The following is a 57,671-nucleotide window of genomic DNA, read 5'->3' as shown; positions in this document are numbered from 1 at the left end:
AATTATATCGGACATTAATTCCTGAAAACGCATGTCCTGTGCGCCTGCTACGCATTCAGTTCGTTCAAAGTATTTAGCAGCCGTATCGCCACCTTTTTGTCTTTTACGTGCGTTATAAACCAGAAATTTGGTGACTTCACCTAATGCTCTTCCTTCTTTGCGATTATACACAATGAGTCCAGCACCGCCTCGTTGGGCCGATTCGATGCATAATTCGATACCATGTGCCAGATAAGGTCGGCAGGTGCATATGTCTGATCCGAATACATCAGAGCCGTTACACTCGTCATGAATACGGCAGGTTAATTCAATTTTGGGATCATGAATGGTGGTTACATCCCCAAAAAAATAAGCAGTTAAACCGCCAATTGGGGGCAGAAAGACATCCAGATCACTACGCGTGATTAATTCTGGGAACATACCTGCAGTTTGTTCAAATAAAGTTCGGCGTAATAAGGATTCTGAAATCTGGAAGCGTTCGGCAATTCCAGGTAAATACCAGACTGGTTCTATAGCAGCTTTAGTCACCACTACATCACCTGATTCACTTAAAATTTTTCCATCGGGTTTAAGTCGGCCTTTTTGAATGGCGGTATGTAGTTCCGGTATATTGATATGGGCTTTGGTTACTGCAATAGTAGGTCTGATGTCGTAACCCGCTTTGATTTCATCCTCAAAAACAGTAGCTACCATATGACCCCAAGGGTCGAGAGAGATTATTTTTCCGGGCTCACTCCATTGTTTATGAGGTCCTATTCCTACTGGTGGAGTCGTGTCGGTTAGGTCCGGTACATGTTCCGGATCGAGTACTCCAGCGGCTACAGCAAGCGCTCTGTAAACAGAATAAGATCCTGAATGAGTTCCTATAACGTTTCTGTTTTTGATGTTGGTCAATGATGCTACAACGGGTCCTCTTTCTTTAGGATTTGCTTCACCCCATTTGATTTTTAATGGTGCAGCAGTATGTCCAGAAGGGTGTGACGATAAAACGATATGACCTTTGGTTTTTTTCTTAATCTCATCGGGTATCATGGTACTAATTCCTTTAGTTTTAACCTGAATCTGGCAATTAAACCGCTACGAGACACTCTATTCATGCCCTTTATTACGATTTAATTGCCTGCTTCAGGTTCAATGAACTGAGAAAAGGCTGATTCCTGGTTCAGTAAAAACAGGACTTACGAAAAACTCCAAGATCGAGGAAATAGAACTGTGTGTTACCTCTCCATTACCTCGAAAATTTTGTCATCCTGAACGAAGTGAGAGATCTCCAAAACCAGGCTCCATGCCTGTTTCAGGAGATCTCTCACTTCGTTCGAGATGACGTCTCTCGAATTGATTAAAAATTCCATTTAACGAAGAGATTGAGTGTTTTTCGTAATTCCTGAAAAATTATCATAGCAGAAGAGATTGTCAGGTAGAAGCCCAATGTTGTCAGGCAAAGAAACCATTTTATCCCCTCTCCACTGCGCGCAGCGTGGGGGAGAGGGTTAAGGTGAGGGGGTTAAAAAATTTATCACGCTAGTGATTCCTCCATTAAAAAATCCTTTTGCTTCGACAATGGGGTTTTTCGTAAGTCTTGAATTGGTGAGAATTGGCGTCTTATACGAAATCGTCCAGCCAATCATAAACCACGGCATTAGCGTACGAAATATTTCCAACCTGACAATGACCTCCAGCTCCTTCAAAATCACTGAATACATGCTTGTCAGCTCCAGTCTGGGAACAAAATTCCTTGAATTGTTTTTCTGGTTCATTCCCTTCGCTCATTCCAAGAAGAGCCAGACATGGAATACTCAGCTGAGTTAATGAATTTCCTACGGTAAACTTTTTTAAATATTCGAACGTTGCTTTAAAAGTATTTTGGCCAAATCTTCTGATGAGCTGTTCCGATTGTGCTTTAAGCTGCGGGGGCATTACTTCATCGGGAATTAACGGAAGATCATTGATTCCAAAATCATCTGAATCCGGCATTTTGCATGGATCCATAGTAACAAAGGAACACATGTATGCGTGCAAATCCAGAATTGGTGAATTGGCGATGAGCGCTTTTACTCGAGGCTCATGGCAGGCCGCACGGGTAGCAAAATAACCACCGAAACTGATACCCATTAAAGCAAGGCTGTTCATGTTAATTTCGTACCGAGACTCAAAATAATCAATGACTCGTTTCACGACCTGCTCAAAATCGGGCTCAAAACAAGTCGCTGGATATTTTCTAAAAACGTCCATTTGACCTGGCCCAGCGAAATGAATGACGTTGTATCCTCTCTCTACAGCAGCTAAACCACGCATTAGAAATTCCTCTTCCAGCGTCCCATCAAACCCACTGACTATCAGTAGGGTATTGCGTTTTACTCCATCGTTAGCAGGAGAGATAAAATAGGCAGGAAGGTTAATCCCCTTGTAGGGAATGGAATGATTTTCAAAATGAAGATCCATGTTGGAAATCGCCGTACAAAAACAATCTGCTGAGTTTAATCCCAAACGTCGGTGATGTTCTGTAGAGCAAGGTGAAAAATATTCCGCTGCACGATAAGAGTTAGAGGCTCTGAACAGTTGCTCTCTGCCACTGATAACATGATTTTTTACCAGCCGTTCCATCCCGTCTTTTTTTTGCCATTCCGCCAGCCGCTCAAATTCTCGTACCCAATCTTCAGGTGTTCCATCCGGTATCTGATGAGCTATGGTCAGGCATTCACCTACAGATGATGCTCTGTACGTACTGGATCCTAACTGCCGGATAAGCTGAAAATCCATTTCAGCATCACTAAATCCCTTGACCCTGATCGCACCACGGCTAATATCACTCACTTTAGTTCTCCATTCATCCCTGAAAATCTGAGTTGTACACAATTAAAACAATTCAGGTGTTTCGATTTTTCTTTATTCTAGGCCATAATTGATAAATTGAACAAGAACCTTAAAGTCGTTATGATATTCCTCTTTTTGAAATCCGTTATTGTTCTGGATGAATATCATTATGACTACCTTGATTATCTGTTTGCTTATTGCCGTTATACTGCCTTATCTGGCTAAAATCCCTGTGGGTTATGCGATGCAAAAAGCAGGTGGTTATAATAATAATTACCCTAGAGAGCAGCAGGCAAAATTGGAGGGCTTTGGTGCCCGGGCATTGGCGGCTCATCAAAATTGTTTTGAATCATTAGCAGTATTTTCAACAGCTGCCCTGACGGCCATCGCAACCAACCATGTTACTTCAAGCATTCAACTTTTAGCTGTAGTGTATATAATTTGCCGAGTAATTTATAACATTCTCTACTTAATGGATTTAGCTGCTTTAAGATCAACAGTATGGTTTATAAGTCTGGTTTCATGTGTTTCCATCTTGTGGTTATGCATTCCTTAATCCTGATAAATAGTTTGACCGGCCATTTTTTTGCATTTATCTGCTGAGTTCATTGTACATTGTGCACGACATGATGCAGGGGAAGCCAAACATATGGATTTGAGGCAGTCGTCCATATTTTCATTAATACAATCCTGCATGTTGATTTTTACAGGAATCATATAGGGATTTGTCAAATCATCCGCATAACTCAGCATGGAGACTAGCAGAAGTATCTGAACCATCAGATGTTTTATTACGAACATGTTCATCATCCAACATAATGTAATTTCTCAATAATCCAGGGAAACTTCATCGCAAATGTAATGAGAGTTCTCCTTAACGTGGTGCTGTGCCAGCATTTGGAGATCCTTCACTGCGTTCAGGATGACGAAAGCTCCAGACTCATGGTGAAATTACAAATCAATCACATAGTTTAATGATAGTACAGTTAGTTTTTATTGTGTCATTTTATGGTTTTTTTATGCAATTCTAGGCAGGAAAAGCTTACTCTTTCAGTCAGCCTTTGGTATGGTATTAAAAGAAGTTCCAGATTTTTTACAAGGATGTGAATATGTCTGACTTACAACGATTACCTAATAAACTTCATCACTTTGTTTGGCATTTCATCAAACAAAGCCCCTTGACTTACGTTCTCTTTTTTATAGCGCCCGTGGCAATGATCCTGGAAAGTAATGTTATTCCATACTCCTTAAAAATGATTGTCGATGGGATCTCAAATCATCAAGGTGGTCGAACAACCATATTTCAGGAGATTGCCCCTGCCTTATGGTTAGGGGGAGGCGCCTGGTTTGGTTTTATACTTATTTTGCGCCTACAGAATTGGTGGCAGGCTTATATTGTTCCACAATTACAAGCCAATATACGTATGACGGTATATGGCTATTTGATTCAACATTCACATCATTTTTTTTCAAATCAGCTAGCAGGGAACCTGGCAAATAAAATTAGTGACTTGCCACGGTCAATAGAAGCGATACGTAAAATCATTTCCTGGAATGTACTGACTACCTTTGCAGCGATAATCGTGTCGATGATTTTTATGTTAACAATAAATAAATGGTTCGCATTGATTTTATTAACCTGGATCGTAGTTCAATTAACAATCAGTTTATATTCCGCAAAGCATATCAACACTTTAGCCAAGCGTAATTCAGAAGATAAAAGTGAATTGAACGGAAAAATAGTTGATTCTTTAAGCAATATAAATACCGTGAAACTCTTTGCCCAAAACGAATATGAAAAAAAGTACATCTGGAATACTCAAAACAAGGAAATTCAGAGTAATAAACGATTGGTTCTGTTCATTAATTTATTTCGACTTCTGGTAGATATACCAGTAAGTATCATGCTCGTTCTCATGATTTATTCAGTAGTCAGTTTTTGGCAAAGACAATTAATCAGTACTGGTGATTTGGTCTTTATCTTCACAACCTCATTTGCCATCATGAATCAAATGTGGAATCTCAGCAATGCCCTGTCCGATCTCTTCATTGAAATCGGAATAGTGAAGCAAGCTTTAGCACTTTTATCATTACCTATAGAAGTTAAAGATAAACCAGATGCAAAAGAATTAAAGATTACCCAGGGAGAAATCAGATTTGAGGACGTAACCTTTCATCATAAAGAAGGGCTCAAGTTATTCAATAACAAATCATTGATTATTCCAGCAAAACAAAAGGTAGGGCTGGTAGGTTATTCAGGTAGCGGCAAAACCACTTTTATTAATTTACTGCTGCGCTATTTCGATATACAAAGCGGGAAAATACTAATCGATAATCAAGACATTAGCCAAGTCACCCAATATTCACTCAGAAAAGCAATAAGTATGATCCCGCAGGATACTCATCTATTTCATCGTACCTTACTAGAAAACATCAAATACGGTAAAGAAGACTCAACAAAAGAAGAGGTATTCACCGCCTCATATATGGCCAATTGCATTGATTTCATTCAAAATCTGTCCAAAGGCTTCGATACCATGGTAGGCGAACGAGGTACCAAGCTATCCGGAGGACAAAGACAAAGGATAGCCATAGCTCGAGCATTCCTGCATCATACCTCAATCCTCGTTCTCGACGAAGCAACATCCCAACTCGACTCACTAACAGAAGAATACATCCAAGAATCATTAAAACCGCTCTGTGAAGATAAAACCACCATAGTAGTAGCCCACAGATTATCAACGCTCCTCAACATGGATAGAATCCTCGTTTTCGATAAAGGAGTAATAGTAGAAGACGGAACGCATGAAGAATTAATCGAGCAAAATGGTCTATATAAATCAATGTGGGATGCGCAGACGGCTGGGTTCTTGCCGGAAGAGTTGAAAGAGGGCATCGTCCGCAACGAGTTTGAACGGCCGTATTTGGCGCATCTTGAACTTTCATAAAGTCAAAAAAATGCTCATGTACTATATGTACACTCCGCTTTTTTTGACTTTAAGAAAGTCCAACCTGCACTCAAATCCGACCGTTCAAATGAGTCTGAAAGTTTTTGGCGCATCTTGAACTTTCTTAACGTCAAAAAAATGCTCATGTACTATATGTACACTCCGCTTTTTTTGTCATTAAGAAAGTACAACCTGCACTCAAATCCGACCGTTCAAATGAGTCTGAAAGTTTTTGGCGCATCTTGAACTTTGATAAAGCCCAACCTGCACTCAAATCCGACCGTTCAAAAGAGTCAGATTGTATTTTGTCTATAGGTAAAAGCTTTAAAAAATGGATACTGGCAGAGCAGGTGGTTGATAACAAAAAACAGTAATCCAATACTCAGTGGCAGAATCAGATTATTGGTTGTTAAACTGAGACTTATACATATTAATACAGAGCGTATAATTTCCAGCCATTGGAATGTACGTTTGCCGTTTGCGACAATTCCCAGAATTAAAAGGGTCAATAATACTATTGCGCCAATGATCCAGGAGTGTATCGAGTAAGGATCATAAGTTAACGATAAATAAGTAAATATAATCACTGCGACTGTTGTATTTAATAGCATATAAAGCATAGGCGACTTGGTATTCAGAGGCATATGAGGTCTTTTGACTGTAGGAGAATGCTCCTTTTCCAGTTGTTTTATGATCCATTCCGGGGGCATAAAAAAGGCACGCAGAAGTGTGAATTTATTATTAAGATTTTTACCGTAATAAAAAAGATCTTTTATTACTTTTATATTGGCGTAAAAGGGATTCCATGAGTCAAGAGGTTCTGTGACCCCATATTCGACCGGAGCACCTTCAGGCTCAAAAGTCCCAAATAATTTGTCCCAGATAATTAAACTGCCCGCATAATTTTTATCGATGTATTGAGGGTTTCTACCATGATGAACACGGTGATGAGAGGGGGAATTAAATATCTTTTCAAACCAGCCCATTTTATTGATCGTTTGGGTGTGAATCCAGAATTGGTATATCGTATTGATACTGGCAACCACGGCAAACATCCAGGTTGGAAAACCAATCAAAGCTAATGGCAAGTAAAATACCCAGGAAGTCAAAGTCTGAAAAAAACCCTGTCTTAAGGCAACTGATAAATTATAATGCTCACTTTGGTGATGAACGGAATGGCCTATCCAAAAAAAGTTATTTCTATGGCTGACTCTGTGAAACCAGTAATAGAAGAAATCCACGCCTATCCATAGTAAAAACCATGAAATGACGGAGTGTGTGTTAATATTAAAAAACGCATAATGTTCGTATAAGTAATAATAACTGTAAATGATTAAGCCTCTGACGGGCAGAGCACCTGTTTCTTCAAGAATCCCGCTACAGAAATTATTCACCGAATCATTTAAGTGATACAGGGATTTTTTTTTATAAAAGGAAATCAAACATTCCAGCCCTATTAGAACCAGGAACATAGGTGTTGCATAAACCATGAAATTGATATCCATAAATACCCCTTGTGTATCCATGAAATTAGGGTCTGTTAACAATTGTTTTATAACCCCTACGTACCGCGGACAAGCCGCGGTACGTGGACCTTTAAGGAGAATTAACACATTGAAATGTCAACAGATTCTAATACGGCTGTTTTTAATTTCTATCTAATTTTTTAGTGAATGTAAATGATGATATTGATATTTATCCATTTTTTTTGTTTAAAGTACCTGCAATAATGGCTCACAGTAGATTGAACTGCTTTTTCTAGTATTAATAATGGAATACCATTTAAAGGATAATTGATGCACCAGGAACAGAATTCTCCAAACATAAATCCAGTCTTGATTTTTATCATCTTATTGATGATGGCATTGATGCAAATGACTACGGATCAGTATGTCCCTTCCTTACCAGCCATGACTCAGTTTTTTAAGAGTAATGAAGCAACCATTCAATTAACGCTGACTTTTTTTATGTTGGGTTTGAGTATTTCTCATGTGTTCTATGGGCCTTTATCTGATCGGATCGGACGCAAGCCGCCACTGATGTTCGGAGTCGGTTTGAGTATTATTGGCAGTATTTTTTGTTTTATGGCACCTTCGACGACGCTATTAATTTGGGGTCGTTTTTTACAGGGTTTTGGTATTGGGTGCTGTAATTCAGTTGGACGATCATTGGTTCGCGATCTGTTTACTGACCGATTGCTGGCGAAAATTGGTTCTTATGTCGGGATAGTAAGCATTTTTATAATGGCTGCTTCTCCCACATTGGGTGGATACATACAAGAGCATGCCGGGTGGCGGGCTAATTTTTTATTTTTAATTGTGTTTGGCATCGTAGTGTGGAGCATGGCACTCATTATTCTTCCAGAAACCAACAAACATCTTAATCCTGATGCAACCAAATTAAGGGTTATGGGTACTAATTATTGTACATTAATCAGTAATAAAGTTTTTTTAGGTTATACACTATGTGCCTGTTTTGCTTGTGCTGGCCTGGTTGCCTATCTCACAATTGCTCCGTTTTTATTTCAGAATAGTTTAGGGTTAAGCCCGCTCGAATTTGGTCAATTAACTTTTTTCATCGCGGGAGCAATTTGTGTCAGTGGTATTATAAACAGTCAATTAGTCATGCTTAAAGGTATCTCCTATATGGTATTTACCGGAGTGCTCTTTATGATTATCGGCGGACTCAGTCTGTTGCTTCTTGCGGTAGCTGGAGTAACGCATGTTTTGAGTGTCATGATTCCTGTTGCACTGTTTAGCATGGGAGCAGGCTTTACCTTCATTAACGCTTTTGCTGGTGCTTTTCATCCTTTTCCACAAATGGCTGGAACAGCGGGGGCATTGTATGCCAGTATGCAGGATTTGAGCGCAGCCGTTACCAGTGGCTGCATCGCTGTGTTTAAAGGGTACGGGCAAATTTCTTTGGCTATAATATTACTGACATTGGGTTTATGTTCATTAGCCGCATGGTATTATTTAGCGATTCGAGACGAGACGCCTTCAAATTAAGAGGACATTATGAAAATAACTGACGCACAATTAAAAGAAATTGTTTGTAAATTATCGGGTGCTAAAGCTGATGAAATTAATGATGACACCGCATTAATAGAAGATTTGCAACTGGATTCTTTGAAAATTGTAGAATTACTGGCGATATTGAGTGAGGATTACCAGATTCCCGTCTCTGAAGAGGACGCGATGAAATTTCACACGTATAAAAATTTATTTGATTTTACGCAACAATAAAATGATCTTATGGTAGATGAAATACTGCTCCAAAGATTATTTCAGTGATTATGTAATACAAAAGTAAACTGTATGAGGATGCTAATAGTTTTCAAGCATTTGTGTTTTATCGTCATCACTGTCGTATAAAAAACACGTCATCCCGAGTGTAACGAGGGATCTCCTGAATGTGGCAGGAAGGTATGTTTCGTGCCATTTTCAGGGGATCCCTCACGATGTTCGGTATGACGTTGTGTTCAGGATGATGTCCTGTTGTGAGTGCATAATAGAATAGAATGTGCGCTATGGTTTAAACAACTTCCAGTAATGCGCAAGCAGCTATTCCTCCGCCTCCGGCAGCGACCAGAAGTACCTTATCTCCAGATTTAATCGGTGAATTCACTCTTAAATCCTCAAGAGCTATTCCTACGCTGGCCCCGGAAGTATTACCTGTTTCTTCAACAGTCTTGATTACTCGTTCATCAGGAAAACCCAATTGTTTTGCAACCGACAGAACCAGATTTTTATTTCCTTGATGAGGAACTAGCCAATCGATATCTGTTGGGCTCATATTCAGTTCTTTAAGAAACATTTTGGCACTGTCAACCATTCCATGAACTGCTTTCACAAACAGAGCGGTACTTTCACGTATGGTGATATAAAATTGATCCGGATTGGTACATAAAGACGCCGGTAACCGTGACCCACCTGCGGGTGTTGAAACGGTATCACTGACTTCACCATCAGCAAATAATGCGGAGGCAATAAAGCGAAATTCAGCTTCTGCCGTATCCTGGGAAACAATACACGCAGCGGCTCCATCTCCAAACAGAACGCTGGTGGCAAAATTATTCTTATTTAAAAATTTGGAGCGAATTTCACTGGCTATCAGTAATATCGCTCCTAAACCAGCTTGTGCAATAGCAGCACTGGTATGCAAACCTACTACAAAACCCGCGCAGGCGGCGCCCACATCAAAAGCGCCTGCACGGTCTAATCCCAACCTATATTGAATCAGGGGGCTTGTAGGAGGCGCTATATAATCTCCAGAGATGGTTGCGAGAATAACCTGGGTTATTTTATTTTTTTCGTCAGGTTTTTCAGAAAACAATCGTTCAGCAGCGCTCACCGCGAGATCACTGCAGGCTTGATCTTCATTGACCCAGCGTCGGTTTCTAATCCCGGTAGAAAATCCAATCAAGGCAGGGTTTTGGCTGCTGTTCATCCAATTCAGGACGTCCTGATTGCTCATTACTCTTTCAGGCAGGGCAATATAAGGGCCTTTAAGATAAATTGGTTTTTCTGCGCGTAAGAAATTCATTATGCCAATCCTTAAAAATCAATGGAATCGTGTATACTCGTGGATGCAACTGCTGAACTCAGGATAATACTCCTTCAGAGCTCATTAAAGGCAAACCCCCGCTTACAGTCACTACTGAACCGGTCATGAATGACGTCAGGGAAAGAAGGGGATCCATCGCTTCAGCAACTTGAGCAGGCTCTCCCATGGTTCCTTGTGGAATAATTTTTGATACTTTTTCCTGATAGACCGGGTTGTTCCAGAACTGTTCTGTTCGGGACGTTTTAATCAAACCCACTCGCAATATATTGGATAATATATTTTTTGCGCTGTAATCTACGGCTAAATTAAGAAACAGTCCTTCCAGAGCAGCTTTTGCCGCGCAATAAGCCGGATATCGGCTTGTTCCTGTTACAGAGGATAGACTTGAAATAAGAACCAGTCGTCCCAATTTATTAAGAAGCATGGACGCAATGACCTTTTGAATCAGCCATATATTGCCATTAATATTAATATCGATGTACGTTCGTACTGCATTGTAAGGCAAGGCATGCAATTTGCGTAATTGAGGTACTCTGGTGAAGGCATTAAGTACTAACCCATCCAGTGGTTGCTGTATTATCTGTTCTAATTCTTTTTCACAACGTTCAGGCTGAGCAAAGTCATAGACAAAACCCGTTACCTTCATTTTTTGAAGCTTATAGTGTTCCAAAGTCTGATTGAGACTCTGCTCATTAGAACAGGTGATAATAATCGTATCGCCCATTTGAATGCGTCTTTTGGCTATGGCCTGGGCAATATCTGAGGAACCTCCGGTAATTAACAGATTCATTTTGCCCCCAAATCTTTAAGGTGTTGTTCTATACTTGCTCTGGTTTCATAATGCTCTTTGATCAAGGGGATGACGGGGATTTTAATTTGAAACTCATGCTCAAGTTCCAGAATTAACAAGGCCAACATTAAACTATCCAGTCCTCCCTGTTCGAGTGGTGCATGCTTGTCTTGAGGAAGATTTCCCAGCCCAATTCGTTCAAAAGCGTTTTGAATTCTATCGCTCAACATGGTGTGATTCCTTCTGATCAAAATTCATAGTGTTTGCCTGCAACGTTTTTCTGTCCAGTTTACCGTGTTGATTTCGTGGTAATGAATCCAGAATACGTGCGCTAATGGGTATTTTTCTGGGGAGTAGATGCTGTTGAATGTGTTCCGTTAACTGCTGCTCAGTCAGACTGGAGGATAGAGTGCCTCGCTCGAAACAGGCGATTAATCGGGTGCCATAAAGTTCATCCTCTACAGGTACCACAATGACTTCTTTAATCTCCTTCATTTGACACAGTTTTTGTTCAATTTCAGCCAGGTTTACTTTTTCGCCGCCAATGTTCACCTGATTATCTCGCCGCCCTTTGATCGCGACTAATCCACTGGGGAGTATCTCGGCAATGTCGCCTGTATGCAGCCAGCCATTGTGTATCTTTTCATTCTCGTCATCCCCCAGATAGCCTAACATCATCTGACTGCCCTGTAGCAATAATTCCTGGTCTTCGGACAGTTTTACTTGCCAGTCCCCTACGGGGTAACCGGCATATTGTTCATAAAAAAGAGGATCCCGACTCGAATAGGTCAGTACACGTGGTGATGCCTCAGTCAAACCGTAATTGTTATAAATTATGGCCTGGGTAAACAGTGCATTTAATTCTGTTCGTAAAGTAGTAGGCAGGGGGGCGCCCGCAGAAACTATAGCTGTAATTTGTTTGGCATGTTCTGGATAAGCAGCTGCCATCCTACTGATGGCTACCCAATGAGACGGTACTCCACTCCACATTTGAGGAATGGGTCCATGTTCAAGAATGTTCTTGAGATCAGTAAATTGTGAGACCAGTTTGGTTGTATGGCCGCACATTAAACCGGGCAGTAATTGCCCTAATAATCCATAGGAATAGGACAGTGGTAAAAAGAGCAATTGACTCTTAACGTTTGGAAAATTCAGGGCCTTAATCACTGCCAGACAATTGGATTCAATATTTTTAGCGGATAACTGGACTGCCTTTACTTGTCCGGTTGTGCCGGACGTGAACAGGATCAACGCGAGCAGTGGATGATGTCTGGTAGTTTTCTTTTCATAAAGTTCCAATAAATTTCCATTGCTGTCCACGGTCATCGCTGTGTCCAGAATGGACAGTCTGTTTTGCAATTCCTGTTCTGATAAAGTAGTGGGACAAAGGGCCACTGGTTTATCACACTGCAAAGCAGCCAGGAGTTGAATCACAAACTGGATGCTGTGGGTCGCTGTAAGCAGGAGTATGCCTTCTGGTAACTTGTGTACTTGATTGGCCAGACGCGTTACTTCCTCGTGCAATTGTGCATAAGAAAGGTGTAACTCTCCTTCTACAAGCGCTGTTTTTTCAAGAAATTTATTGGATATAAGATGCATGTGCTCAATCCTTATTCTTATTTAATTGCCAGGAAGCTATGACTGGCAAAGAATTATCCAATAAATACTTACGACAGAAGTTTCTACGTATTTTTCCGCTGGTAGTATGAGGTATTGCATCAGGTGAAATGAACACGATTCTATTGATTTCCAGTTGATGTATTTGATAGGTGAGTTTGAATATGGCGTTAAATAATTCATCCTGGGCAGCAGCATCCATGTGTTCCTCTCTGAGCTCACATACTACGGTGAGTTCATATTCCTGTTCATTTTGAATCACAAATGCCGCACATTTCCTCAATAGTGAACGTAAGGGCGAATGAAGCAGACTGTACTCTATATCTTGAGGATAATGGTTTTTACCATAAAGAATAATTAAATCTTTGATCCTTCCAGTAACATAGAGATCATCATCGTGGATGAAGCCCAGATCACCAGTCCTTAAATAGGACAGGCCTGTTTCGTCGCCTTTGATTTTACCGTTAAAGGCATGCTCCGTTTCTTCTTTTTGATCCCAGTAACCGAGGGTGACGCTGTCGCCATGAACCCAGATTTCTCCTACTTGATCACGGTCACAGAGTACTAAAGTATCCGGATCAACAATTTTAACGGTTTGAGCCATTGCGCCACAACCAACCAGAACATGGCTGCCAGGGCTATTCTCTGGTGCAAAATGGACACGATGATCGCGGTAGTGTTCTTTATCCAGAGTAAGTGTCTTGAAATGTTGTCCAGGTGTTCCACAAGTAACCACTAAGGTTGCTTCTGCCAAGCCGTAGCAGGGATAAAAGGATTCCATACGAAAACCATAGTCTTTAAAGGCTTGATAAAAATGTTCCATGGTTACTTTACTGACTGGTTCTGCGGCATTTGAAGCGATTTTCCACGAGCTTAAATCCAATCCTTGTTTTTTTTCTTCCTTTATTCGTTTAACGCAGTAATCGTAAGCAAAATTAGGACTTCCGCTAATGGTCACTTTATATTTGGTAATATTGGTTAACCATGAAAGAGGACTTTCTAAAAATGAAAATGGCGACATCATAATGATCGGGAGCATTCTATATATGGGCGTTAAAATATAGCCGATTAAGCCCATATCATGATGCGGTGGCAGCCAGCTGAACAAGACACTCTCGTCATTGACTTGAAAGTGAGTGCACATCAGTTCAAGATTATGGATTAAATTACCGTGACTGACCATCACGCCCTTGGGATGCATGGTTGAACCCGAAGTATACTGAAGAAAGGCAATATCGTTTTTATTTAGTACCGGAGGATCCCAATCAGCGCCTTTATCTGAATTGATGGAGTCGACAGTAATACAGGGAATTTGAGCAAAATGTCCGTTTGAATCCGATCCTGCATCAGAGAATTGTTTCAAGTGTGCCGCTGTCAGTAATACGAAACGCGGTTTGGAATTTTTAATAATACGTTGCGTTTTTTCGAGTAGTTTTTCCTGTGCCGGAGGGTAGATTGGAACCGCTATGCAACCGGCATAAAGGCATCCAAAAAAGGCATGGATCAAAGGGAGTCCCGGAGAGAATAATAACAGCACCCGGTCACCCTTGTTTACTCCTCGCGCTTGTAATGCGGCGGCTATGGCTCTTGCGTGCCCATCCAATTCAGCATAATTCATCGTGTGCTCTATCCCTTTATTGAGAAAGGTACAGATGCTTTTCTGAGGACTGCTTAAGGCTCTAAATCTCAAAACCTCAACCAAAGACTGACATTGTTTCAATTCTATACTCATCATAAGTCCTTAGTGTTCAAATGGTACATCTAAAGTTTATAGATTCGCCGTGCTTCAGTTCTCTGATTTGGTGTAATTGCCATATGGCAATGTTGGGTAGCGTGTTATATTTTTTCATTTAACGATCCTTGTTAAACAGGGTTTTGGTTTGTTACGTTTTGACGTATTGCAGTACTTGTGCAGCATAGGACAATCCGCCACCGACACTCATTAATAGAATTTTTCCTGATCTATCAAATTTATTTTCTTCTACAGCCCGTGCAAGGGTATAGGCTATGGAAGCTCCTCCGATGTTTCCAATGGTATCGGAATCCCATAGTACTGTTGTATTTTTGAATTGATTTTCATCCAGAAGCAGATCGATTAATTTACGATTAACCTGATGTGGAATTACCCAGGTAATTTCATTTCGTTCCTGTTCTGTAGGGAGAATATGGGTAATCATTTCGGTATATCGTTTATAAGCCAGCTCCTTTAACAACGCTTCATCGCCGAGCAAATGATATCCTATATTATCTAATTGCTCCTGAGTTGGTGGGAAGACTCCTTGAGTGGTGAATGCCTCAACATAGGCCCCATCTGTTGAAAAAAAACTTTGTTCTACTGTAAATGAACCCTGGTCTGATTGTTCAAGAAATAATGCTGCGGCGCCATCAGCCAGACCGATCCAGGTTTTTTCATTTTCGGGATCGATTACTTTTGATAAGGTCTCAGCACAACTCACTAAAACATTTTTATAGCCTAATGCCATTAACGCATAAGCTAAATGCAAGGTGGATAATGAAGTAGAACATCCAGTTTTCAAATCATAAGCGGGTGCGTTTAAACCCAGCTCACCTAATACAGCTGCTGCTTGAGATCCAGTAAACCGTTTATTGGTCGTAGAACCTAAAAGGAATGAGGCAATATGTTCGGGTTTATAAGTCTCAATTAACTTTTTTACTGCCCCCGCTGCCAGCGATTCAGCGGTCAGATTTCGTGACGCATCCAGGGATTCCCAGGGTTTGTGACACCAGTAGCGGGTATAAAAACCAAATTCTTCACCTATTTTTTCAGCGAATTTTTCAAGAAAGGCGGGAGATTGTTTTGCCGTCCTCGGAAAATTCTGCAGAATTTCCAAATTGGTAATTGGGTCAGATTCAGGTAAGATTCTTGAAGCAGCGGAAATATTAAATCGAATATTAGGTTTTAAAATATCCATGACTTGTGTTCACCTCTGAACGTATTTGGGTGATGTGATGTTATTGAAACTACACTTTTTTGTAGGACTAGATCAAGTTTATTTTTTTCACTGTATTCAAAATTAGTATGTCATAATTTAATTAAGATTAGTCTATATTTTACTGGTTGATACATATTTGATCAATTTAGGGGGTTAGATGTCTTTACAGTCTTCTGAGAAAGCTTCCATGAAATGGATAGAAAGTTTGATTGATGCCCATAGTTTTCTCCCACTGGGATCAGAATATACTCCTGAACATCAGACTCATTTGAAAGTGGGTGCTGAAGTGATTACCGGATTGGCAAAGGTAAATCATCGGCCCGTTGCTGTATACGCGCACAATACTGGAGAGAATCGAGGTTATGTGACTCGTGAAGGCGCGATAAAAATTGTTCGATTGATGGACAAGGCAAGAGACTTAAAGATTCCTGTAATTGCTTTTCTGGCCTCTCCAGGTATCTCTCTGGATTTGTTAAGTGGCGACGAATACACCCAAATCATCAGTAGAAACATCTCATTATCCGGTTTGGTTCCTCAGCTTGCCGTCATATCTGCGCCTACTCTTGGAGCTCCCGCTTACTCTGCGGTATTAATGGATTTATTGTTTTTTAATAAACATCGCAGTTATCTGATGGTTACAAGTCCAATGGTAGTCCAGCAGGCCATAGGTGAAAAAGTATCGATGAGTGAATTAGGCGGTACTGGAATGCATGCTACGACTACAGGCATAGCGGATTTTGTGGATGACAGCACGGCTGCTCAAATCAATCATGTGAAATTGCTGTTGAATTTTTTACCTTCACATGCCAATGAACTCCCACCTCTGCATTCAGCTCATGAACCGGTACATCCAATGCCTGTGATCCCAGCCAATCCACGCTTACCGTTTAATATTCTGGATTTGATTCACGCTGTTGTTGATAATTCTGAAGTCATTCAATACAAACGATCTTATGGTCAGGCAATGATATGTGCTTTTGTTCATATTAATGGCTATGCCGTTGGCTTGGTTGCCAATCAAAGCATACGTTTTAGTGGAGCGATTGATTCTGACGCTGCACAAAAAACGTCTAAATTCATCCGAATCTGCGATGCCTATTCGATTCCTATATTGACCCTAATCGATGTGCCGGGCTTTATGCCGGGTAAAAGGGAAGAGCATAAGGGATTGCTCCAACATGGAGCCAGGCTGTGCGTGGCCATGCAGACCAGAGTGCCGAGAGTTAGTGTTGTTGTTCGGAAATGCTATGGCGCTGCAGCCTTTTTGATGATGCAAACCAAATCTCAGAATGGAGATTTGGTCCTGGCATTGGAAACCGCAAGTTTAGGAGTAATGGGTAAAGAAACAACCAAAAAAGTGCACACTACGGATGGTCAGGCTCAGGATCACAAAATGGATCCGACATCAGAACATGCATCATCAATCGATGAATCACTCGCCGAAGCCTACTCTTTGGGAATAATTGATGAAATCATTAAACCCATGCAGATACGTGCGCGATTGGCACAACATCTGGAGTTTTTATATAGAAAAATGCACCAAATGCCTGATGCTCGTCATTCAATTGTATAAGGAACATTTATGTCTTCCCTTGATGATTTGGTTCAATTATTAGAGTCCTTCGAAGTCTATCTGGGGAATCCTGAACAACCCCAAACCCCCATTAATTTTAAACAGATAGTACTACATGATGAGCAGGAAACGCTTGACTGGAAGCATTTAAATTACATTCGAGACTGGGGCTTTATGAATTACATTATCCCGCAGAATTGTGACGGAGCATTGAATGGTCTGGATGAGGTTTATTTGCTGAGCAAATTAATTGCCAGAAGAGATATTACTGTCGCTATTGCTCTGGGATTATCTTTTTTTGGTGCTTTGCCTTTTTGGATTTCCGGTACCGCAGATCAGAAAAAATCTTTGGCAGGGCTCATTAAAAAGGGGAGCATTGCAGCTCTGGCTTTAACTGAAGAAACTCATGGATCAGATTTGACCTCAAATGAAGTTATTGCTCAACCAGTGCAAGACGGTTGGGAGCTTTCAGGCCAAAAATGGTGCATTAATTTTGCTACTGAGGGAGATTTGGTTTCAGTCTTGTGTCGAACTCATGAAAAGGGCGGGCTTTTAGGTTTTGGTCTGTTTTTTATTGATAAATCCTTAATTGACACAGGGTTTACACCAATACCGAAACTCCCTACGCATGGAGTCAGAGGCTTGGATATCAGTGGTTTTGTCCTGGATAAGCTCCGATTGCCTAAAGACTCATTAATAGGTACCACACAAAGCGGTTTGGAACTTACCTATAAAACTTTTCAAATTTCGAGAACTTTATGTGCCGGTTTATCGGTAGGCGGAGCCGATACTGCATTGCGGTTGGCTCTTTCTTTTAGTTTGGACAGACAATTATACGGTAAGCCCGCTTATGAAATCCCTGCGGTGAAACAACGATTAGGGGAATTGTTTACCCAATTGTTAATCGCAGATTGTACTTCTCTTTGTGTCCTTAGAGCATGCACTGTGTTTCCTGAAAAGTTAAGTTTTTGGTCGGCGATTATCAAGTTTTTGATTCCTCAACTGTGCGAGGATCTCGTCGAACAATGCGGGATTATTTTGGGAGCCAGAGGTTTTTTAAGAACGACTCCGTGGGCTATATTTCAAAAAATCAGGCGTGATATTCAGGTTGTGGGCTTATTTGATGGAAGTACTCAAGTCAATTTATCCCTGATTGCAGGTAATTTATTACCTCAGGTACGGATGCGTGGTACCAATGCGCTGGTTGACTCGGAACAACTGAAACGGATGTTTCATCTGGAATCCCCCTGTCCTCCATTTGAAGGGGATAATCTGAGTCTTTTTACCCATGAAGAAGACGATGTGTTTGCCGGATTAATGCAACTGGATTGTGAGCCCATCAATCATCTTATTGCTGCTGTTCGAGATGAAATTAAGAACTTGGATCAACAGATTAGCCAACTTAGAGAACAAAAGGTATTTGACGCACGAAGCCTGCCCGCCTTTCGTTTGGCAGAACATTATTGCTGGATATATGCTGCCTGTTGTTGCCTGCAGTTTTGGTATCACAATCACAATGTACTGAGTGATGAATTAAAAGATATAAACTGGCTCAATTTAGCAATACAATTCATCATGAATAAGCTGGACTCATCTCGCCTGATAGAACGTGGTTTACAAGAAAAGATGGCTGATCATTTATGTGCTTATTATCAGCAAAAAAAATTATTTGCTGTAATATCAACGAAGATAGCGGAGTAGTGTGGATGAATTGGAAAAAGATGTTAATTGCTGCAATGACTAAAAATAAGTACAAAGCGTTTCTTAAAGATACCAAGTTCCCTGAGCAGGCAAGAGACCGATTATGGACAAAAGAAATTATTCCTTTACTGCGCCAATCGACTTATTGGCCTCCTGTTCTTGAACATAAGAAATCATTGGATCTAGATGAGTTTGCACTAACTCATTATGAGGATTATGAGGAAGGTCTATTAGCCGCTCAGAACATGCATATTCAGCCTTTCAATGGTGAAGAATTAATTTTTTGGTCAGAGACTTCAGGCACAGCTGGCGCCAGGAAATTTTTTCCGATTACCGCTTCATTTCAAAAACAGTTTCAACGAACCATGCCACCTTATATATACAGCCTGACGCAGCGATTCAAGAATTTGTTCAAGGAAAAATTGGTGTATCTGGTTGCTGTAAATACGAACAAAACAACTCCTGCAGGTACTCCTTCTGGATGGATAAGTAATTTTAACTACCGTCATCTTCCTTCGTTTATAAAGCGATTTTATGCGATGCCGGACGAAGTCTTTGCTAATGATGAAGTCTATGAACAATGGGCTCCCTTGTATGCGCTGGCTTGTGATTTAAGTGCCATGTTTGCGGTAACTCCCATGGTTATTGATACCTTTTACGATCGATGTGTTGAAGGTTTTCATCTTTATCTTCCCTATTTGGTGGGCGAGAAAGCAGTTCCAGCTGGATTGCCTCCAGTTCAAGTAACCCAGGTTCGCCAAGATTATTTAAAGAAATTGGCAGTCAATAAATCTCCTCTGAGTTTTAATGAGTTATGGCCATCTTTGGAACTTGCAGGGTGCTGGACTTCGGGACTTTGTGAATTCCCTGCTCAGCAATTGCAAAAACGCATGGGGGATAAGATAAGTCTGGTTGATGGAACCTATTCCGCTACGGAAGGTTGGCTGACTGTGCCACTGGAAGAGGGGGTGTTGGGAGGAGTATTGCATCCGGGGGCTCATATTGTCGAGTTTATTGAAGAAGGTAAGGAGCTGGATAAAAATAATCTTTTGCAGAGCTGGGAGTTGGAAGTAGGGGTGAATTATGAAGTGTTTTTGACTACAGCTATGGGGTTTGTGCGTTATCGGCTAAAAGACGTAGTACGATGTACTGGTTATTTGAATAAGGCACCCAGATTGGAGTTTTGTTATAAAACCCAATTACTGAAATTGGAAAGTTGCGCTGTAACCGGGCAGGAGTTGCAGTCCATGTTGCAGGAAGCTGATTTTAAAATGGCACCACACTGGTTTTTTGCGCGAAACAGTATTGGGAATCGAATCGTTTTGGTAACGGATAATAAGATGGAACTACCCGAAGCAATCCTGGCAGATTTGCATCATCATTTAATGCAAATCAGTCCAACCTATGCTCATAGTATGGAAACCGGCGAAGTGATTCCTATGACCTTGCTTCAACTACCTGAAGACGAATTATTGGCAGGTGTTCATGCTCAGACAAAACCAAAATTAATTTCACAGCAGGTTATCGCGGAGAGATGATAAGTTGGTACATTGATTCTTGAGCGCGCGGTAACTCAGTAAGCTTTCGTTGCGATTTAAAGAGTAACTGCATGAATAGTACATCCTTGATCCCTCTCCCTCACGCTGCGCCAGGTGGAGAGGGGAACATGTTGGTTTTTTAAAATCTAACAGTTGTTACTGACTAATAGAGATGACTTTATGGTGTTAAGTAGCTGAAGTTTTTTTCTGAATTGTGATTTTTGAGAAAGGGTTGAACTATGAAGGAGGACAGCAAGGGTATATCTTTTCTCATGATGTTTTCAGCACAATAGTGTATGGTGTATTTAGTGAGTCTTTTCGATTCTTCGATATTTAATAAGCCTTGATCGCCACCAATCTCATCGGGGTTACTGTTAATCCGATTGGTGAATCTTTGGATGTAAGCATTGGCGATTGGTTGCCCCTGTTGACACTCTTCCTGGTAATACAACAGGATGACCTGAAAATGAGTTTTAAGTTTCATCAAATCCCCATATAAAGTGGGATATGGACTATCGTTCATCAGTGCGAATAACAAGCGGTTGGCAGTAGTTATCATGGTATCAATAAACTGTTGATTATTGAGTGGTTGATTCGAACCTTGACTCAGATCAATCAGCTGACTGTTGTTCAAGTCAACTAACTGGATAAAATTATAGATATATTGTGGTATGTCCCTTTCAGCGTTTAACTCTTTTAGAATGTTATGAGCTTCAATGCTTGATAAAGGTATTTTAATTTTCGGTTGATCTGGCGTGTTAATTGGCAGCCGATTATTTGGTCCGGTTTTAGAGTGTACAGAAGAATTTTTTTTAGTTTTGAAGAATGTTCCCATAATTTAGCCATCCCTATGCTCGTTTCATTGAGCTACTCGCGCCATTTCAAATGAATCCTGAAATTGGGCATCTAAATAAGCTATCTTCATTCCTTACTTCTATTTTTATCCTACGTGAATTAGGGGGTGTTGACAATTCCGATTTCGACGTCCCGCGACTCGTTCGCGGGATCCAGTTCGATCTTGGTGGATACATAATGTTCGTTAATGATACCGAATCCCTGGATCCTGCGAACGAGTACTGAGAGATGGTCACAAAATTTAAATGTAAGATCATGTTTTTAAATAACAAATGCTAAAGTACCCACGTACCGCGCTTTATGCGCGGTATCCAGAGATGCTTAATCAATGCATCAAAGCTCAAATTAAAATGTGACATGGCACTGGATACCGCGCATAAAGCGCGGTATGTAGGCGGTTTTGGCCTGGTTAAATTTTGTGAGGATCTCTCAGGAACGAGTCGCGGGACGTGGGAATAAATTGATGAATTGTTAACCCACCCTAGTAACAATACTCCATATTTTTAAGTAAAAATAATCCTTTATATTCAACCTTGAGTCAATTTGATTATTAATTTTGTGCAATGTTTATTTTTTGTAATATACTTAAACTCGATAGCTAATTAAAATAAGGTTTATATCATGGACATGAAGAAATATATTTTATCGCTTTCGTTGGTTACTTTAATGAGTTCTCATGTTTTTGCTACGACACAGGAAGGCGAAGAAGCTTATAATCAGAAACGTTATGAAAAGGCATTTATTTTGCTTAGTCCTGAAGCGGAAAAAGGGGATGCCAAGGCACAATATTTGTTAGGTAAAATGTATTACAATGCTCAGGGTGTAGCCTATAATGCGGATAAAACAGAGCAATTATTGCTAGCCTCAGCAAACCAGGGTAATGTCGACGCCCAGGTACTTCTCGCAGGATTTTACTGGTACATGAATACCCCGGAAGGATTTAAAAAGGCTCTGTCCTGGTACCAAAAAGCCGCAGATCAGAATAATCCAGACGGACAATATGGTCTGGGCTATATGTATGATACCGGCTCAGGAGTCCCACAAAGCGCTGAAACAGCCATGATCTGGTATAAAAAAGCTGCTGAACTGGGAAATTCAAACGCCGCTTTAGCTATTGGTTATGATTACGATACTGGAACGGGTGTGAAAAAAGATAAAGCTGAAGCTATAGTATGGTATTCCAAGGCAGCAGATATGGGTAATGCCAGTGCACAGTATAATCTTGGTTTAATGTATGAGCAGGGTGATGGTGTTCCTGTAGATTATAATAAAGCGTCTCAATATTTTGAAAAAGCAGCAGACCAAAATCACGCCAAATCTCAGTTGGAGCTGGGTTATTTATACGATGCAGGAAAACTGGGCAAGTCTGATTTGCAAAAAGCAGCTTATTGGTATCAAAAAAGTGCCGATTTAGGTAATGCTAATGCGCAATATAATCTGGGTGATATGTACTTCTATGGTGATGGAGTAGGTAAAAATCTGGAGCAATCTGTATTGTGGATGCGTAAGGCTGCGGAACAAGGATACGGTAAAGCTCAAAATCAATTGGGTATCTATTATCGAGATGGGATTGGATTAACAGCAGATCCCGTAATGGCCTACGCTTGGTTCAGTGCTGCCGTAAATCATGGCTACGATAAAGCATCAGCAAACCTGAGTGATCTTGAAAAATCACTAACTGCTGATGATTTGGTTAAAGCCAAGATGTTAGGTCAGCAATACAGTGATGATTATAAAGCCAAAACAGAATAACGCACCTCCCGGGTGAGTGATAGCATTCACCCGGAGCACTTTTAGATTCCTCTTATTGATTGTATTATGGATGTCATTACCTGTTACTCAGTGAATAGGGTATAAGTTTTTAAGGAATGCAGTGTCATGACAGAGAAAGCCAAAAATAAAAAAGCCTCCAAAAAAAAGAATCAGTTAACCGTTTCGTCTCTTCTTTTTATTGATTTAATCTCTGTATTCTTAAGCTTGATGCCGGCAGTTTGTGCCATGAGTGTGACTGGTTTGTTTCTATATCACGGCTACTCAAAAACCTGGTTGGTTTTGCCGTTGGCACCATTTATCCTTTTTTTTACCTTAATTGCGATTCTCTTCTTAATCAGAATCAGTTTACCCCGATTAAAACCTGGGCGTTATAAACGGGAATTGAATCGAATGATGATAGCCTGGTTTTGTCATTTTGCCTTGTCCCGAGCTGCAAAAATCACTGGGTTTATTTTTATCATTCAATCGTTCAATGTATTGAAATATTTGTATTGGCGAGCTTTGGGAGCCAAGGTTTCTTTTCAAATTATGAATTCTTTTGATATCGATTTGGTAGATACTCCTCTGATTACAATAGGAAAAAATGTCACTATTGGTAGCGACGTAACCATCAGCTGTCATTCCGATGTGGGCAGCCTTGTTTTTATGTCTCCTGTTATCATTGAGGATGATGTATTTATTGGTATGGCAACAAAAATAGGCCCCGGTACTACGATTAAAAAAGGCGCATGGATAGGATATGGAAATACTTTGGTCAATCAAACAGTGGAAGCACATGCCAAACTTGGAAGTATTCGAGCAGTATCAGAATAAATCTTCAGGATGAGAGTTTTTTTGCAATGCAACCCAGGTTTTTTTTTAGCACTTGATGCAATTGTGGTTGTGAGTTCCCTTTATAACAGGCGAGATAAACAGGCGAACGTAAGGGAGTGAATTCATCCATAATCAAGTATGCCTTGTCTTCTTGCACCAGATGTATCGGGACAATAGCTTTTCCCAACCCCATCTTTACTCCGGCAAGAATCATATGAATATTATCCAGATAAAATGTTCGCCATGTTGATGGCGCAGAGTGTTGAATACGCCAGAAATTTGAAGTTATCGTGTCTTCATTATCATGGTCCAGAAAAACATCATCAGGAGTTGATCGTGTTGCTGATTTGATGAGTACATTCTGCTCGTACCCCAGCAATTCATAGTTAATTGCTGGACGCGGAACTTCATAGCTTGTAATGATAAAATCTACTCTGCCGGTCTCCAATGCAGGTATTAATTCTCTGATTTCCATTGAATGGAGTTCAAGATTTAGCTGGGGAAAATCCTGAAGCATCAATGAGAGTTCAGGAATGATGAGGGACTCCATTACTGTAGAGAATCCGGCGATTCGTATGGTGCCAACCAGTTTATCAAAATCAGCTAATGCAGTATGAATAAGAAATTCCTGCTCCAGAGCGTCTTGAGTCGTACAATAGCGAAGCAGATGCTCCCCGCTACTGGTTAATTTTATTCCTCCTGCTCCTCTTAGAAATAAAGTACTCTTCAGTCGTTCCTCCAGTTTTTGAATTCGTTGCGATAATGCGGATTGAGTAATATGCAACTGTTGTGCTGCCCTGGAAAAATTTAGTGTCCTGGCAGTCACTGCAAAAGCCTCTAATTGCTGTGATGAGAGTTTCATAAATAAAATTAATGAATCAATAAGAATAATTAATTTTACTTATAAGAAGGTTACAAATACAGTGTTTTCATTAAATAAGAGGATGGAACAGAATGAACACATATTTTGTTGGCTTAATGTTAGTTTCTTCGTTGGCTCATGCTCAATGTATGGTTTATATGAATGAACAGCCTTTAGAATCCCGTATGAACGATCCTTTGTTTTTATTGCTATCAAAAGTTTCATCCTGTCCTGTGGATATTCATGAGCTTAAAAAAATAGTTAAAGAACATGGAATGAAAGAGCAGATCAGCATGGTTGCTAATCGAGGAAGAAACAACCCTCACCAAGGGAGTTTCAGTTTTTTTGAATCTGTTTATGGAGGATTACCTACAGGCGATTGGATTGCTCGGGGCGACTTATTTTTGGGTTATTTCACCGATTTACACGATTCTGAAATTATCCTGGATCAACAGCCCGAACCACGTAAATTATTAATAGAGGCTATTGCCTGGGATAAACAAAAAGGCTTATATAATTTTTATGAGCTCAGAGGTATAGATCATAGCTCTGTTCGTTGGTTTTATCGAGGCGACTCGGAGGATGCCTATAAAGACAATAAGTGGTTGTACCGGGATAATCCTAAGGATGAACATCATTTTGGCAATCGCATGCGTTGCTCAGCCTGTCATAACTCAGGCGGTCCCATCCTGAAAGAGTTGAGCAAACCGCATAATGACTGGTGGACGGAACATCGTCCGTTAATTCTGACCCCTAATATTCCAGATCGTGCGGTTAAAGCTCTAATACAGGAAGTAAGCGATGCAGGGTTATTCGCCGATGATGTAAAAGCTGGAATGGAAAAATTAGCCAGAAGCAGGCGTATGACACGGTTTCAAAAGAAATTATCCTTACAGGAACAATTACGTCCATTATTCTGTACTAATGAAATCAATCTTGAGTCCAGTACTGAACTTTCAGAACATCGTGTTGCTATTCCTTCAACTTTTTGGCTTAATCCCTTACTGGGGCAAATCAATTTATCGGTATCTTACCAGGATTATCAGCATGTGCTTCGAGACTTTGATATGCACTTTCCTGAAACTTCATTAAGGGATGCCGATCATGCATGGCTCACTCCGGTTAAAGGACAGGTGGACATCCGGATGATTCGTCAATTGATTCATCAAAACGTAATCAATAAACATTTTGCTGAGTCAGTTTTGATGGTTGATTTTATGCACCCAGTGTTTTCATCGCAACGTTGTGATTTATTAAAGCTATTACCTGAACTAGGTACGGGAGATTGGATGCCCCAGTTTTTAAACAATCTAAGGAAGAACAGCGCTCAGCTTAAAGGAGCCGCATTGTTGGCAGATTATCTAGAAAGTGATGTCTATACTCATCAGGTATTCATGGATCACATCAAACAATACAGCCAAGATCTGAGTCAGTTAATCGTTACTGCTGCTGGCTTAAGAGCCAGCTATCAATACCTGATAGAATTACGTACATTGGTATTGGTCAGCGAACTGTCGCAAAATCCTATGGGACAGATTATGGAGCCTGGATTTAGAGTTATTTTTCCTGTAAGCAGGACTTTCAATGAGGGGTACAGTTAATGTTAGCATCGCCAACTGAATTATATTATTTCAATGAAGTCTGTCATACACTTAATTTTTCCAGAGCCTCGGAACGACTTGGAATCAGTCAACCTTCATTAAGTCAGGCCATCAAACGTTTGGAAACTTTTATAGGAACACCACTGTTCCTGAGAGTAAAAACCGGGGTCAAATTAACGAAAGCCGGTTGCCAGTTGCATAGTCATACCAAAGAATTGTTAACGTTATGGGAACGGGTTAAATCTGAAAGCCTTGCCTCCTGCCAGGAAGTACAGGGCAGTATTACTCTGGGGTGCCATTCCACGGTGGCGCGTCATATTCTTCCCTCTTTATTACCTGATTTTGTAGCGGATTATCCCCATCTGGAAATTGCCTTGATCCATGATCTATCAAGAAAAATAGTTGAGGGGGTCATTAATATGTCAATAGATGTAGGGATAGTAGTGAATCCCATACAGCATCCGGGAATTGTTTTAAAAAAATTATATCGGGATGAAGTTGGTTTTTGGCAGGCAAATGACTATCAGTGGTCCTTTGAGCAAGGAGGAACAATTATTTGTGATCCTGAGTTAATGCAAACACAACAAGTCCTGAGTACTCTTCGTGAACAGGGGCGAAGCAATTATCGATTATTGACCAGCAGTAATCTGGACGTAATCGCCAGTTTGGTTGCAAACGGAACTGGTATCGGGATTTTACCCTATAGTGTTGTTAAAACAGTACGATCAGCTTTAAAGGCTGTACCGGAAATGCCAAGTTATCAGGATGAAATATACCTGGCTTATCGTCCGGAGCAACGAGATATTATGGCTTTAAAAGAATTAATAAAAGCCATTAAAAATACCGTCAAGCTGCTTCATGCAGATGATCTGCAAACCAGTTCCTGAGCACTTCTTCACCCAATACTTCATAAACGTAATTAAGGAATAACGTGAGAGACTCAACGAATTGGGATTCAGAATAGTCCAGAGTTTCTCTCATATTCGGTTCGTGGTGAAGAAAGCGACCGAAATAGTGGTGACAAAAGTCATGATAATCTCGGGTTATTAATATAAATTCATGCCACATATTATCTATGGCGCGCATTTCCTCATGCATCACCGGAATAAAATGCAGAGCCGGATTTTCAGGGGAGCGCTCTGAATCCCATGAATGTTTCTCACATAACCATAAATAACGCAGCATCTCTGTAAACAGGTGCTCGGCCCGCGGAGCTTCTTTGGGAAAATTAGCTGCAAAGCGTTTTATTACGGCTGGATTCTTGTATTCCAGTACGTCATTTAATTGCGGTAGATGATTCATCATATAGTACCTGTATTGGTTTTTAGCGAAACAGTCAGGTCTTAAGAACAACTCCCAATCTCTTCGTTAAAAGGTATTGGTAATTCGTTCGGGAGAAGTCATCTCGAACGAAGTGAGAGATCCCCTGAAACGGGTATGGAGCCTGCTTTTGGAGATCCTTCACTGCGTTCAGGATGTCGAATTTTCAGAGGTAATTGAGACGTTACACCAATTCCCTGTGCCTCGACCTTTGGTGGTTCGTAAGTCCTGACCTTGAGATAAAAACTTAAATTAATTAACCATGCATTCCACGGCAACATTTACAATGGATGATGCCTTTTGCTAATTTTGCTTTGATGATGGTGTCGATTATTTGCTGTCTCATTTTGGGTTCCTTTTAGTTAAATGACGAATTAAGTATAAAAAGAACGAACCCATTCAACCATTAGGAATGTGTTATGATGATGATTACGTTTTGTTATATCTTTAATTGTTGAATTATTCTTCTTGACACTCTGACAAACTTTTAACACAGGTTTCAGTACCGTTGATATAACAACAATAATCATATCCTGTTGAACAGCGAGTTCCATCGGAGCAACGAGCTCCATCATCTTCTGAAAGTTGTAATGAGTGAATCAAAAGTTTATTTTGAGATTGTTGTAACGAGCACCATTGAGTTGAACTGGCTCCGGTATTGGAAGAAAAAGCGAACAAAATCATCAGAGTACTTAATAATTCAGGCTTCATATTTTCTCCATATAATAAAGAATTAACTTGTTCACACTGGACTTTGACACGTGTAACTATCAAAAACCAATGTCTATTTTGCTTATATGGTGAAGCTATCCAGGTAAGCGATTCTGCCAGTACATCACTCTGGATTACTTCGCTAATAGTCGCAAAAATCAGTTCGAGTACTGTTTTACATCACAATCATGTAAATTATAGTCCTGATTCAGCCAAATATCTTTTGCTTTATGCTGTGGTTTTTTTTTAAAGGGTTAAGAATTCCTGACTCCAAACACTGATAATATCGGTTCAACGGGGGGATGGTTAACACCAAGTGTAAAATCTAATGGCAAATAAGGAATATTAAAGAGGAACACACTGATAATAAAAAGTATCGCAGTTCCAATGTTTCCAATATAAATCCATTTTTTTTCTTTTTCAGCGCTAAACCATGCTGTGATGGCGTAATTGATACTAAATAATAATCCAACTAGCAAATAAACACAGAGATTACTATCTAATGAGTATTCATTAGAAATTTTGTAGGTCAAAATCAGGAAGAGAATAAATAAAACGACTCTATAAACGCGCAAAAAGAATTGAATCCAGGCCGGGTACTTAAGCTCAACAGTACCATCTTGATAGCACGCATTAAAAAAGATAATGCCCAGAGAGGTTAATGGTATTAAAACAATAATTGAACTAATAAAGACTTTTTCGCCGTAGAAGCTATGGATGTTGTACATCACGAAATAGATGATGCTGTGTAAGGCTAAAAAAGGGAATAGATAATACATGATACGTAACAGCAAAAAACGTAAATTGTATATCAGTTTAATTTGTTCCTGTCCGATACTTAATCCAATAAAAAATACAGTACTGCTGCTGATTAAATTGAAATGGTGGTTATGAAAATATAATTTCCATAAAAAATCGCTGCCAACTGTTTTGAACAGGACTGCGCCAAGCATAATGATCATATTGGTCAGTGAGCAAAAAATGCTTGCAACAAATATTAATGGAAGAGTATTCCATACAGCAGCAAATAAACTGCTGTACTTGATACGCCAGGTATTGTCATGATGGTAAGCATAGTGGAATGAATGAGCAACATAGACAAAAAATGGAAATCCGAGAAGAAAGGTAAATAAATGCAGGTAATGATTACTGGATAAATCTATTTTAAACGGAATTAGTGGAAGCGATAAAAACAGAGCAACTAATAAACTGGTTCCTGCTAAACGTATTTGATTTTTGCCATTGTAGGCGAATGCATATAATAGACAAAACAGGGTTATTAAACTGTAATAAAAGACAGTGGTACTTGAGTTACGAATCAATAGATCCAGGGTAATCCCAAGAAGGAGACCAATAGTAGTCAAAATATAGGTCCCTTTTTTTGCTGTCATATGTTCTCCTGAAAGGGGACAATAAATAATCGCATTATTAATCAATAAAGTACTGGTATGGCTCAATGCCTTACTCTATCAGGACATTGGAAAAACGCCCAGTCTCTTCGTTAAAAATTCCTTTTGCCTCGACCTTTGGGTTTTGTAAGTCCTGATTATGTCATGAATCATTTAGAAATTCACAAAGTAATCGTTGAAAATGATGAGTACCCTGTTCTTTTGTTGGCGAAAATCGTCCGGTATCGTAATAACGTGATTTAATGCCTTGTTGTACTGATTCTACAACGGCCTCATCTTCAAGTTCCACTTGATCCAGCGCGCCTCCTGCGCCTTTGCCCAATTTTGTTTTATCCAGAACATAGGTCAAAAATGAAACTTTAGTTAACTCAGGACTAATGGGTTGAACTACATTGACTGAGCAACCCCATGGATAGAAATTCAGCATGGTATTAGGGAAAATCCAATAATAATATGCCGCAACTCGTCTTCCATAATCTTGTGACTCTCTTGGCAAATCGAAACATTCTTCATCTTCACGAGCCAGTGCGAGTTGTAAATTACTGTATCGGTACAGCTCAGTGGTATACGTAGTGCAATCGATAACCTGTCTTAATCCAGGATGTACAAAGGGAATGTGTAAGGCTTCCAGATAATTTTCACAATATAAAGCCCAGTGTGCTTTGACCATATAATCTCTGGAACGTTGCATATCAAGATGCATTTGTTCCATAGGAAGCCAGGACAGCCTTTCTTTAATATCAGCAAATACTTCATGAAAGGGTACTGTTGGTGCCAAAGATGCAAAAATGAAGGGTTCCAATATATTGAAAGGGATTGGGGTGAGGTGTTCCCGGGCTGACGGAAAATCGAGGGTTTGTTCAAACTCGGGCATAGAGATGAATTCACCGCAATAATTAAATCGACGTCCATGGTAGGGGCATTTTATTTTTTGAGAGGTACAGGGTCGATCAACCAGAATTTTTCCTCTATGCGTGCAAATATTACTTAAGCAGCGAATAATTCCCTGCTCATCTTTGGTAAAAAGCAAAGGTTCGTTCAGAAAGTCAGGAAGTAGGGTATGCGGTACAAGGGATCCTTTGCTATTCAACGTATCGGTGCCAAGACAGAATTGCCAGGTTTTGCTGAATATTTTCTCTTTGCTGCATTCAAACCAATCCAATGAAGTATAAAATTGCGAGCTAATGGTTGATGCTTTTGCAATATCCGGATCAACAAACAGGGTTTTCATAGAGACATCCTTATTATAATACCAATCCAAAATTCCTTTAAGGGTGTAAAAACTAGAGTAACTCACCACATACTGTCAATAATTTAATGTGTAAGTGAAGGATTAAATAGTAATTCGCCAACATAATGGTTGATTAATTGCCCTAATGATGTAAAATTGTGCATTTATTGAAATAAAGGATCAGCTAATGCGCTATTCCAGAATTATATCGTTCATCAATGGGTTAATGATGTCGGGTAATGTAATTGCACTAACGCTTCCCGCAATACCTACATTCAGCCCTTACGTCGATCTCACCTTGAATACTCATTGGGATTCTCAATCTCAGGATATAGTGCCTATGGATTTGACCACACCAGCACAAACTGAAGGAATAGGCGCCTATCATTTGGCTTTTATAACTGACAGTGGCCGGTGTCAACCCGCTTGGGGAGGTCAACAGGCATACAGTCTGGAAAAGCAATGGGGTAAGCAAGAGGCAGATGCGTTGGCGAACGCCGGAGTGCGGCTGACCGTCTCTTTTGGTGGAGCTAATGGCACTGATATATCACAAAACTGTGATAAAAATCAGTTGAACACTATTTTTCAGCAGGTGATAAAAATTTATCACGCAACTGGTCTGGATTTTGATATTGAAAATGGAAGCGCTGATGTTTCCAAATTAATTGATGCATTGCAGAACATACAACAACAATACCCCGAACTTAAATTAAGTTTTACACTTCCAGTGATGCCTGAAGGATTAACAGGTGATGGCAAAAACGTGATTCATCAAGCGAAAAATGCGGGTCTTCGTTTTCATGTGAATATTATGGCTATGGATTACGGTCCAGCTTATAACGGTGATATGGGGCTTTACGCCATTCAGGCTGCAACCAATGTTCAGTCGTTTTTAAAAGACATTTATCCTGAAAGAATGTCTGCTTCTTTATGGAACCTTATTGAAGTTACTCCCATGATAGGTGTAAATGATGTGAACACTGAACAGTTTACCTTGAGCGATGCAGATCATTTAAAGCGCTTTGCTTATGAGAATCAATTAGGCGGGTTATCCATGTGGTCTTTTACCCGAGACAAGCCTTGTTCCGATCAGTGGGCCAGTCCTGTATGCAGCGGAAATAATCTGCAAAGCAGAGATTATGAATACATCGCTCATTTTAAGTAATTGAGGATGTGACCTTCTTCGTAAGTCCTGGGAGTGTTTTCTCACAAAGAGCACCTGTTGATTATATAAGATTCTAAAATTAAGCTTAATATTCTCGAAATAATCAATTAATATCAATTGAAGTCAGGCAGGACGCAACAGGTAACTGCTCCATAAGTTCGAGAGTCGTCATCCCAAATGCAATGAGGGATCTCCTGAATGTGGTGCGGTGTTTTTGTTGGGAGATCCTTCACTGCATTCAGGATGACGAAAATCAACCGTCATCCCGAATGCAATGAGGGATCTCCTGAATGTGGTGAGGTGTTTTTGTTGGGAGATCCTTCACTACGTTCAGGATGATGTATTCTCGGAGTTTTGATAGAAGTACTTATTAACGGCCAATTAACGGATTTAGGATGATGATGTTGACTAAAAGGGAACGTTTTGAACAATGGCGAGGGACAGAAGCACGTAACGAACAAGGTATTATAGATACCGTCATCATAATAGAAGATTATTTTACTACTCTGGACAGTCTTTCTCCAATAAAACAAGATCTTGCCGATCATAAAACAGATCATTTTGTGAAATTGAACGTATACGGTGGACGTTCCTTTGGTGCTGTGGCTTTTTGCCGATTCGTCATTGAAGAGACAATAGATTTAATGCCTGATACAGAATCCGACGACATACACATTTTAAGGGATTTAAGTAACATCCTGGGCGAGCTTTACGATAACCCCCGAAAAAATACCGTGAATAACGCGAATCGTTTAATTGGTCATATCCAAAAACTATTAGCAAGAACAATAGAGGACGTTACTCAATTAAAACAAACCAAATCATTGTGTTTCTCTCTTTATTATATTCTTAAACTTCTTAAAGTTGGTATTGATAATTTAAGTGATTGGAAAAAAATTGCGCTAAGCGCTTTTATCGATCTGGGAAAAATAATTCAGGATACTACTGATCTTGCTGACCTTACCGAAAAAAAAATCGCGCAAATTGATGTGGCACTGGAACAATTAAAGAGTGAAGAAGCTAAAAAAATTGATGCAGAAAAAACACTGCAAGATTATTTTAATGAACGATTCGTAGCACTTTTTATGGCAGAAGAGCGAGAAGATAAAAAATTTCTGAATTTGCGTTCTTCTCTGGATGAACTGAGCGATGGGATCAGTTCATTAATCGTGGCACGTAACACCCAACATGAAATTTCTGTGAACATGCCCAAGATCCAATCGTTATTAAGTACACTGTTGGAGAATGATCAGAGAGTGACCGGCAGGCAGTATTTTCTGGAATTAATGAAGAACTCACAGGATTCATTTAATGTCTTGATGGAACATACTAAAGGGATAAAAAAAAATCAGTTAATTGAAAAAATTAATCAACTGAAAGATCCTGGAATTCTGCGAAATCTATCTTCTAAATTCTTATACGGTATGAGCTGGGCAACCAGTTTCCTTACTGTTGGTTACCGATTGGTGACTTCCAATTCACTTCAGGATTCCATAGCAAAAAAAATCCCATCAACCCTTGATGCTCAATGTAAAGCGGAACTTAAAGTACTGGCTACGAACTATTTAGCTGATTTGAAGCGACAATCCAGAGACGTTCAAAATCAAATTACGGCTCTTGAAGAACAGTTGTCCAGGGGCGATGCGGATTTAAAAAAAATGATAAATCATGCTTCTAATGAAACATTATCCGATGTTCTGACTGCAAATCACGCTGTAGGTAAAGCATTTAGTGATTACAGACGAATTTCATTTTCATTAGTACAAAACAAGCATTTTTTGAATTCATTTAAAGAAACGCACAGCCAGTTATGTGATTTTATTCAGCAGCATGACGGGTGGATGGTGAAATTATCCAATTTCCTTGCTCAATTTTTTACATTTTTTAAATCAGAAACAGCACTTTTGATCGATCGTGCCCGCGCTCTGAAGCACAATTTAGTGAGTTTTGAAACGGAATATAGAAAAGAGGTTAACAACGGTGTGATTGCCATTCAAAATAATCCTGATTTAACCAAAGAGGTTAAAGATAAATTTGTTAGGGAGTTCGGTATCGTCAAATCCCTGGAATCAGACAGGGTAATTCGTCCTGCGATCAGTAACGAAGAGCTCGATATCCTGATTGATAACACGTCACTATTTTTTAATCGGGGCAGGAGGCATCGTTCACAGAATAAGGGAATAAGAAATGAAGCTACCGCAACTGATGGGGCGGTATTTTCTTTTTAGCTCAATGAGGCATTTGATACAATCAACATCTGTGTCAGATTGAAATGCATTGAGTCTGACTATTAAGTATCATCAGACTCAATGGGTACAATGCAGCGTAGAACAACTACTAATAGCTGCGTTCGTACTGAGAAGGATACTCTTGTTCAATGTTGTATGAATGATCTGCTTTTGAAGAACTAAACAGAGAATTAACCGCACCACCAATTAAATCAATTAAATTAACTAAAGGACTTAAAATAGCTGCAACTAAAAATATGGGAGAGCCAAGTAGTGATTTACCACATTCTTTTAAATTACCTATAGCTGCGGACATCTCGAATTGGAGGATATTTGAAAAAGCCTTTAATAACTCGCTGCCAGCCTCTAAAAGCAGAGCAAGACTTGCTGATGAAAACACAACAGGTGCTGTAGCTACAGATGCTGTTCGAAAACCAAAATCACTGGCAGATTTATACTTCGCAAAAAAGCTCGGTCTGTCAGTATCGTCGATAAGAGGATAAAAAGTTGCTCCAACTAATTTTTCTTTAACACTTCTACTGTCTCTCAAAAGATGCTCCAAAATATATAAATGAAGCCGAATTATAACACAAATTGATAAAATTTAAACACGTTGAGTGTGTTTTTTTCCAAAATGATAGGATTCCATCGACGTTCCTCAGAATCTTTTTGGGGATGGGAGCAAGAATCAGAACGAAGTAAGCGAACTGGAAAGGAATCTTCTGCGGCTGATGGCGGCAATGCTGATTCAGTAAACAAAGAGATTGAATTGGGAACTGATTCGCTCTGTGTTATTTGATAATTATCTGCAAATATAGTAGGGTTTATTAGCAATCATATTAAAGCTTTGGCGTAGCCTTATAGCCAGAAAGTAGCCAGCGATCTCATAGATGTCCCGGGCTAGCCTCGTGAGATCCTTAGTTTAATTGCCAACAAACCCTGATTAATCAGAAATGTACTAAAAGGAGTTTAGTTCAACGTGAATATTTTAATAGCTGGAGCTTCGGGTTTAATTGGTCAGGAACTGATTCATGGTTTATCTCAGGAACATCATTTTACTGTACTTGGCAGACATAAAGATTTATTGCGTCAGGTATTTTCAGGACAATTTGTTTCTGTTTCTTGGGATGAATTGGATAAATTGGATGCCAGCGAATTTGACGCGGTAATTAATTTGTGTGGATTAAATATTTCGGCATCACGTTGGACAACAAAAGTAAAAGAAGAAATAATCACGTCACGTGTAGAGACTACTGAGCGTTTGGTGCGCTGGATTATAAAACAGAAGGCCAATCCTCATTTTTACTGTGCCAATGCAGTCGGAATTTATGGCATGCAGGATAATGATGATCCTGCACTGTTGAGTGAAGATACGGTAATTGATTTTTCCCGTCCTAAAGATTATTTAAGTGAGGTAGGGATCCGTTGGCAACAAGCCTTAAATGAAGCGGAAACAGCTGGACTCGCTGTGACTTCAACTCGATTTGGTGTGGTTTTAAAGAAAGGGAAAGGAATGTTGGGGAAATTATATCCCAGTTTTATCAGCGGATTTGGAAGCGTTATAGGAAACGGAAAACAATTTATATCCTGGGTGGACAGTAAGGATGTCGTTAATGCTTATCGATTTTTGCTTAATCGACCCGAAATTACAGGAGCAGTGAATCTTACTTCTCCTAATCCATGCATGCAAAAGGATTTTGCCAAAGCCTATGCTAAATCCCTGCATCGTCCGTTATTGTTAATGACACCAGCTTTTGTGATTCATCTTTTATTCGGTGAAATGGGCGATTGTTTAATCAATCATGGTCAAAAGGTAATTCCCAAACGATTATTGGATGAAGGATTTACCTTTCAATTCCCTACAATAGACATGGCATTGGAGCATGAAGCAACAGTTTCGGATAGGATTTGAATTTGATGGTGATTGAGATTGGTCAATCAATTTATTGCAGGACAGAATATGAAAGTATTTCGAAAAGGACGTTTAGCGCCACCAGCAAACATGTATCTGCATTTAATCCGTAATTGGTTTATTGGCATCTTCCTTATTGTCGCCGCATTATCTGCCGGTATGCTGGGTTATCATGTATTTGAAGGAATGTCATGGGTCGATTCTTTTTTAAATGCATCAATGATTCTTTCCGGAATGGGGCCTGCAGCTACTTTAACCACTTCATCGGGTAAACTATTCGCTGGAACTTATGCATTATTCAGTGGGCTTGCTTTTATTGCCATTGTTGTCATTATGTTGTCGCCAGTAATACATCGGTTTTTTCGTAAAATTCATATGGAAAGTGGAACAAGCAGGGATCAATAACGGATCAATTTCAGGTGGTGAGCAAAAGTATTGTGATGCGGTGACTCTTTATAATCCGCAAAACGCGATGCGTTTTGCGGGATCATTCAATAGACTATTAATGAGCTCTTTTGAAGAAGTATTTTAGTCTCATTGGGGTAATTTGTTGATTATCATTGATTGCTGCTGCGAATACATCCTGACGACCTGTATCGTAATCGCAAATAACAGCGCCGCCATGTTGCTCAGGAACACCAGGAGCACTCATAGTACTTAAAATTTCATTAGCGCCTTCAATAGCAACTTCAGTTGAGTCTGCTTCTACTGGAGCAATAAGAAATCCCCAGGTAGATTCAGTATTGTAGTTGCTGATATTATAGCTGATATAAATATTAGGCCCAATTTCTTCAGCCATAGATATGCCTTCGGCTTTTATATCATCTATGTTGGGGCATATGCTTTCTTGTCCAGCAAAAGCAGATCCAGCGAGAAGTAATGCACCAGCAAAAGCAGCTAATTTCGATTTCAACATCATGTTCTGTACTCCTGACTTGTTTATTAAAAAAATCAGCAAAAGAGTACCACTTGCTTATAAGATTTACAACAGAGTATTTTTTTGGAATCGAGGGTTAAAAATAAATCATGGATTTTTATTTTTAGCACGGTGAATTATCTAATAGTATTTTAATTCAATTAGTTATGGAATTTTCTATGCTATTGAACATTACTCTTTCTGCCACTGCTTCTTATCCTTATTTGTACCTAATAACTCATACTTGAAGAGCTGGCCTTTGATGTCTGGTGAACTAAATGAGTTCCGATAAGCTCCGCCATTATAGTGATTTGTCGTTCATACATTGCACGATCGTAACCGCCTTCCAAACCCCAATATATGCCTGCTATAAGTTCTTTGTTTTCATTATATAACTGGAATATTTGTTCATAAAAAAAAGTTAAATCCCCATCATTAAAACGGGTTTTGCTTGCTTCTGATTGGGACATCATCCGATCATTGACCCATTTTCCGCAGGGAGCGGTTTCATCTTCGTGGGAATCCCAGCCTGTTGGTAATAAGAGCGCAATTTTATGATGATGAATTTTTGCCTGTGCAATTTGATCTTTTACCTGGGTGAGTGCAAATCGAAGCGCCGGATGGAGATCAATTTTTTTACGGGACGTCAAACTTAAATCTACAGCATAATATTCTAGATTATTGTGCTTCCAACATTTAATTTTTTCGCCAACCGCGGTACCTGCTGAATTGAACTCCTGAGCAATATAGGAATGATCCTGGCCTGGATACACTCTTGAGTCAAAGATATCAATATGGCATATATTCATATGGGATGCTGTTTGGTACAAAATCTGACATAAACCATTATCTCTGTTCACATCACTTCCAACGATAATGTAGTGCACCGGTTCTTCATGAAGAGTCTCCCAAAACCTCATGAGTACAGCCGTCTTGTTGATAAGACAAAAACCACTGCCTTCATCACTAAACGCATGATGAGTGGGTAAACCAAAGGAGAAAATTACTTTTGAAGGATTTAATAATGTAGTTGCGAGATCGGTGATCAGTACTCTAAAAGTTTCTGGAGTGATCACGATGTCTGAATTTAATTCTTTCACTCCTCTTTTTGATGCCTGAATGGAATAATCAATTAATTTCTTCAAGTATTCTTTTGGATGTACTGCGAGCAGGGATTGGAGAATGATGTCGGTTTCAGGAATTTCATCTAGTAGATGAAAAGCTGATAGGCGATCTCCTATGGTGATTTCTCCAAATAACCGAGACCAGTGCTCGGGTACAGTGTCCTGATTGTTGGTAATGATCGGTAATGAATGGTAATTATCCAGTGCTTGAGTCATATGCATAATGCGAGTCTGTTGATCTTCCGTACCACCGGCGGGCATGTGATGCATCTGATCTATCTCATCGTGGGAGGGAATTTGAACGTAACACTCAGATAGATCAAAATCCGGGATGTCATCCTGAACTGAATTTAAAAAACGTATACGTTCATCAATTTGGCGGAAGATGCGTTCCGGTATTATTTTTATATCGTGTTTAAGACTGGCCAAATGAGGGTTTTGAATATAAGAGGTCATTAATTCTTTATATTCAATTAAGCGTTCAATGGTTTGCATCTCCAGGAATTTTTTGTTTTTAAATAATCGATTAAGAGACAGTAACTCAGTTCTAAGACTACCCGGTGATTGCTTATTAAAAAACATTCTTGGCATATATTATCCTGAGAAATTCTGTTCAGCTTATAATTAATATTCTAGTCTATAAAGTTTAGCTGGTGTAGGCTATAGGGTCAGGACGTGGAAAATAATGTGATCAATGGACATGACACCCTGGATAATCCTGACGATATATAATTGGGAGTATGTATCAATGATAACTCATAAAATAGTTCAATTATCACCTAAACCTTATGGCGTACATCTTATTTCCAATGAGATATTAAATAAGGCTGAACTATGTGGATCAGGAATCCTGCATTTGTTTATTCAACATACTTCTGCTGCTTTGGCATTAAATGAAAATGCCTCACCTGATGTGTTAATGGATGTACATCATTTTTTTTGTGATTTTGTTCCTGAAAACAGGCAATACCGACATAAGGAAGAAGGTCCTGATGATATGCCAGCTCATATTAAATCCATAATTTGCGGCGCTTCCTTAAGTATCCCTTTTCTGAATAACACTTTATTATTAGGTGTTTGGCAAGGAATTTACTTAATGGAATTCAGGAGGAACGCAGGCGCAAGGAATATAGTCTTGAGCCTGCTGAGTTAATCCCTGGCGCAATGGAAGGTACTGGTGCACTGCGTTAATTTTTTCTGGCAATTACTGTCGGAAATATTCCCTGACTGTCATAAATAACGTCCAACACTTCAAAGCCCGCGTGATTTAACTGATCCCGGGTTTGACCCTCGGTTCTGTAGGTTTGCCAGTTGGCTTGTATGATGTCGTTAAAAAGAGCATGTTGTTTCAGTGCATCGTCGCTGTTGATATTTGTCCAGGTGGATTCACTGGTCAATTTGGGAGGAGGTGTAATGAAACTGGTTATTAATATACCTTTATTTTTTAATGCGTTATAAAATTGTTTGTACAGTAAAGTGACTTGTTTATCATCAGGTTCGTAAATATTCAGACCATTACTGGTTATCAGGTTAAATTGTGATTCAATTCCCAGGTTCCACGCATCTTTTATCAAAAATGAGATATTTTTAAAATCATATTTAACAGCATTCTGTGCGGCAAGTTCTATAGATGCATTATCCAAATCGATTCCAACCAGATTGATGTTGGTTTTGTTTGAATAATCCAGACTGAGGAGATCATCCATTAATCCACAGGGAATTGAAGCCAGTGTCCAGTTATCCTGTACATGCAATTGCAGTTGTTCCTGAAATATTTTGAAGCGTTCTTTAGTTGCCTTGAATCCAGGTGCTTTATTTAACAGCCAATGTTCCAAAGGGTGCATGGATTCTTTTTTCATGCTGTAAAGAATGACATAGGCAGTCCAATAACCATTGAGCCCTCTATTGGATAACAAAAACCGTCCCAACTCAAATTGTGACAAACCATCAAGTAATTTGAGTTCTTCACTCAGAGGAAGTATTAAGTTATCCGCATTTTTAAGTCTGTTTTGGTGTTCAGATAAATTAATGTTAATGCTGTTGTTATGTGAAATAAGCACGTTCAATTCCATATTGATTCAAGAGGAGCTTAGTATATAACTTCTCTTTACAGCTAATCCAGAGCTGGAAATATTAACTATACTATATATTATTTTGTATTCAGGACGATCTTATGCTACGAGCAGCTAATCAGCAATTTAAAAATTTAGAACTGTTGACCGCATTGATTTTTGTGTTCTTTTCTGAGGGAGTAGTGGCAAACGATACTGCTTTTGGCGGTGAGGGTTCTTTACCTATACCTATTTCACAACCGGATATAAAAATGGTTAATGAAGTCATTATCATCACCGGAACGAATTTAAATAACTCACTGATGAATGGTTCCTGGCATTACAGATGCGATTTTAATTTTAAAAATACCTTGAATGAAACATTGAACGTATCTATGGGGTTCCCCTTTCCAGTATATAACGAAGAGTCAAGCAATATTGCTCTACCTGAAGGGCAGAAGACGGGACAGGGAAAACCTTTGGTTTATGATTTTCAGGTACTGGTTGATGGTAATTCAGTATCTGCTCATAAAGAAAAAATTGCTCCAAACCGGGATAAAGGTTTGTACTATGATGAAGCGTATTTATGGACCACTACTTTTCCGCCCTTGGCATCGGTACATATCCAGCATGATTATGAAACAGGCGCAACCTTTGATGTAATGGGATATCACTGGGTTGCCTATGTTCTCAAGACCGGAGCGCTTTGGCATAATGAAACCATAGGGCATACCCAACTGGAAGTCATTCCGAATACCCCAACTCGATTATGCTCTGAAATTGATGGTAGTGCGGATTATCTGAAGCCGACACCTGCTGGTATGACCATTCAGGGCAGCGGGGCAAGTAGAAAATATATTTGGGATTTGCCACATTTTCATCCTGCAGAGGATCTTTCACTGTGTTTATTTACTCCTAAAAGTTTTGTACGTTATAAAATGATTTATCCTGTTTTAAATGCTGAAAATCCTGTAAATGAGTTATCCAAATTGACTCCCTCGCAACTACGAATCTTGCGTAACACCGTATTTGCTCAATATGGAAGACAATTCAAATCTCCTGATTTGCACAGTTATTTTAATAATCAATGGTGGTATGAGCCTAATCCGACTTATTCAGACAGCATGTTAACCGAAGAAGATAAAAAATTAATTTCGTTCATTAGTCAGGTACATTAATTGGATGGAGAATACTTCATATTCCCACTGTTTATTAAATAAAGTACCGGTTGTACAGTAGTGGGCTAAATCTGCCCACTGGAAGCTATGTATCCCGTTGGTGAGTTTACAGGTTGAGGAGTTTGGTCGATTACTTTATTGTCAGGAACGGATCCAAGATTAAACAGTCCAATACCACCCGTGAGCATGGCCGCGACCCCAAGTCCTCCTGCAACCAGTCCTGCGATTCCTCCCGAGACTGCATGTAACATGGTAAAGGCCAGAGCAACTGCAGCTATTCCTGTGGCAAAAATAAAGCCTGATATAATGTGAAAGTCAAAGCTATCGAACGATGTAGCAGGTAACTGTCTGGCAGTGGTTTTATCTGTTGCGTTGTTTGCTGTGCTGTTCTCTGAATCAATGAATCTATCAGCATGTACCTGAGGTACCACGATTACAGCTGTTTGAGTCCCATCATCATTGTGTACCACTCCATGAGGAAGCATTCCAGTAACACCTTTTTTGCTTGTATCACACAGATCATAGAAATAAGTGCCGTCAGTTTGAACCTTTAATTGATAAATTATGTCGTTCGTTGTTGCTGCGCAATATCCGATGGCATTGAAATAACGTAACCAGGCGTTTAAAAGAGCATCTTGCCATGAGTCCTTTATCCAAGGTTGAAATTCACCATGAGATTTGCTGTTTTGTAGCTCAAATTTCGACCTGATTGCGTTTCGGTTACTCTCATCTGTTTCAATAGTTAATGTGCCATTTGCTTCCTGTTCAGTAAATACTAACCAGAATTGTATGTAATATCTATGTTCAAGATTCGGATAAGGTTGGGAATATTTAGAAATACATGTTGCTGATATGGGCTTCATAAGCTGCTCGTTTTTATAGGCTATATTTAAAATCAAAGACCGATTGTAGAACATTAATTGAACGTTCTAAAGTAAATTGAATTATTCTCATCTTTTTTAATCTCATGTTTCTACGTCCTGATGATGTATTTTTTGTAATTTTAAAATACTATCATGTACTGCGATTTTATTTTGAGGGAATAAATATGAAAACAATAGGTTATTTACAGTCATTGCCCATTGATAATGATCAGGCTTTAGTTGATTTGGATCTGCCCGCTCCTAAAGTTTCCGGGCGTGATATTTTGGTTGCTGTAAAAGCCATTGCAGTTAATCCTATTGATACTAAAATTAGACGAAATGTTCAACCGCAAGGAGATGAACCCAAGGTATTGGGTTGGGATGCCGCTGGTGTGGTCTTGGAAGTGGGACCAGAAGTAACTCTATTTAAGCCTGGTGATGAAGTGTGGTATGCCGGTGATTTAACAAGACCAGGAACTAACAGTGAATTTCATCTGGTCGATGAACGAATTGTTGCAAAAAAACCTGAATCGCTTAGTTTTGAGGAAGCGGCAGCTCTTCCATTAACCAGTTTGACTGCCTGGGAGCTTCTATTTGATCGTTTGGAACTATCACCAACCGAACATGGCAGTTTATTGATTACCGGTGCTGCTGGAGGTGTTGGTTCTGTGCTGGTTCAATTGGCAAGAAAATTAACTCATTTAACCGTAATAGGGACTGCTTCACGTCCTGAGTCTGTCCAATGGATACTTGGTAATGGCGCTCATCATGTTATCGATCACAGTAAAGACATGAAGGCTCAATTACAGGCAATTAATTATCCTGAAGTTGATTATGTCATTAGTCTGACCCACAGTGATGAGCATGCGAAAGCCTTGGTTGATGTATTAAAGCCTCAGGGTAAATTTGCTTTAATTGATGATCCGCAGCATTTGGATTTTAAGATTTTTAAGCTGAAAAGTATCTCCATTCATTGGGAAATGATGTACACCCGATCGATGTTTAAAACCCCCGACATGATCAAACAGCATGAAATTCTGACTAAAATGGCTCAATTGGTCGATGAAGGGCAGATAAAAACTACCGTTGCTGAATGTATGGGGGCTATTAATGCGGCCAATTTGAGAAAAGCTCATGCATTACTTGAAAGTGGTAAGGCCAGAGGAAAAATTGTGTTAAGTGGGTTTTAGTTGATTTTTATCAAGTTATCAGAAGGAGCTTGCTTCAAAAATTCAATAGTCTTTAAGGCCACATACCGTGTATGAGGCCTTAAAGAATACATCAGGCGATGTTGCGCAATGAATTTATTTTGTTTTGATTGTCACCTGATTTAATGTGTTAGCTCCTTAAGGATAATCCCGTTTTATTGTGCTCACAGGCATTGATTAAATCAGTCAGATTATCAATCCGTTTAACGTTCATAGCTTCTCTAAGAGGAGCTTTAAATTCCTGAATGAATTCAGAAATCATTGATCCCAAGCTGCCTTGATTTAAAGCACCTATATCTTTGGCCGTCAAAGCATTGTTTCCACCTTTTAATACATCCAGCAAGTGAGTGACAGCGGTACGTTTTTCTGTTCCGGTGTATTGGGGAAACAGGGAAAAATGATACATCTCCGGTTGTTTTGCTCGTTGCTTATGGTAGTGTTCCAATTGATATATAAGTTTTTCTACGGGATTTTGTTTATTCAGAGCATTAATTAATTGATTCACTGTTTTAATCGGTTTATCTGATTTGAAATGCGATTGAATAGCCAGTTCATGTTCTGCAAGATAGTTTTTGATCGTTTTGTGTAATCGCCCATCATTCAAAACTGCTTTGTCAAAATTATTGATCAGGGACTCTGGATTTTTTAAAGCGTTAATAAAATGCTGAGTGGCATCCAATTTATCTTTTTTTGTATATTGGAATAAAGGGATCCAATAATGAGTGTAGTGTTCTTTTTTCCTGATTTTACCATATTCTTCCACTATCTTGATTAATCCTGATAATGGGTTTGGCTTTTGTGAAGCAGGTTGGTCTTTACTCGGAATGGGTGTATTGCCAGGTGATTGTTGATCTGGTGTTTTATCATGCTGTTTGTTCAACTCTTTTTTCTGTTGCAGTTCTTCCAGAGCTTTTTGGCGTTGTTGCTCTTCCAGATGTTTTTGGCGTTGTTGCTCTTCCAGATCTTTTTGGCGTTGTTGCTCTTCCAGATCTTTTTGGCGTTGTTGCTCTTCCAGATCTTTTTGGCGCTGCTGCTCTTCCAGATCCTTTGGACGTTGCTGCTCTTCCAGATCTTTTTGGCGCTGCTGCTCTTCCAGATCCTTTTGACGTTGCTGCTCTTCCAGATCCTTTTGGCGTTGTTGCTCTTCCAGATCCTTTTGACGTTGCTGCTCTTCCAGATCCTTTTGACGTTGTTGCTCTTCCAGATCTTTTTGGCGTTGTTGCTCTTCCAGATCTTTTTGGCGCTGCTGCTCTTCCAGATCCTTTTGACGTTGTTGTTCTTCCAGAGCTTTTTGGCGTTGTTGCTCTTCGTGATTTTTATCAAAGGCATTCAGGGCATCAAAGGCGCTTTCCAATTCATCTCGCTCATCGAAATATGCAGGTACTAAATTATTAGTATCCATAATGGCTTTGAATTCCCGTATTTGATTCCGATTGACTTCATTTGATAGCAGTTCAATGGGTGAAACTCCTTTATTTCGATCAAAAAACTGTTCAATTTTAGGAATCATTGCTTCCATGGCAGTATTGGCTTTTTTGATGTCGTAATATAAATCAAAGCGATAAAAATGGCTTTTCAGATCGATGTGTTGTTCTTCCATCTGTTTTTGTAGAGACATGATGCTTTCTTGTATCGCTTTTTTTTGTTCTCTGAGAACAACGTTTAAGGCCAGGTCGTTTTTAGAACTTAGGAGTGCATTTAGTTCGTGGCGTGGATCGTTGTGAAGAGACTGTCGTGCTTCAGTTTCGAGAACATGAAATAGCTTACTGTCATGGCTTTTAAGAGTTGTTATTAAGTCCTGGCTTAATCCATCAACAGAACGTCCTTTGAGAAAATGAACAATGAAAGGCCACATTTCTAATTTTACGGCTTTAGATACTACTTGTTCGATATTATAGTGATCGAGAAGTACACTAATAATTAACGGTTTATTAAAATGAGTATTAAAGAGAGAAAGAATCTCCTCATTGATTTCAACTTCGTTTTCTGAGCCGCGTTCCGAATTACTTTGTACCTGTTTAAGTAATGAACTAAGAATAGTTTGATCATTTTCTTCCAATGCTCTGAATATCAGTTTATTTTTCATAGGTTTGGATAAACCTGGATCATCAGTCAGTTCATCGATGGAGTGAAACAGGCTGGAAAATGGCCGGTATTTGTTATGAATAACAAATTCATACAGGCGATTGAGTGCTCGTTTATATATTAAATCGTATGCAGTATGTGCTGTGTTTGTTGATTCTTTTGAATCCATACCAAATAATTTATCAAGCAACTCATACAGTTCTTCTTTATCATCAAAGTCGACATTGGATTTAAGTAATTCATTCACTATATCTGGAGCTTGAGCTAGACAGGCTTGTTTGAATAACTCCTTTGTGTGTGTAGTGAATTGTTCCAGTTTCTGTAACTGTCTAAACAGGACAAGATCATTGTTAGTAATGGCAAAATTGATAAACGCTGCCAAATATTCGTTGATTATATCTTGTTCCGTACTCTGATTCATTTTTTTATAAAAATATAAAACAGCTTCAGGGCTACCATTGCGAAACAAGGTATGCAGAAGTTCATTAGCATGTGATCTAAAAAACTCTGCAAATTGGGGTTTTTGAAACGCAGCTTCCAACAAGCGCTCATTCGATTGTTTTATGGCAAGTGAAAACAATTGACGGGGTGGCATCTCCGCGTCATATTTGATTAAGAGAAGATACCCTTCTTCATTTTTCTCTTGTATCGCCTCATAGAGGGGAGAACCTTCTATTTTATAGGCGGAATTAATATAGGGGGCGAGTAATTGAATCACTGGTTCATGATGTGCTCTGACCGCTTTTTTCAACAGGTTTATAAAAATCGTATGATCCATCGGTCTATTTTTCTTTAATAATAATGCCAGTAAATCAAATTCATTTGATTCCGCAAGTTTTAGATAAAACTCTTTATTGGTTGATAGATTGGGATAATGGTTCAGGAGAAATTCAATGGATTTATAGTTTTTATTGTGATTTGCTGTGACAAACAAATCATATACTTCATCCATTGATAAATGAACTTGTGAACTTAACTCTTCGGCAAAAGAAAAATAGTGATTTTCAATGGCATAAACTAATATGTTACATAAGGGTTGGATGAGTGTGCGTGCTTCTTTACGGAATGTTCTATCAGCATACTCATCATCTTTTGTTGTTCGATCAAATAATTTTTGTTCATACTCACTCAGTTCATCGCGGATGAATTGATACAATGGAGGTGATGGAACATTTTCGCTGAAAGCAGGAAGTGCCATAGCCAGTTTTATTGCGTAGGGGTAGAAAACGGCGTTATCACCATCAATGATCATTTTTATGATTTTCAAAGCCACGTTTGGAACTTCTTTTACAATATGCTCATAAAGCTTTTTATTGTTTTGGGTCACAGCAATCCATAATAAATCAGGCAGTTGCAGATTATTTGCCGTCAACGGTTGTTTATTTTGGGAATCATTTTTGTAGTTATTCCATGATCTGATGATAAAGTCATAGGCGCCCAGCTGAATCAATTCTGTAATTAATTGTTTGTTGGTAGGAGTAAAAAATTGAACGTAATCTATAGAGCTGGAAAGTAACGCTTCAAGTCGTTGATGATCATTTTCCTTTAAAGCATTTTTGAGTTGTTCTACATGAAAATCAGTGGGTACTTTAAATTTTTTCTGGGTAAAAAATTGAACCAGTTCCTTGTTACCGCATTCATAGGCAAATTTAAGTGCTTCAATGCCTGTTTGGGCAGGAACGGCTTCGGGCCAATTTCGTTTAATTAAATTATTTTCCTTGTAACTGATTAATACCTGCAGAACAGTTAAGTTCTGATTTGTACTCAATAAATCAATTGGTTCTTCCAGGGAGTTACTTTTTAATTTCGCCAAGAATTCGTTCCATACGGATGATGGGTTACTGGCAATACTCAGTTCAAAATATTCATGACGATTGCGTTTTAACGTTTCAGCAAACAGAACGGGAGCTACAGTAAAGCCTGATTGAATCAATTGTTGGAAATTTAAAGGAGAGACTTTACTAATCAATTTTTTACTAATTAAAGTATTATTTTCAGTTTTCGGAAGGCGTTCGCGAACTCCAAGCCAAAAGCTTAATGCACCGCGTTTATCATGGTGTGACGCTGTGCTGATTCCTGAGAGGATAACGGATTCAGATAGAACCGGCAGCTCTTGAGTAAAGGCTTTTAATAGTTCCGCATTCCCATTTTTTGTGAGCTGGATGATGATTTTTGTTATGTTCGATTCAGAAATTGAATTTAATGGAATATTATAACTTTTATACAGTTTTAATACTTCCATGATGCACACAGGATTTATTGATTGAGCTGCTCGAAGCAAGCTGAAGTTATTTTGTACCAGGGCTTTAAATGCTATGTGTTCAGCAGGCGTCACTACATGATTTTTTTGGTAGTCTTCAGACATGCGTTGAAACAGTTCAATATTGCCTGACCAGATTGCGTAGTAGATTAATGTTTGTTTGGTTTTTTCATCCAAGGTTTTGGAATAGAGCTGAAAAACCAGTTCATTATTGCTTTCCATCTGCATCAAATAAGGACATTCTTTTATTTCAATTTCACCTTGCTGAAGATGATATTCAACCGTTTGTCTGTCATTGATGTTCGTAGCAAAAAACAAGCTGTTATACTTCCAGTCCTTATCATTTATACCTATATCTCTTTGATAATCCCGTTTGCTTTTAAGGGACTTACTCAACAGCTTATTTTTATCTGGATAAGTGGCGGGGGTTGGGTCGTCTGGATTCGCGTAGACGATTATTCCTAATCCCACATCACTGTTATCCGGATAGCCAAACTGTTGCGATAACTCATTTATTGCTTCATCTGCCGTTAAAAATCGCCGTGTATTGGTTGCCTGGGCATTGGGGTTTTCATCATTATCCTCATCGTAATTGGGATCATAAATTTCATATTCATTATCAACAAAGGATAGCGCTATTGCATGATTATGGGAGCGAATATAACAGGCTCTGCCTTCGTTACGGATTTGATTGAGAAGATTGGACCAATTGGCAGCGCTTTCAACCAGTCCGATACTGAATTCTTTTTTAATGGGTTTACCATTTATAAAAACGGTATGTTCCATATCCCCTTGATAATATTGACCTTTAGTGTAGTTAAATCGATTAAATTCAATTTCAATTTCTCTAATAAACTTATCAATGGCGTTGTTTTGACCAATTTGATACCCTTCAGGTAGATTAGCCAGTTGTTTTGATAATTCGAAAAACTCTCTTTTTTTTCCTTCCAGAGAGTATCGGACGTATAAGCTTGCTACACCACCACATACACCACCTTTGTTAAGTTTTACTGGGGTATCGTTTTTGCTTAGAACCTTATTGACTGAATCAATAATTTTAACTTGTAATGGCATATCAACCTCTAGGTAATATCATTCAATGGTGTAAGTAATAATGAGTTAAATTATAACACATTGCCCTTAAAATATCACTTTCAGAGGTTATGTCTTTATTTGTTTTAAGAATAAATGAAGTATTTGCTTGATTTATTATCTGGATATTCACTAATGTTACTCAACACAGGAACATTAATAAGGATGGGTTGTATGTTTGGAATGTTTAATCAGGACAGTCAATGGAAGAAGGGATTGCAACTATTTAATGTGTTGCTACTGAGCACAGCAACCTATAAGTTGCTTACGGATTCTGATGCAAAGGGCTCTGTGGAAGGATTGGAAATTGCGGTTCATGCAATTAATTTTTTAAGCCTGAGAGAAAATTCCAATGCGCTTAGTGAGATAATGACGATAGGTGTGAATCTTTTTAGTCTGGGTGCGTCTTATAGTCGGATGACCTCAGAAACAACTCACTCATCCCCATTAACTGATGCATTGGGAGTTGTTTCCACTTTATTGAATACGGGGGCTTTAATATCCGGATCTACAACTGCCTATCCTGATAATCCCTCATCCATAACAAGGACTCCTTGATTTTACTTATTCCGTTATCTTAAAAATCAACAAATCATCAGGTTCTCTAATGGTAAAACATAACCCATACTAATCTAAAAGTTTTCTATCAGTATTATTTTAAATGAGTAATCGGGTGTTAATTTGGAAAACGCTTGATTTATTATATGCGCAATGGATAAAATTTTGACATTTTAATACTATGGGGTAATTTATTATGTTTGGTTTTTTTGATAAAGGCTCATCCTGGACACAAGGGATGCAATTGTATAATGTAACAATTATTTCTTTGGCTGCCTATTCCCTGGTGACTAATCCAGAAGGAAAGGTTGCTGAACTGGGTTTGGCTCTCGTTACTCATGCGTACAGTATGTATAGCTTGAATGAGACAAATGGATTTGGAACCAGAATACTGGGGGCAGGGGCAAATTTGTTCAGGATGGGTGCTATTTATGCCGGAATAACCTCTGGTTGCTCTAATGCTTCATGGGCACTACAAGCGATGTGTGCCTGCGGGAATTTATTAAATATGGGAACTCTTTTATTTGATGATAAGAGTGAAGACGATGGAGCCAAGCCTGCAAGCAAGCTCAATTAATGACAACCGATATATTCCTTTCCTTATTAAATCCTCTGGATGTTTCAGAGGATTTCTTCCCGACCCTCCTGTGAGTTCTATGTTAAGATAAACCGAGGATATACAAGCAATAGCACTACACAAATGGATTTTAATAAGGCTAAGGAAGTAGATACTATGACTCACGCTATAGCTGTAAAGAACGGTTTTAATGGATTTCGCTTGCTGTTTGTTACGCTAATTTCGGTTCTTAAAATTAAAGATCATAATCAAGATTTAAATGATTTGAATCTGGTTAAAATCACTAAACTGTGAGCTATCTTGATGATGAATCTGCACCTGATCTGATTGGATTAAGATCCAATCAGATCGTTGCAACAGCATCATGACCAAATTAAGATTTTATAATTTAAAATTTGTGCACTTTGATTGTTTGTGATCTATATTAATTAGTACAGGAATAATAATAATTTAAGATCAATACAATCAAGGAAATGCTATGATTAATATTCTGCTATTGCTATTAGCAGTAACATCATCTGATTTCGCTTTACTACCCTTACCTGTTATAGAAAAACAATTCGCGATGAATGAACACGTTCAGAGCGTGATTCCATCCTATAATTACCAATTGAATGAAATAAAAGAAATGCTTCAAAAGGAAGGGAATACGTTAAGTGAACCGGTCATTAATAAGGTTCTGACAACCATCAAATGTGCAACAGCTTATAATGTAAAACGTAATAATATATTGACCATTATTGATTATTCCTTACCATCGAACGAGAAGCGATTATGGGTATTTGATATCAATGAAAAGAAATTACTTTTTCATACGTATGTCTCTCATGGCATTAGATCAGGAACCTTGTTAACCAATTATTTTTCTAATAAGTATGACAGTAAAGCCAGCAGTATCGGCGTATATAGAACTGACCAGGCTTATTATGGTCGAGAAGGATTGTCTTTAAGATTGGCAGGTCTCGATAAAAATTTTAATGACAATGCCTATAATCGGTCAGTAGTGATGCATGGTGGGTGGTATGTAGAAGAAAATTTTATCAAACGCTACGGTAGGCCCGGTCGCAGTTGGGGATGTCCTGCTCTGCCCCTGGAGCTGTACAAACCTATTATCAATACTATCAAAGATAATTCACTGATGGTCGTTTATTATCCCAGTGATGAATGGTTTGGAAAATCTAAATTTTTAACGTGTAATGCTGTAGATCATTCAGCGAATTCAGATGTACAGATGACCAAGATAGATACAGCACCTAATGATGTTGATCTTCGTGAACCCGTGTTGTTTGCTGACATCAATAAAAACGACAGACGTGAAGAAGAGGAACCGATTATAGTGATGTCTGCTACGGCCTATGAACGCGTGTTTCATACACAGGCACCTTTAGGAAGAATGCTGCGACGTCAAATAAATAATGAAGAGTATATTGCTTTAAGCAGTAATGAATTTAATAAGCTGGTGGTTCAAAATGACAGAGAAGGCTTGGATTCTATTAATTTCGTAATACCGGTCATTATTATGGTTCGTGGGTATTATGAAACACAAATGAAAATAATCAATATGGGAAAAATCAATGGTGTGCATTCAAACGCTAATACTTCAAATAATTTTGATGATGCAATAAAGAGTTATACTATGAACACTGATGTCAAACCAGTGCTTAATTTAAAAACTACAAATCGCTTCATTCGTTGGTTGGGACTTTAATTAGGGTGTAGCCGGTTGGCAGATCAAAAAGGATTTGCCAACTTTGTGTTTATTAAGGTTCAGACAAAAAACTTTTTAATCCAACTGCAAAAACCACTGGTTATAGCGCACAGGATAATTCCCCAAAACCAATCAATCAATGAAATATAAAGAGGCCAATTTTTTAGTACCGATAGATTGGTCATATCATAAATTCCATAGACTATCAGACCTAATAATGCGCCGTAGAGTACACTCTGGGATAATTGGTTCTGTGCCAAAGGAAGGACAACGCACCATATCATGACCGCAAACAGGAGGTAGACTATAAAAGCAGCGGGTAGATTAGGTTTTAATTGATTCCCTTCAATATTTAAGAAGTGACCAAGCTGATTAAAATACAGTGATTTTCCAATCCATCCTATCCATAGAAAATCCAGAAGACAAAATAAAATCATTGTAGGAATAATGCATTTAAGCGCCGTCATGAGTTAATCCTTAATCATTGGGTGAGTTGCCGGGAATAAAAATTTTTGACATAGAAAGGGAAAAAGTAACATCCATATTAATCCAAGAAAAATTGAACTGATAGTGCCTAAATGAAAAATAGCTACATGAAATCCTACTCCGCCAAGATATGCGGCGGGAAAACCTATTAATGCAAGCAGCCAGAGAAAACGACTTAGCAGGCTCAGCATTTCTACCAAACTGATGCATAACACACTAAAATTTATCCATAGACCCAACATCCATGGAGGAGCAACATATGGATAAAAGGGATTGGGTTGAAAATGAATGAGCGATGTTGCGGTAAAAATACTGTCAATCAGGAACCCCAAACACGACAGACTTAACATAAAGAGCATCCAGTTTTTGACTTTGGATAAATCACACCAAAAAAATAATTGAACAGAACTGATGGACAGGGATAAAAGGAGAGGGAGCCAGGCAAAATTGTTCGCGGCCAGGATCAGAGAACCAAACCAGACGATGTAATATGTGTAAATGACTAATATTTTATTCATGTATTGGCCTAAACAGGGGTTGATACTGATCTAAAGGTATTGATTTGAAATATCCTGTTTTCATACAGGCCAAGGTGAGAAGCATCTGGTGTTTGATTAGAGGCGTTTTGCAAAAAGTACCGTGTAACCTGTCTCTTAAAAAACCCATAACACGATTTGATGATTGGAACCAAGGGGTAACAAAACGGCTTGCGGTCTGATAATAATTAAGTTGTGATGTTCTTTTTTCGGTATAAAGGGTCAGAGCTTTTTGAACAGGATATTGGCGCAAACATTCAAAAAGAATTTGAGCATCAATTAAACCCAGATTGGCACCCTGACCTAATTGGGGACTCATGCCATGAGCTGCGTCTCCAATGATCACAATTCTGTTGTCATGCCATGGATGGATGTTCACGTCTGAATAAGAAGCAAATGCAAATTGATCGTGCGAATGAAGATGATCAAATAAAGGCCTTAGTTTGGGCCAAACATTCAGGACTTGATTTTTCCATGTGGGGAAAGGAGTATGCTTCCATTGTGCCAGTTTCGATCGATGTAAACTCCAGAAAAAGCTGATCAACAGGTTTTTGTCCTGATGCCCCATTGGCAAAATACCAGCCATAATTTCGGTATGCCTATAAACCTGTTCGAGAACAGTATTGAATTGATGTTGTGTATCCTGGCATATTGCCCATAATGCACCCCATTCGTAAGGTGTGACTTTTATTTTGCAATTCATACTATGCCGAAGTTGGGATCGTGATCCGTCTGCAATAATGACACAATCATAAGGGCCATAACGATTCCCTTGATTATCTTTAAGATGAACCTGTTCTGCCAGGTTTTCAATCCCCGTAATTTCGCAGGGATTAATTATTTTGATGTTTAATTCAGTCATCTTTTTATAGAGTTCCTCATAGAGGACGGCTCTATGTATGCCTAAACCACTATGGTGTGAAACCAAATCGGCGTAATGCAAATCCAGAACAACTTTATTATTATGATTGGTTCCATGCAGCCCCGAAATGGGAGCTCCTCTGGAAATTAGAGATTGAACAATCCCTAAATGGTTCAGCACATCCAGACCTGCTGGTTGCAACAAGAATCCAGCACCAACAGGTTTTAAATTTTCGACCTTATCAAATACAGTAACTTCAGCATTTAATTGCTTTAAAAAAATGGCGGCAGCAGGGCCAGCAATCCCGCATCCAATTACAGCAATATGTAACATAACCTGATCCCTTTTATGTGCCGAATTATTAAGAATGGGTCACATGAATCGCATAAGGGCCCGTATAGTTATCATTCCCTTTACCGAATAAATTATCCAGATTGAATACATTGGGCATTGAATCATGTCCGTGGACGTAGTTCACAAAAAAGTGTTTGCCCGTTGGTTCGTGATCACGATGTAATATGGTGTAATCCCTGTTCCATAACACCTGCTTTATAGGGCTTTGAGTGTTCGACTTTTTGTGATCCTCATTCAGTTGATTGTAATGAACTGTAAATGTTCGACTCATAATCCACTGGTGTATCTGATGGTTGATACTATCGAAACCCTTGGTTAACTCAGCCAGATTTGAATCGTTATAAGGAGTCTTGAGATCCTTTGCCAACTCAGCAAGAATGCCGAGATCGATTGGTGCATGACTATAAACAGTCAGTTCATTTTTTTGTTTGTTATGGGTATAACCTGGAAACACGAGATGCTTCAGGTAGTGATTCTGAATTATATCCAGTACGTCTTGACGTTCTATAATACCGCGATCGATTATTCGCCCCAAATGGAGCATTGATTGAACGGTAGACTCATTTTCTCCCTCTCCATAAGGATTAAAACTGAATGATTGCTCTGGCCGTTCATAGGCACTGAGGAAAAAATTACCGTGATTGGATAAAACAACATCAAAAGGAACACCGGCCATATCTAATTTTTTGTAGAGTTGTAAGGTGTAATAATCATTCATACCCCGATCACATAAATCATCACCCAGAAATCTGATTTTATGTTGAGAGTTAATTTTAGCAGCATTCAATAGGACCTGAAAATAAGCCAGATCTTTCACTGTAAGATCATCTGGACTTTTTTCATAAATAGAAACAAAGAGGTTATAATCTTCCTTAGTAATTTTTACGACATCATTTCGAATAAGAAAATTGAGCAATTTAAGTGCATTGCCATGTAAATCGCCAATCGTCACTTCAACCCCAGGTTCGTGTACTGTGATGTGTTCAGGATATTTTTTCAGATTTACATGATTTATTTGTAATTCATTATATGGTTTTTGTGCCATTGCATCGGGTTGTGCCAGGATCACATTCAGAACTATAAAGGCGAGGTAGAGTATCGGTTTCATTAACGTAACTTCCTGTAAAATATTGATGTCTTCAGGATTTACAAAATACTTGGGGTGCGTTGACAATTCATCAAATGATTCCCATGTGATCAATACTAATTTGAAATTCCCCAGGATACAAGTTTTGTTAGAAACCAATGCACTTTGCACGTATTTACAGATGAAGCATGGCACTCTGCCATTAAGTTAAGTCATAGTAGTCCGTATAAGACAAAGCCGTGAAACAGGGGGGGGCTAAATAATTATTAACTTGATGGCAGCCATTGTAGCCTGTAATAGCGAAGCGTATTACGGGGAAATAATGGAGTTTCTTGTCACTTCAATCCCGTATTACGCTTCGCTAATACGGGCTACGAAAATAGTCAATCTACAATAAATAATTCTTAACTTGATGGCAGTGAGGTTAAGGCAACGGGGTTATGCTTGTTTAATCGGCCTCGGGATAGAATTAAATAACCCATCAGAGCAATAAAGCTGACCCACACGGGAGCAAGCCAGGTCATGTGGTGGATATGAGCCTGTTCTGCTGCTGGTAAACTGATTGCTCCAAGGCTTGCGGAAATTGCCCAGACAGTGGATACACCACGACAACGGTATTGAGCAGGAAGTTGGAGGTATAAAAAATAGTAGAGTGCGGAGCACAGCAGTCCATTGGCCATTACATATAACACAAGGCCAAGTAATACCCCGATTACCGATCCCGAGGCAGTAAACATAAATAACACAGGTGCTCCCAAAAAAGCGGCGACCATACTGCTTCGTAATAAAAATAAAACTTTGCCTGGAGGTGTATAGCGGGCGATAGGTAATGCCAGCAGGGCAGACAATAATTGAGCGATAGACCCAGCCCAGGCACAGGCAACGGGAGAGCCTATACCTTGATCGGTAGCGTAGGAGACCCAGAATGCATTACAGATATATACCGTAACGCTTACAAAAGCTCCCATGATACTGATATTAATAATTCCAGGCCACTCTTCCCGGATTATCTGCCTTATCGGTGATTTGTTGGCAATAAATTCGGGAGATTCCTTTAATTTTTTCCGTAAGCTACATACCCATAGTGAGAGCAACCCAACTAAAACAAAGATGACGCGCCATAAGTCATCAATTTGCGTTGATTGAACCAAAGCAGCGGTTGCTCCACCCAGAAACATCCCTGCAGCACCGCTGGCAGCGACATAGCTACCGGCAATCAAAGGTCTATGGGATTGATGTTCGACCAGAAACATGGCTGAATTGTTGATTTCTCCACCCAAAGCAAGGCCTTGGGCGATTCGTAACAGGAGCAATCCCCAAGTTGCACTGATACCTATAACTTCATAGCCAGGAAGAAGGGCTATGCCTATAGTCGCCATACCCATTAAAGCAGCAGAAAATATAAGTGGGGTTCGTCGACCATAACCGTCGGCAGATCGACCAAACAACCAGCCACCCAATGGTCTGGCGAGAAAGGCTGTAGCAAACAAGGCAAAGGAAAGCATCAAGCTGTAATCTGATGGCGGGAAAAAATTTTTGGCGAACACTGATTTTGCCAGATAGAGATACAAACTGAAATCCAGCCATTCGAGGAAGACCAGAGCAATGACAACCAGTAATGCTTTTCGATTCATTCTATCATCCAACAACAAGTTAACTTCTCTATAAATACTGAAATTTCGTCATCCTGAACGCAGTGAAGGATCTCCTAATTCAGGCACCGCACCACGTTCGGGAGATCCCTCGTTACACTCGGGATGACGGTTAAGTTTCGTCATCCTGAACGCAGTGAAGGATCTCCCAATTCAGGCACCGCACCACGTTCAGGAGATCCCTCGTTACACTCAGGATGACGGTTAAGTTTCGTCATCCTGAACGCCGTGAATGATCTCCCAATTCAGGCACAGCACCACAATCAGGAGATCCCTCGTTACACTCGGGATGACGGTTAAGTTTCGTCATCCTGAACGCCGTGAAGGATCTCCCAATTCAGGCACCGCACCACATTCAGGAGATCCCTCGTTACACTCGGGATGACGGTTAAGTTTCGTCATCCTGAACGCGTGAAGGATCTCCCAATTCAGGCACAGCACCACGTTCAGGAGATCCCTCATTGCATTCGGGATGACAGTTAAGTTTCGTCAACCTGAACGCTGTGAAAGATCTCCCAATTCAGGCACCGCACCACGTTCGGGAGATCCCTCGTTACATTCGGGATGACGGTTAAGTTTCGTCATCCTGAACGCAGTGAAGGATCTCCCAATTCAGGCACAGCACCACGTTCAGGAGATCCGTCATTACACTAGGGATGACGGTTAAGTTTCGTCATCCTGAACGCAGTGAAG

General features: G+C 39.4%; 49 protein-coding genes (1 of these 49 only partly in view). 22 read left to right on the top strand and 27 right to left on the bottom strand.

Annotated elements, in window-relative coordinates; translation table 11 throughout:
* Both Lqua_RS17390 and Lqua_RS17385 read right to left on the bottom strand, forming a co-directional pair.
* Nucleotides 1-1,032, bottom strand: partial view of a GTP cyclohydrolase II gene (locus Lqua_RS17390; protein ID WP_058475554.1) — the 5' portion only. 237 nt of this gene lie to the left of the window's left edge; the window shows 1,032 of its 1,269 coding nt (coding positions 1-1,032); it begins with the start codon at nt 1,030-1,032; its stop codon lies beyond the left edge, outside the window.
* Between the two features lie 570 nt (nt 1,033-1,602).
* The gene (locus tag Lqua_RS17385) at nt 1,603-2,814 is read right to left on the bottom strand and encodes an alpha/beta hydrolase (RefSeq protein ID WP_058475553.1); all 1,212 of its coding nucleotides are present in this window, start codon (nt 2,812-2,814) and stop codon (nt 1,603-1,605) included.
* Nucleotides 2,815-2,983: 169 nt separating this feature from the next.
* Between Lqua_RS17385 and Lqua_RS17380 the strand changes: the two genes are divergently transcribed.
* Nucleotides 2,984-3,370, top strand: a complete 387-nt coding sequence (locus Lqua_RS17380; protein WP_058475552.1) for an MAPEG family protein — start codon at nt 2,984-2,986, stop codon at nt 3,368-3,370.
* Here Lqua_RS17380 and Lqua_RS17375 read toward each other — a convergent pair.
* A complete protein-coding gene (locus Lqua_RS17375; RefSeq protein ID WP_058475551.1) occupies nt 3,367-3,615 on the bottom strand; it encodes a hypothetical protein in 249 nt (82 codons plus the stop codon). The genes Lqua_RS17380 and Lqua_RS17375 overlap by 4 nt on opposite strands.
* 308 nt (nt 3,616-3,923) lie before the next feature.
* On the opposite strand from Lqua_RS17375, the gene Lqua_RS17370 reads away from it, so the two are divergent.
* Nucleotides 3,924-5,762, top strand: a complete 1,839-nt coding sequence (locus Lqua_RS17370; protein WP_058475550.1) for an ABC transporter ATP-binding protein — start codon at nt 3,924-3,926, stop codon at nt 5,760-5,762.
* Between the two features lie 293 nt (nt 5,763-6,055).
* On the opposite strand, the gene Lqua_RS17365 is transcribed toward Lqua_RS17370, so the two are convergent.
* Nucleotides 6,056-7,267, bottom strand: coding sequence for a sterol desaturase family protein (locus Lqua_RS17365; RefSeq protein ID WP_058475549.1), 1,212 nt, complete (start codon nt 7,265-7,267; stop codon nt 6,056-6,058).
* Between the two features lie 291 nt (nt 7,268-7,558).
* Between Lqua_RS17365 and Lqua_RS17360 the strand changes: the two genes are divergently transcribed.
* Entirely contained in the window at nt 7,559-8,770 is a 1,212-nt protein-coding gene (locus Lqua_RS17360; protein WP_058475548.1) for a multidrug effflux MFS transporter, read from the top strand.
* Between the two features lie 9 nt (nt 8,771-8,779).
* Nucleotides 8,780-9,007 (top strand): acyl carrier protein, encoded by a 228-nt coding sequence (locus Lqua_RS17355; protein ID WP_028384110.1) that lies wholly within the window; start codon nt 8,780-8,782, stop codon nt 9,005-9,007.
* A gap of 289 nt (nt 9,008-9,296) precedes the next feature.
* Here Lqua_RS17355 and Lqua_RS17350 read toward each other — a convergent pair whose 3' ends face one another.
* The 6 genes from Lqua_RS17350 to Lqua_RS17325 form a co-directional block, all read right to left on the bottom strand.
* Nucleotides 9,297-10,307 carry a 3-oxoacyl-ACP synthase III family protein gene (locus tag Lqua_RS17350; RefSeq protein WP_058475547.1) on the bottom strand — a complete coding sequence of 337 codons (1,011 nt, stop codon included), beginning with the start codon at nt 10,305-10,307 and terminating at the stop codon, nt 9,297-9,299.
* Between the two features lie 58 nt (nt 10,308-10,365).
* Nucleotides 10,366-11,118, bottom strand: coding sequence for an SDR family NAD(P)-dependent oxidoreductase (locus Lqua_RS17345; RefSeq protein ID WP_058475546.1), 753 nt, complete (start codon nt 11,116-11,118; stop codon nt 10,366-10,368).
* Nucleotides 11,115-11,348, bottom strand: coding sequence for a phosphopantetheine-binding protein (locus Lqua_RS17340; protein ID WP_058475545.1), 234 nt, complete (start codon nt 11,346-11,348; stop codon nt 11,115-11,117). The genes Lqua_RS17345 and Lqua_RS17340 overlap by 4 nt, the downstream gene beginning before the upstream one ends.
* Entirely contained in the window at nt 11,335-12,717 is a 1,383-nt protein-coding gene (locus Lqua_RS17335; protein WP_058475544.1) for a class I adenylate-forming enzyme family protein, read from the bottom strand. The genes Lqua_RS17340 and Lqua_RS17335 overlap by 14 nt, the downstream gene beginning before the upstream one ends.
* Before the next feature lie 4 nt (nt 12,718-12,721).
* Nucleotides 12,722-14,467, bottom strand: coding sequence for a fatty acyl-AMP ligase (locus tag Lqua_RS17330; RefSeq protein ID WP_058475543.1), 1,746 nt, complete (start codon nt 14,465-14,467; stop codon nt 12,722-12,724).
* A 151-nt stretch (nt 14,468-14,618) separates the two neighbouring features.
* A complete protein-coding gene (locus tag Lqua_RS17325) occupies nt 14,619-15,668 on the bottom strand; it encodes a 3-oxoacyl-ACP synthase III family protein (RefSeq protein WP_058475542.1) in 1,050 nt (349 codons plus the stop codon).
* Nucleotides 15,669-15,846: 178 nt separating this feature from the next.
* Between Lqua_RS17325 and Lqua_RS17320 the strand changes: the two genes are divergently transcribed.
* Genes Lqua_RS17320 through Lqua_RS17310 form a run of 3 tightly spaced genes read left to right on the top strand, consistent with a single transcriptional unit; the run spans nt 15,847 to nt 20,501 of the window.
* Complete coding sequence (locus tag Lqua_RS17320) at nt 15,847-17,262, top strand: carboxyl transferase domain-containing protein (RefSeq protein WP_058475541.1); 1,416 nt, start codon at nt 15,847-15,849, stop codon at nt 17,260-17,262.
* A 9-nt stretch (nt 17,263-17,271) separates the two neighbouring features.
* Entirely contained in the window at nt 17,272-18,963 is a 1,692-nt protein-coding gene (locus Lqua_RS17315; RefSeq protein ID WP_058475540.1) for an acyl-CoA dehydrogenase family protein, read from the top strand.
* Nucleotides 18,964-18,968: 5 nt separating this feature from the next.
* On the top strand, nt 18,969-20,501 hold the full coding sequence (locus tag Lqua_RS17310; protein ID WP_058475539.1) for a GH3 family acyl-acid amido synthetase: 1,533 nt from the start codon (nt 18,969-18,971) through the stop codon (nt 20,499-20,501).
* Between the two features lie 178 nt (nt 20,502-20,679).
* Here the strand turns inward: Lqua_RS17310 and Lqua_RS17305 are convergent, their stop codons facing one another.
* Nucleotides 20,680-21,336 carry a hypothetical protein gene (locus tag Lqua_RS17305; RefSeq protein ID WP_058475538.1) on the bottom strand — a complete coding sequence of 219 codons (657 nt, stop codon included), beginning with the start codon at nt 21,334-21,336 and terminating at the stop codon, nt 20,680-20,682.
* 641 nt (nt 21,337-21,977) lie between these two features.
* Here Lqua_RS17305 and Lqua_RS17295 point away from each other — a divergent pair.
* Together Lqua_RS17295 and Lqua_RS17290 are read left to right on the top strand one after the other, a co-directional pair.
* A complete protein-coding gene (locus tag Lqua_RS17295) occupies nt 21,978-23,108 on the top strand; it encodes a tetratricopeptide repeat protein (RefSeq protein ID WP_058475536.1) in 1,131 nt (376 codons plus the stop codon).
* 126 nt (nt 23,109-23,234) lie between these two features.
* Nucleotides 23,235-23,942 (top strand): DapH/DapD/GlmU-related protein, encoded by a 708-nt coding sequence (locus Lqua_RS17290; protein WP_058475535.1) that lies wholly within the window; start codon nt 23,235-23,237, stop codon nt 23,940-23,942.
* A 4-nt stretch (nt 23,943-23,946) separates the two neighbouring features.
* Here Lqua_RS17290 and Lqua_RS17285 read toward each other — a convergent pair whose 3' ends face one another.
* Nucleotides 23,947-24,804 carry a LysR family transcriptional regulator gene (locus Lqua_RS17285; protein WP_058475534.1) on the bottom strand — a complete coding sequence of 286 codons (858 nt, stop codon included), beginning with the start codon at nt 24,802-24,804 and terminating at the stop codon, nt 23,947-23,949.
* A gap of 92 nt (nt 24,805-24,896) precedes the next feature.
* On the opposite strand from Lqua_RS17285, the gene Lqua_RS17280 reads away from it, so the two are divergent.
* Entirely contained in the window at nt 24,897-26,405 is a 1,509-nt protein-coding gene (locus Lqua_RS17280) for a hypothetical protein (RefSeq protein ID WP_058475533.1), read from the top strand.
* Entirely contained in the window at nt 26,405-27,292 is an 888-nt protein-coding gene (locus Lqua_RS17275; protein ID WP_058475532.1) for a LysR family transcriptional regulator, read from the top strand. The genes Lqua_RS17280 and Lqua_RS17275 overlap by 1 nt, the downstream gene beginning before the upstream one ends.
* Here Lqua_RS17275 and Lqua_RS17270 read toward each other — a convergent pair.
* The 4 genes from Lqua_RS17270 to Lqua_RS17250 form a co-directional block, all read right to left on the bottom strand.
* On the bottom strand, nt 27,252-27,710 hold the full coding sequence (locus Lqua_RS17270) for a glycine-rich domain-containing protein (RefSeq protein ID WP_133141081.1): 459 nt from the start codon (nt 27,708-27,710) through the stop codon (nt 27,252-27,254). The genes Lqua_RS17275 and Lqua_RS17270 overlap by 41 nt on opposite strands.
* A gap of 474 nt (nt 27,711-28,184) precedes the next feature.
* Nucleotides 28,185-28,436, bottom strand: a complete 252-nt coding sequence (locus Lqua_RS17260; protein WP_058475529.1) for a hypothetical protein — start codon at nt 28,434-28,436, stop codon at nt 28,185-28,187.
* Between the two features lie 254 nt (nt 28,437-28,690).
* Nucleotides 28,691-29,827, bottom strand: coding sequence for a hypothetical protein (locus Lqua_RS17255; protein WP_058475528.1), 1,137 nt, complete (start codon nt 29,825-29,827; stop codon nt 28,691-28,693).
* A 160-nt stretch (nt 29,828-29,987) separates the two neighbouring features.
* Entirely contained in the window at nt 29,988-31,076 is a 1,089-nt protein-coding gene (locus Lqua_RS17250) for an SRPBCC family protein (protein ID WP_058475527.1), read from the bottom strand.
* Nucleotides 31,077-31,263: 187 nt separating this feature from the next.
* Here Lqua_RS17250 and Lqua_RS17245 point away from each other — a divergent pair, with 187 nt between their 5' ends.
* Nucleotides 31,264-32,241 carry a chitinase gene (locus Lqua_RS17245; RefSeq protein WP_058475526.1) on the top strand — a complete coding sequence of 326 codons (978 nt, stop codon included), beginning with the start codon at nt 31,264-31,266 and terminating at the stop codon, nt 32,239-32,241.
* 395 nt (nt 32,242-32,636) lie between these two features.
* Nucleotides 32,637-34,469 carry a hypothetical protein gene (locus Lqua_RS17240; protein ID WP_115148681.1) on the top strand — a complete coding sequence of 611 codons (1,833 nt, stop codon included), beginning with the start codon at nt 32,637-32,639 and terminating at the stop codon, nt 34,467-34,469.
* A 109-nt stretch (nt 34,470-34,578) separates the two neighbouring features.
* Here the strand turns inward: Lqua_RS17240 and Lqua_RS17235 are convergent, their stop codons facing one another.
* Nucleotides 34,579-35,019: a hypothetical protein gene (locus tag Lqua_RS17235; RefSeq protein WP_058475524.1), complete on the bottom strand. Its 441-nt coding sequence runs from the start codon at nt 35,017-35,019 to the stop codon at nt 34,579-34,581.
* 429 nt (nt 35,020-35,448) lie between these two features.
* On the opposite strand from Lqua_RS17235, the gene Lqua_RS17230 reads away from it, so the two are divergent.
* Both Lqua_RS17230 and Lqua_RS17225 read left to right on the top strand, forming a co-directional pair.
* Nucleotides 35,449-36,381 (top strand): TIGR01777 family oxidoreductase, encoded by a 933-nt coding sequence (locus Lqua_RS17230; protein WP_058475523.1) that lies wholly within the window; start codon nt 35,449-35,451, stop codon nt 36,379-36,381.
* Between the two features lie 48 nt (nt 36,382-36,429).
* Nucleotides 36,430-36,786 carry a hypothetical protein gene (locus Lqua_RS17225; protein WP_058475522.1) on the top strand — a complete coding sequence of 119 codons (357 nt, stop codon included), beginning with the start codon at nt 36,430-36,432 and terminating at the stop codon, nt 36,784-36,786.
* Nucleotides 36,787-36,883: 97 nt separating this feature from the next.
* Here the strand turns inward: Lqua_RS17225 and Lqua_RS17220 are convergent, their stop codons facing one another.
* Both Lqua_RS17220 and Lqua_RS17215 read right to left on the bottom strand, forming a co-directional pair.
* Nucleotides 36,884-37,300, bottom strand: coding sequence for a DUF4949 domain-containing protein (locus tag Lqua_RS17220; RefSeq protein WP_058475521.1), 417 nt, complete (start codon nt 37,298-37,300; stop codon nt 36,884-36,886).
* 227 nt (nt 37,301-37,527) lie between these two features.
* Nucleotides 37,528-39,012: an arginase family protein gene (locus Lqua_RS17215; protein ID WP_238585608.1), complete on the bottom strand. Its 1,485-nt coding sequence runs from the start codon at nt 39,010-39,012 to the stop codon at nt 37,528-37,530.
* 157 nt (nt 39,013-39,169) lie between these two features.
* Between Lqua_RS17215 and Lqua_RS17210 the strand changes: the two genes are divergently transcribed.
* Nucleotides 39,170-39,574: a secondary thiamine-phosphate synthase enzyme YjbQ gene (locus Lqua_RS17210; RefSeq protein ID WP_058475520.1), complete on the top strand. Its 405-nt coding sequence runs from the start codon at nt 39,170-39,172 to the stop codon at nt 39,572-39,574.
* A gap of 34 nt (nt 39,575-39,608) precedes the next feature.
* Here Lqua_RS17210 and Lqua_RS17205 read toward each other — a convergent pair whose 3' ends face one another.
* Nucleotides 39,609-40,481, bottom strand: coding sequence for a methyltransferase domain-containing protein (locus Lqua_RS17205; RefSeq protein WP_162264415.1), 873 nt, complete (start codon nt 40,479-40,481; stop codon nt 39,609-39,611).
* Nucleotides 40,482-40,594: 113 nt separating this feature from the next.
* Here Lqua_RS17205 and Lqua_RS17200 point away from each other — a divergent pair, with 113 nt between their 5' ends.
* Nucleotides 40,595-41,650 carry a YARHG domain-containing protein gene (locus Lqua_RS17200; RefSeq protein ID WP_058475518.1) on the top strand — a complete coding sequence of 352 codons (1,056 nt, stop codon included), beginning with the start codon at nt 40,595-40,597 and terminating at the stop codon, nt 41,648-41,650.
* Between the two features lie 65 nt (nt 41,651-41,715).
* Here Lqua_RS17200 and Lqua_RS17195 read toward each other — a convergent pair whose 3' ends face one another.
* The gene (locus tag Lqua_RS17195; RefSeq protein ID WP_058475517.1) at nt 41,716-42,513 is read right to left on the bottom strand and encodes a hypothetical protein; all 798 of its coding nucleotides are present in this window, start codon (nt 42,511-42,513) and stop codon (nt 41,716-41,718) included.
* Between the two features lie 185 nt (nt 42,514-42,698).
* On the opposite strand from Lqua_RS17195, the gene Lqua_RS17190 reads away from it, so the two are divergent.
* Nucleotides 42,699-43,703 carry a zinc-binding alcohol dehydrogenase family protein gene (locus Lqua_RS17190; RefSeq protein ID WP_058475609.1) on the top strand — a complete coding sequence of 335 codons (1,005 nt, stop codon included), beginning with the start codon at nt 42,699-42,701 and terminating at the stop codon, nt 43,701-43,703.
* Between the two features lie 148 nt (nt 43,704-43,851).
* Here Lqua_RS17190 and Lqua_RS18920 read toward each other — a convergent pair whose 3' ends face one another.
* Nucleotides 43,852-49,140: a hypothetical protein gene (locus tag Lqua_RS18920; RefSeq protein ID WP_058475516.1), complete on the bottom strand. Its 5,289-nt coding sequence runs from the start codon at nt 49,138-49,140 to the stop codon at nt 43,852-43,854.
* A gap of 192 nt (nt 49,141-49,332) precedes the next feature.
* On the opposite strand from Lqua_RS18920, the gene Lqua_RS17180 reads away from it, so the two are divergent.
* From Lqua_RS17180 to Lqua_RS17170, 4 genes are all read left to right on the top strand, one after another.
* Nucleotides 49,333-49,716, top strand: coding sequence for a hypothetical protein (locus tag Lqua_RS17180; protein WP_058475515.1), 384 nt, complete (start codon nt 49,333-49,335; stop codon nt 49,714-49,716).
* Between the two features lie 196 nt (nt 49,717-49,912).
* On the top strand, nt 49,913-50,293 hold the full coding sequence (locus tag Lqua_RS17175) for a hypothetical protein (RefSeq protein WP_058475514.1): 381 nt from the start codon (nt 49,913-49,915) through the stop codon (nt 50,291-50,293).
* A 156-nt stretch (nt 50,294-50,449) separates the two neighbouring features.
* The gene (locus tag Lqua_RS18290; RefSeq protein WP_157076155.1) at nt 50,450-50,587 is read left to right on the top strand and encodes a hypothetical protein; all 138 of its coding nucleotides are present in this window, start codon (nt 50,450-50,452) and stop codon (nt 50,585-50,587) included.
* Nucleotides 50,588-50,771: 184 nt separating this feature from the next.
* On the top strand, nt 50,772-52,001 hold the full coding sequence (locus Lqua_RS17170; protein ID WP_058475513.1) for a murein L,D-transpeptidase catalytic domain family protein: 1,230 nt from the start codon (nt 50,772-50,774) through the stop codon (nt 51,999-52,001).
* 59 nt (nt 52,002-52,060) lie between these two features.
* Here Lqua_RS17170 and Lqua_RS17165 read toward each other — a convergent pair whose 3' ends face one another.
* The 5 genes from Lqua_RS17165 to Lqua_RS17145 form a co-directional block, all read right to left on the bottom strand.
* Nucleotides 52,061-52,468, bottom strand: coding sequence for a DUF2177 family protein (locus tag Lqua_RS17165; RefSeq protein WP_058475512.1), 408 nt, complete (start codon nt 52,466-52,468; stop codon nt 52,061-52,063).
* Between the two features lie 3 nt (nt 52,469-52,471).
* On the bottom strand, nt 52,472-53,005 hold the full coding sequence (locus Lqua_RS17160; RefSeq protein WP_058475511.1) for a DUF2878 family protein: 534 nt from the start codon (nt 53,003-53,005) through the stop codon (nt 52,472-52,474).
* Entirely contained in the window at nt 52,998-54,218 is a 1,221-nt protein-coding gene (locus Lqua_RS17155; RefSeq protein ID WP_058475510.1) for an FAD-dependent oxidoreductase, read from the bottom strand. Before Lqua_RS17155 ends, Lqua_RS17160 begins: the two co-directional genes overlap by 8 nt.
* Before the next feature lie 28 nt (nt 54,219-54,246).
* Nucleotides 54,247-55,347, bottom strand: coding sequence for a Dot/Icm T4SS effector Wip (gene wip / locus Lqua_RS17150; protein WP_058475608.1), 1,101 nt, complete (start codon nt 55,345-55,347; stop codon nt 54,247-54,249).
* Between the two features lie 383 nt (nt 55,348-55,730).
* Nucleotides 55,731-56,960: an MFS transporter gene (locus Lqua_RS17145; protein WP_058475509.1), complete on the bottom strand. Its 1,230-nt coding sequence runs from the start codon at nt 56,958-56,960 to the stop codon at nt 55,731-55,733.
* Between the last annotated feature and the right edge of the window lie 711 nt (nt 56,961-57,671).

The sequence above is a fragment of the Legionella quateirensis genome (assembly GCF_001467955.1).
GTDB classification, from domain to species: Bacteria; Pseudomonadota; Gammaproteobacteria; order Legionellales; family Legionellaceae; genus Legionella; species Legionella quateirensis.
The sequence above is the reverse complement of the archived record's forward strand: the minus strand, read 5'-3'. Positions and strand labels throughout refer to the sequence as shown.

Excerpts from the sequence above, each read along its gene's own strand:
- Lqua_RS17380 (WP_058475552.1), top strand. The coding sequence starts at position 2,984 with ATGACTACCTTGATTATCTGTTTGCTTATTGCCGTTATACTGCCTTAT.
- Lqua_RS17375 (WP_058475551.1), bottom strand. The coding sequence starts at position 3,615 with ATGTTCGTAATAAAACATCTGATGGTTCAGATACTTCTGCTAGTCTCC.
- Lqua_RS17370 (WP_058475550.1), top strand. The coding sequence starts at position 3,924 with ATGTCTGACTTACAACGATTACCTAATAAACTTCATCACTTTGTTTGG.
- Lqua_RS17365 (WP_058475549.1), bottom strand. The coding sequence starts at position 7,267 with ATGGATATCAATTTCATGGTTTATGCAACACCTATGTTCCTGGTTCTA.
- Lqua_RS17360 (WP_058475548.1), top strand. The coding sequence starts at position 7,559 with ATGCACCAGGAACAGAATTCTCCAAACATAAATCCAGTCTTGATTTTT.
- Lqua_RS17355 (WP_028384110.1), top strand. The coding sequence starts at position 8,780 with ATGAAAATAACTGACGCACAATTAAAAGAAATTGTTTGTAAATTATCG.
- Lqua_RS17350 (WP_058475547.1), bottom strand. The coding sequence starts at position 10,307 with ATGAATTTCTTACGCGCAGAAAAACCAATTTATCTTAAAGGCCCTTAT.
- Lqua_RS17345 (WP_058475546.1), bottom strand. The coding sequence starts at position 11,118 with ATGAATCTGTTAATTACCGGAGGTTCCTCAGATATTGCCCAGGCCATA.
- Lqua_RS17340 (WP_058475545.1), bottom strand. The coding sequence starts at position 11,348 with ATGTTGAGCGATAGAATTCAAAACGCTTTTGAACGAATTGGGCTGGGA.
- Lqua_RS17335 (WP_058475544.1), bottom strand. The coding sequence starts at position 12,717 with ATGCATCTTATATCCAATAAATTTCTTGAAAAAACAGCGCTTGTAGAA.
- Lqua_RS17330 (WP_058475543.1), bottom strand. The coding sequence starts at position 14,467 with ATGAGTATAGAATTGAAACAATGTCAGTCTTTGGTTGAGGTTTTGAGA.
- Lqua_RS17325 (WP_058475542.1), bottom strand. The coding sequence starts at position 15,668 with ATGGATATTTTAAAACCTAATATTCGATTTAATATTTCCGCTGCTTCA.
- Lqua_RS17320 (WP_058475541.1), top strand. The coding sequence starts at position 15,847 with ATGTCTTTACAGTCTTCTGAGAAAGCTTCCATGAAATGGATAGAAAGT.
- Lqua_RS17315 (WP_058475540.1), top strand. The coding sequence starts at position 17,272 with ATGTCTTCCCTTGATGATTTGGTTCAATTATTAGAGTCCTTCGAAGTC.
- Lqua_RS17310 (WP_058475539.1), top strand. The coding sequence starts at position 18,969 with ATGAATTGGAAAAAGATGTTAATTGCTGCAATGACTAAAAATAAGTAC.
- Lqua_RS17305 (WP_058475538.1), bottom strand. The coding sequence starts at position 21,336 with ATGGGAACATTCTTCAAAACTAAAAAAAATTCTTCTGTACACTCTAAA.
- Lqua_RS17295 (WP_058475536.1), top strand. The coding sequence starts at position 21,978 with ATGGACATGAAGAAATATATTTTATCGCTTTCGTTGGTTACTTTAATG.
- Lqua_RS17290 (WP_058475535.1), top strand. The coding sequence starts at position 23,235 with ATGACAGAGAAAGCCAAAAATAAAAAAGCCTCCAAAAAAAAGAATCAG.
- Lqua_RS17285 (WP_058475534.1), bottom strand. The coding sequence starts at position 24,804 with ATGAAACTCTCATCACAGCAATTAGAGGCTTTTGCAGTGACTGCCAGG.
- Lqua_RS17280 (WP_058475533.1), top strand. The coding sequence starts at position 24,897 with ATGAACACATATTTTGTTGGCTTAATGTTAGTTTCTTCGTTGGCTCAT.
- Lqua_RS17275 (WP_058475532.1), top strand. The coding sequence starts at position 26,405 with ATGTTAGCATCGCCAACTGAATTATATTATTTCAATGAAGTCTGTCAT.
- Lqua_RS17270 (WP_133141081.1), bottom strand. The coding sequence starts at position 27,710 with ATGATGAATCATCTACCGCAATTAAATGACGTACTGGAATACAAGAAT.
- Lqua_RS17260 (WP_058475529.1), bottom strand. The coding sequence starts at position 28,436 with ATGAAGCCTGAATTATTAAGTACTCTGATGATTTTGTTCGCTTTTTCT.
- Lqua_RS17255 (WP_058475528.1), bottom strand. The coding sequence starts at position 29,827 with ATGACAGCAAAAAAAGGGACCTATATTTTGACTACTATTGGTCTCCTT.
- Lqua_RS17250 (WP_058475527.1), bottom strand. The coding sequence starts at position 31,076 with ATGAAAACCCTGTTTGTTGATCCGGATATTGCAAAAGCATCAACCATT.
- Lqua_RS17245 (WP_058475526.1), top strand. The coding sequence starts at position 31,264 with ATGCGCTATTCCAGAATTATATCGTTCATCAATGGGTTAATGATGTCG.
- Lqua_RS17240 (WP_115148681.1), top strand. The coding sequence starts at position 32,637 with ATGATGATGTTGACTAAAAGGGAACGTTTTGAACAATGGCGAGGGACA.
- Lqua_RS17225 (WP_058475522.1), top strand. The coding sequence starts at position 36,430 with ATGAAAGTATTTCGAAAAGGACGTTTAGCGCCACCAGCAAACATGTAT.
- Lqua_RS17220 (WP_058475521.1), bottom strand. The coding sequence starts at position 37,300 with ATGATGTTGAAATCGAAATTAGCTGCTTTTGCTGGTGCATTACTTCTC.
- Lqua_RS17215 (WP_238585608.1), bottom strand. The coding sequence starts at position 39,012 with ATGCCAAGAATGTTTTTTAATAAGCAATCACCGGGTAGTCTTAGAACT.
- Lqua_RS17210 (WP_058475520.1), top strand. The coding sequence starts at position 39,170 with ATGATAACTCATAAAATAGTTCAATTATCACCTAAACCTTATGGCGTA.
- Lqua_RS17200 (WP_058475518.1), top strand. The coding sequence starts at position 40,595 with ATGCTACGAGCAGCTAATCAGCAATTTAAAAATTTAGAACTGTTGACC.
- Lqua_RS17195 (WP_058475517.1), bottom strand. The coding sequence starts at position 42,513 with ATGAAGCCCATATCAGCAACATGTATTTCTAAATATTCCCAACCTTAT.
- Lqua_RS17190 (WP_058475609.1), top strand. The coding sequence starts at position 42,699 with ATGAAAACAATAGGTTATTTACAGTCATTGCCCATTGATAATGATCAG.
- Lqua_RS18920 (WP_058475516.1), bottom strand. The coding sequence starts at position 49,140 with ATGCCATTACAAGTTAAAATTATTGATTCAGTCAATAAGGTTCTAAGC.
- Lqua_RS17180 (WP_058475515.1), top strand. The coding sequence starts at position 49,333 with ATGTTTGGAATGTTTAATCAGGACAGTCAATGGAAGAAGGGATTGCAA.
- Lqua_RS17175 (WP_058475514.1), top strand. The coding sequence starts at position 49,913 with ATGTTTGGTTTTTTTGATAAAGGCTCATCCTGGACACAAGGGATGCAA.
- Lqua_RS18290 (WP_157076155.1), top strand. The coding sequence starts at position 50,450 with ATGACTCACGCTATAGCTGTAAAGAACGGTTTTAATGGATTTCGCTTG.
- Lqua_RS17170 (WP_058475513.1), top strand. The coding sequence starts at position 50,772 with ATGATTAATATTCTGCTATTGCTATTAGCAGTAACATCATCTGATTTC.
- Lqua_RS17165 (WP_058475512.1), bottom strand. The coding sequence starts at position 52,468 with ATGACGGCGCTTAAATGCATTATTCCTACAATGATTTTATTTTGTCTT.
- Lqua_RS17160 (WP_058475511.1), bottom strand. The coding sequence starts at position 53,005 with ATGAATAAAATATTAGTCATTTACACATATTACATCGTCTGGTTTGGT.
- Lqua_RS17155 (WP_058475510.1), bottom strand. The coding sequence starts at position 54,218 with ATGTTACATATTGCTGTAATTGGATGCGGGATTGCTGGCCCTGCTGCC.
- wip (WP_058475608.1), bottom strand. The coding sequence starts at position 55,347 with ATGAAACCGATACTCTACCTCGCCTTTATAGTTCTGAATGTGATCCTG.
- Lqua_RS17145 (WP_058475509.1), bottom strand. The coding sequence starts at position 56,960 with ATGAATCGAAAAGCATTACTGGTTGTCATTGCTCTGGTCTTCCTCGAA.